Consider the following 57,671-nt stretch of genomic DNA (forward strand, 5'->3'; position numbering starts at 1 on the left):
TTTTTAGGCAGAGCAAATTACAACTACAAATCTAAGTATCTTTTTACGGTATCTTTCCGGGCTGATGGTTCTTCAAAATTCAGTGAAAACAACCGCTGGGCTTACTTTCCTTCCGGTGCATTTGCTTGGAACTTGAATAAGGAAAAGTTCATGAAAAACTTGAAATTCATCAGCAACACCAAATTAAGATTAAGCTATGGCGTTACAGGAAATAACCGAATCAACGATTTTTCGAGGCTCCAAAGCTTGGATATTTTAGACTACTACGCCACCAACGGCGGTGCTCCCTTGTATGCAATTTTGCCAGATAATTTAGGTAATGCCGATATCACTTGGGAAAAAACCTCACAGTTTGATGCCGGTTTAGAGTTAGGTTTATTTAAAGATAGGATCAACTTAACAGTAGATGCCTACCACAAAGTAACGGATGATTTGTTGCTGAATGCCAATATTGGTACGCATAATGGCTACAACACACTTTACAAGAACATCGGTAAAATACAAAATAGGGGATTGGAGTTTACTTTAACCACTGTAAACGTTAGAAATAAAAAGTTTTCGTGGACTACCGATTTCAACATCTCGTTCAACAGAAATAAAGTGCTTGAGCTAACGGATGGGCAATCGAGCTTATTATCAGCGGTTACTTTTACAGGCGATTACAATGGTACCAGTCTGTACATTGCTAAAGTTGGACAGCCAGTAGCCTCGTTTTACGGTATGGTTTGGGATGGAAATTACCAGTACGATGATTTCATTAAACGTGCCGATGGAACTTACCTGCTTAAAGGAAATATTGCCACAAACGGTAATGCTCGCAACACTATACAGCCCGGCGATATCAAATATGTGGATCAGAACGGTGATGGCGAAGTAAACGATTTGGATATGGTGGTAATTGGTAGGGCTTTACCTATCCATACCGGCGGTTTCAACAACAATTTCACCTATAAAAATTTCAGTTTAAGCGTGTTTTTGCAATGGAGTTATGGAAATAACATTATGAATGCCAACAGGTTAATGTTGGAGGGGAATCCAGCTGATCGCCCTAATTTAAATCAGTTTGCTTCTTATAATGATAGATGGACGCCTGAAAATCAAAACAATACCTATTACCGAATTGGCGGTGCTGGGCCTAGGGGAGTTTACTCTACTCGCACACTGGAAGACGGTTCATTTCTACGACTTAAAACAGTGCAGTTGAGCTACAATTTGCCCAATAAGCTCATTAAAAAGATCAGTAGTTTACAACTATATGCCTCGGCACAAAATCTTTTCACTTGGAGTAGTTATTCGGGAATGGACCCAGAGGTGTCTACCAAAAATTCCATCCTAACTCCAGGGTTTGATTATTCGGCCTATGCCAGAAATAGAATATTAACCATGGGATTGAAAGTTGCATTTTAATAGGAGGAAGATAAATGAAACACATAAAAATATACTTCATATTAGTTACAGTTGCACTTTGCTTTGCCTGTAATAAGGTGCTTGATATAGATGCAGGAAAATATATCATTTTAGAAGAAGATTATTATAAAACCGAAGAGCAGTTAAACGCAGCCTTGCGTGGTGCATATGCTACCTTAGCCGATGGTTCTTTGTTTGGTAACAATTTATTAGGCCGTATGGGATTGGAGGCCGATGAAGGTTACGAGTCCTATTCATCTGACTTAAATACCGTTGGCGATTATAATGTGTACGCTACTGATTCCAAGATTTTGGGCTACTATCGGGTTTTTTACAGGGGTATCAATAGAGCGAATTTACTATTGGAAAGCGTAGATGACCCTACTATTACTATTACCGCAAAAGAGCGTAATCATATCAAAGGGCAGGCACTATTTTTAAGGGGCTACTTCCATTTTATGCTGGCCAATAAGTTTGGAGGGGTGCCGCTGATGCTCAAAGCTACTCGTTCGGATGCCGTTAAAACGGAAGATTTACAAAAACCAAGAACGGCACTGAAGGATGTTTATGCTGCAGTGCTAAACGACTTAAAGTCCGCTGCTGATTTATTAAAGCCGATGTCGGAAGTAAATACAGGAACACAAGCTTCTAAATCTGCAGCTTGGGCAATGTTAGCCAGGGTTTCTTTGTACATGGCGGGGCAGCCGCTGAATGATGCAAGTAAGTATGCGGAAGCGGCAGAGTGGGCTAAGAAAGTAAAGGATGCAAATTATCATGCCTTAAATCCTTCTTACGAAAAAGTATTTGTGAACTACGCTACCGACGTGATGGATCCAAAGGAGAGCATATTTGAAGTTGATTTTTATGGAAACGGAACCGGGATCTACGCCTCTACAGGTGGTATGGTTGGCCGAAACAACGGGATTGCCTACCCTTTAGATAGTAGCAACGTAGGCTACGGCATTGGTGCAATCAGGTCAACCTCTTATTTATACAATTTATATACTACAGGTGATACCAGAAGAGATTGGGCAATTGCGCCTTATTACTACACGGGTACACCAAGGGTAAAAACCAATTGGACAGCCCAACAAACCACTTTTGCGAGATATAGTGGGAAATTTAGACGAGAAAGTGAAATTCTTCTTCCAAAAAGCTCGGCATCCACACCACAAAATTATCCGTTAATGCGCTATTCAGATGTGCTTTTAATGTATGCGGAGGCGTTAAATGAAATGCCTGGCGGCGATAAAGTACTGGCTTTGGAGCAAATAAATGTGGTGCGCAGAAGAGCAATTCCGGTGGGAAGCCCAGATAGAGAGTTGACAGTGACCGATTACACCGGTTTAAAGGATGCCATTATAGAAGAAAGGGCAAGAGAACTCTGCTTTGAGGGCTTGCGAAAAAATGATTTGGTGCGCTGGGGGATTTTCACCAGTTCGATGCAAAGCCTCAATAATCAAGTTCCAATTGGTACCTCATCTTACATTATTTCAGCTAGGGCTTATTATGGTAATGCCAAGCCTAGAGATGTAGTGTGGCCAATTCCTACTTATGAAATGACGGTAAATAGGTTGTTAACACAAAATGTTGGATGGTAAGATATGCTTAAAATGAAAAGGATAAAGTTTTTATTAGGCTCAATAGCATTGATTTCGTTGCTAAGCTGCGAAAAAGAATATGACGTAAAAGTGCCATCGGTTACGGTAAGCGTAACTAAACAAAATTATAAGGTAGGGGATACCATTAATTTCAAGTTTGATGGCGACGCAGATTTCATCACTTTTTATTCAGGTAATAAACTGAATGACTATCAGTTTGCCGCAAACGAACGAATTTATGATGCCGAAATGTTGCTGTCGTTCAGATTTGCCAAATATTCGGGAGTAAACTCAAATGTGGCGCAGCTCAAATATTCTACAAATTACAATGGTGCTGGTACCATTGCCGCAATCGAAAGCGCCACGTGGACAGATATCTCTTCTAATTTCACCTTTCCAACTAGCATCGGAACCTCCACCGCTGATGGTGTAAATTCAGGTAACTTCAACATCAACAGTCTTTTCGTAAATGATAGTACGCCAATAACTTTTTGCTGGTTTTTCAACACTCCAGCTGGAGTTCAACGAACACAGGCTTACGTAGAAGGATTCAAGATATTTGGGAATGTAATTTCTGATCAGAGTTTATCTGGAGATATCTACACTTTTGGCGATATGGGCTTTAAAGTGGTGTACGACGCCACGCAATTCACCGATAGCGGTACAAGTTTACCCAATGTTAACGCCACTAGGATTTTATGGACTGGCGTTTTTAACAATGTAATTGCCAAGCAGGGCTACGCGGTTTCAGTACCTATTTTCAGAAAAAATTCCGTTAATCTCGGTATCGATAAACCTATTGTTGTCAAATCTGTAGCTGATCCTGAATCTTCTTCGTACAACTACGTTTACACGCAGCCAGGGACTTACAAAGCCACTTTTGTAATCGCGAACAGCAGTGTATATGGTAGAAAAGAAACCGTAAAACAAATAGATATTACCGTTGAACCTTAATAGCCTTTAGATGAAAAAAATACTCATATTTCCGATATTGATGTTGCTTTGTTTGGCGCAAGGGTACGCTCAAATCTTCTCGCAAAACTTCAATAGCTCAAATAATTTGGCAGATTATGCCGTCTTATCGCCAGCAACTGGTGCCAATCAATTTACTGCATTTACCATTTTTACACCTACCAACAATAGCATGTCTATTAGCAACGGTAGGTTATTATTCGCAAAAGTAGGTAATGGAGGTTCGTCGCATATTGTTCGTAATGCCGATTTTGCAGTCACCCCAAAATTTTTAGTTTTTAAAGTGCTTATCGATTTTCAGGATATCACAGGTACACTTACTACAAGCAACATCGGGATATTATTTGGTAAAGAGTTTATAAATGATGCCACCTTTCCCGATGCCACAAAATGTCATACGCGTTTTGGTATCAGCACCAGAAATGGGGTATTCACCATCAATACAGTTGCAAATACGGCAACCGCAACGCAATGGTCATCTATCGAAAGCTCGTCGCAAGAGTTTTCTGGCGCAAAAGAACTTTCAGTATTCATTAATAACACTGGAAATACTCAAAAATATAGCGCTCCAAACGGAACCATCCAAGATTTAGAAAATAACAGATACGCGGTATGGGTTGGTAATGTGGTAGCCATTAATAACCAACCAAGTTATGGTCCGGGCGTAGATTTGAAGAATTTCAGAATTAGCTTCAATGCCAATGGTGCCACAACAACGCCATTCTCTTACAAGTATTATTTCGATGATTTTAACATCTACAACGAAAGTGCTTTGCCACTAATTGTGAGCTTTAATAGCAACGGAGGTACTTCTGTTAGCGAAATTTATGCCGCTCAAAATCAAACTATTGCATCTCCAACGGCGCCTACTCGTACTGGATATACTTTTGGAGGCTGGTTTAAAGATGCCAATTTAACCACCCCTTGGAATTTTGCTATTGATGTAGTAACCGCCGCCACAACTTTGTTTGCCAAATGGAACCCAATACTTTATACCGTTAGCTTTAATACTGATGGTGGCACGGCGGTAGCGCCTGTTCAGGTGGCTTACAATAGTACTTTTGCTGCGCCAACGCCACCTACCAAAACTGATGTTATTTTTGGTGGTTGGTATAAAGATGCCGCACTTAGCACGGTTTGGAATTTCGCCACTGATGTGGTTTTAGGAAGCACTACCTTATATGCAAAATGGAATGATCCTCGTCAAAGTATCACGTTTCCGGCTATTGCCGATAAAGTTTACGGAGAAGCTCCATTTGTACTTACGGCCACAGCCAGTTCCGGACTGCCAGTAACCTATACCGCTTTAACCAGCAATATTACCATTAATGGCTCAACAGTAAACATTATAAATACTGGTTTGGCTACCATACGAGCAACACAAGCGGGTAATGCAAGTTATACAGCAGCACCTCCCATAGAAATTAGTTTTACCATTAACAAAGCGCCTCAAACAATCACATTTAATCAGCAAGGGCCTTTTAGCAGATATGCAGGCATAGTAACATTAAATGCTGTGAGCTCTTCAGGTTTGCCCGTTACTTTCGTGGCTAATAATCCCATTGTTGGCGTAGTTACGGCAGACAATAAATTGCAAGTTAAAGCACTTGGTACGTTAAAAATTACCGCTTTGCAGGCAGGTAACGAATTCTATTTGCCGGCAACTAATGTGGATCGAGATATTCTTATCCATACGGCAGGTAGCGCTCAACTCTTAATTTCCGCGGCACTTTCTCCAAATGGCGATGGTGTAAATGACGTTTTTTTAATTGAAGGTATAAATGCTTATCCTGAAAACGAGCTACGCATTGTAACGAGAAGCGGAAATTTAGTATATGAACAAAAAGGCTATGATAATGAAAAGGTAGTGTTTAGTGGAAAAACTAACAACGGCGATCAGTTGCCTAATGGCACCTATTATTATGCTTTAGCCTATAAGCAAAATGGACAATGGTTACAGAAAAAAGGCTATTTCGTGCTTAAGTTTTAATGTTCCATTCAAAACAACAATGCTTTAATACAAACATCAGTATTTCTAAACTCAACGAGATGAAACTCAAATTTGTCCTAATAATATCATTCAGTTTAAGTTGTTTATATGCTACAGCACAGCAAACAACTAACTATACGCAGTACAATAATGTAGTGATGCCGATAAATACAGCGGCAAGTTTTTTAACTCAGCAACCGCAGGTTAACGTGGTTGGTCGCTACCAGTGGGTTGATTTGGAAGGGGCGCCAACAAGTTATCGCTTAGCGGCGAGTTTACCTTTAGTCAAGTCAGATTTGCGTGTGGGTATTAACCTAAAACATGAAACTGCTGCGGTAGAAAACGTAGGAGAGGCCTCTGTTTTTGTGGGTAAATCGATACGATTAGCCGCTGAAGACTATCTGGCACTTTCCTTAGGTGCTGGTGTGAGTTACTATAACGGCAACTTTTCTAGACTTTCCGTGTCAGACCCTTCTTTCGCAAATGACCTAAAAGAAACCGATGGCATGCTTTCGGCAAGTTTGATGTATTATCGTCCGGAGAAATTTTATGCAGGTATTGCTGTGCCTCGTTTAACATTTTCCAAATTGGGTTTAAGTAGCAAAGCTCAAAACTATGATGTAAATAATCTTTACCATTTTACTGCGGGCGCCGTTTTTGCTTTGGGAAATGATTTTGATTTGAAGCCGGCAACTTTACTTAGCTATGCTAAAAATCTCGATTTTCAAGCGAACTTATCAGCCATGATTTATTTGAAAAAGACTTTTGGCGTGGGCGCTGATATAAGAACCCAAGGGGAGATGGCTGCGTTAGCGAGTTTGTTTGTGAAAAACCTAAATATTGGCTTTGGATATCAGTTTGCAACCAGCAGTAATGTGCAAAATCCGGTTTTCAGTAATAGCACTTATGAATTTAGCCTAACTTACCGTTTCGGCAAAGGATTTGGAGGGTTGTTGTAACGCTATATATTCCAAGGCTCATTTCGGTAGAGTTAAGCGCTATTCTTTAAAGATTTACAATGCCTTGTGGTTTGTCCTGAGCTAAAACGTTGCGCTATTAGTTTTCACCGTTTGCATCTACTTTCGTTGTTTCGTCATTCCGAATTTATTTCGGAATCTTAAAACACTAGTACGTTTAAGCCATCTAGCGATTAACATCAACCCTTTTTAGGTAGAATTGTAGATCACGAAGCTGCACTAGTTTAAGGCTTCGGTTAAACCGACCATTGACAAATACCACAGATCATCATATAACAAGATCCCAAATCATCACTTTCTTATCATCACCAGTAGAAATCAGTTTACTTCCATCGTGGCTCCAACATAACTTATTAACCGAATGGCTATGGCCTATCCCCATTTTATCAATGCTTGCAATTTTATACAACTTGAAATTATTGGCATCCCACAACTTAATGCTTTTGTCCTGACTAGCAGTGGCAAAAAATGGAAGCGTAGGGTGAAAAACAATGTCGTAAATGCCAAATAAGTGGGCTGAGATGTTATTGGTCATTGTGTAATCCGTTAAGTTCCAAATTTTCAATTGCGCATCTCTACTTCCTGATATCAAATAATCGCCATTTGGGTGGTAAGCCAAGGAAGTGATGCCCATGGTATGCTCCTTCAAAATTTGTTTTAAACTGTAGTCTTCCGAATGATAAACGTGTATGCTCCCATCTTTGCAGCCAAAAGCAATCTCCTTTTCATTTGGAGAAACTGCTATGCACCGCACTGTATCTGTCGATATTTCAAGTCGATATAACTCTTTGAAATCAGATAACGACCAAATTGCTACACTTCCATCTTCACTGCTGGTTAATAATTCATTTTTATAGCCAATGGTTTGCATCCCAAATATGGGTTTAGGGTGGGCATTTATTCGGTAAGTTATTTCTTGTGCCAAAAAATCATAGACAGAAAAAGCGCCACTCCTTTCGGCAACAAATAGCCTGTCCTCAAAGTTGTGCAAGTAATAAACAGAGCTTTGAACTGGCATTTTAACCATTACAAACGCCATTTTGCTTAACGACCATTCCACTACACCTTTATCATTTCCAGCGGTAAAAAATATTCCCTCTTTAGCGGATTTAGTTAACGCATATACTGGATTTTGATGACCTGTAAAAGTGTGAAGGTGTTTTAGCATGTGGCAAAAATACGGTTAATCTAACCAAATAATACCTGATTAGAGATGATTTAGAAATTCGAAAACTTTTTTTGTTTAAATTTGTATGATAAATATTCAACAAAACAAACGTTTGTATGGCAGTGCTGGCCCAATATTCCATCAAAGATCTCGAAGTGCTTACCGGCATTAGGGCGGCTACACTAAGGATGTGGGAAAAGCGCTATCAGGTAATCAAACCGCTTCGTACACAAACCAATATCAGGTATTACAACAATATCCATTTAAAAGCTTTGCTGAATATCAATGTGCTCAACAGAAATGGAATAAAAATTTCGCATATCGCTAAAATGAGTAACACTGAAATTGCCGAGAAGGTAAAAGATTTCAGCTTTGTTAGAAGTGGCGACGAAGATATTTTTGATGGTTTAATGCTGAGTATGATTGATTTAGATGAAGCATTGTTTCATCAAGTGTTTTATAAGTCGGTAGCTCGTATGGGTTTCGAGGCTACGATTAATAACATCGTTTTTCCATTCTTCAGTCGTATTGGGATTATGTGGCAAATTGATGCCATCAATCCAGCTCAGGAACACTTTATGAGCAATATGGTACGACAAAAGCTCATTGCTGGTATAGATAATTTGCCCATCGTTGCTGATCCGAAAGCAAAAAAGGTAACCATGTTTTTGCCTGAAAATGAACTGCATGAACTGGGAATGCTTTTTTTGAATTACATATTAAAAAATAAGGGCTATTCAATAGTATATCTAGGCCAAGCGGTGCCATTATCTGATTTACCTAAAATACTACAAATTAGCAATCCCGATATCTTAATCTGTAACATTTCAAACGCTATGTCAGAAGCTGACGCTACAGAATTCATTAGTAAGATGAAAGTTATCCCTAATGTAACGAAATTTTATTTGGCAAGTGCTTCTTTGTTGGAACATAATTTGAAATTACCGCCCAATTTTCATATATTTAGTAACCTAAAAAGCCTAGCATCAGAATTTTAATTACTGTTTTTGCAAATCGCTATTTTAAAACGAATTGAAATAGTTTTGTAACTTTTATTTTGTTTAATCTTTTTTTTAAAAACTTAAACAAAATTTAGCTTATGTTTGTTAGGTAATAGATTATGAGCGCTACATCCCCAAATACAATAGTAATAGGTGCCGGTTTTGCTGGCTTAAGTGCTGCAATTACCTTGGCTGAGCTAGGGCATAAGGTAACCGTAATTGAAAAAAACAACACCGTAGGTGGAAGGGCCAGGGTTTTCCAAAAGGATGGTTTCACATTTGATATGGGGCCAAGCTGGTACTGGATGCCTGATGTGATGGAAAGTTTTTTTAAGCAATTTGGAAAATCAACTGCCGATTACTTTAAACTCACCCGATTAGATCCATCCTATCAAGTAATTTACGGCAAAGCCGATGTTTTCGAAGTGCCAGCAAATTACCAAGCGTTACGCAATGCTTTTGAGGCAATAGAAAAAGGTAGTGCTGAGAAGTTGGATCAGTTTCTGAAAGAAGCCCAATACAAATACGAAGTTGGAATAAACGAATTTGTGCACAAACCAGGATTGAGCATTATGGAGTTTGTGGATTTAAAAGTACTTAAAGCTGCCACAAAATTAGATCTGTTGCAATCTTTCGCTAAGCATGTGCGTCGCTTCTTCAAGTCTCCAAAGTTGCTCCAGTTAATGGAGTTTCCCGTGTTGTTTTTAGGGGCCATTCCCAAAAATATTCCTGCTTTATACAGTATGATGAACTACGCCGATATTAAGTTGGGTACCTGGTATCCAATGGGTGGTTTTGGAAAATTGGCTGAGGCAATGCATCAATTGGCGGTAGAAAAAGGAGTAGAGTTTGTGCTGGGCTTTGAAGTTACCGAAATGCAAATTGCTGATGGCAAGGTGACACAAGTGGGAAATGATGTAGTTGTTTTTAACGCCGATTACGTAGTTGGTGCTGGAGATTATCACCATATAGATCAAAAAATTCTGCCTAAAAATTATAGAAATTATACGGAGAAATACTGGGATAAACGCGTAATGGCGCCTTCATGCCTATTGTATTATGTAGGTGTAAATAAGAAATTACCAAAGCTGCAGCACCATAATTTGTTTTTCGAGAACAACTTCGAGCAACATGCCAAAGCAATTTACGAATCGCCAGAATGGCCAGAAAATCCGTTGTACTACGTGTGTTGCCCGTCAAAAACTGATGATACCGTTGCGCCGGATGGGATGGAAAATCTGTTTTTGCTTATTCCAGTTGCACCAGGGTTACAGGATACAGAGGAAATTAGGGAAAAATATTTCAATCACTTAATAGAAAGATTGGAAGAATTTTGCGGAGAAAAATTTGCCGAAAACATCATATCTAAAACTACCTATGCTTATTCAAACTTTGTAGATGATTATAATGCCTTCAAAGGAAATGCTTATGGCTTGGCTAATACGCTTGGTCAAACAGCAGTTTTAAAACCATCTATAAGAAATAAAAAAATTAAAAACTTGTATTACACGGGCCAGCTTACAGTGCCAGGTCCTGGCGTACCGCCTGCTATCATTTCAGGTCAGGTAGTAGCCAATTACATTGCAAAGCACCATCAAAAATAATTTTATGAAAGCACTTTTCGATCAAGTTTCAGCAAAATGCAGCCAAATTACTACGAAAAAGTATAGCACATCTTTTTCGCTTGGAATCAAGTTCCTATCTCCAAGCATTCGCCCTGCAATTTTTGCAATTTATGGCTTCGTTAGGCTTGCCGATGAAGTGGTAGATTCTTTTCATGGCTACAATCAAAAAGGACTTTTGGAGCAGTTGCGTAAAGAAACTACTGCAGCTTTGGAAGATAAGATCAGCTTAAATCCAATCATCAACAGTTTTCAGCAAGCGGTACACCAATATAGTATAGATGTAGAGTTAATCGATGCTTTTTTAGATAGCATGGAGATGGATTTGGACAAACAGGTGTACACAAAGCAGTTGTATGATAAATACATATTTGGTTCTGCGGAAGTAGTGGGTTTAATGTGCTTAAAGGTTTTTTGTAATGGTGATGTGAACGAGTACAACAAGCTTCGTCCGGCTGCTATGAAGTTAGGTTCTGCTTTTCAAAAGGTAAACTTTTTAAGGGATATCAAAGCGGATCATATGGAGTTGGGAAGGATGTATTTCCCTAATATGAACTTCAATCATTTTACGGAGCAAGATAAGTTGAATATAGAAGATGAGATAGAAGCGGAGTTTGACGATGCGCTTGAAGGGATACTGAAATTGCCAAAAACTGCTAAAAAGGGCGTATATTTGGCCTATATTTATTATCGGTCACTTTTTAGAAAAATTAAGGAGATACCTGCACAGCACATTATGGAAAGAAGGGTGAGGGTGCCCGATTTTCAGAAAGCATTGCTAATGCTAAATACCTTTTTTGTGCCGCAGGGTTCCGGAACTTTGTCAACAGATGTTAGCTAAAAATTTAGTACTGCTATTGTTGTTGTTTACATTGAGCGCAAGCTCACCTTCTGCATCAACAAAGCAACAAATTAGAGAAATGTACGCCAAGTCTTATAGTTGTAAGCAAACTACACAACAATTGCTAAAGTTGTTGGCCGTTCAGGAGCAAAATGCATTTACGCTTGGTTACACTGGTGCTGCAAAAATGATGATGGCTAAACATGCCTTCAATCCCTTTACCAAAATCAGCAACTTTAACGCAGGTAAAAAACTGTTAAATGTGGCAATAGGGAAGGATAAAGCAAATACCGAGTTGATTTTTTTAAGGTATGCCAATCAGGTTTCAGCACCTTCATTTTTGGGTTATGACGATCATATTGAAGCTGATAAGCAACTGCTGTTAAGAAGTTTAGCAAGCAAGCAATTGGACGAACAACTTGCGAAAACTGTAATCTCCTTTCTGCAGCAGCAAAAATTAACTACCACAGAAAAACAACAATTAACGAATCTCACTCAATGACTGAAAAAGTAATATTAGTTGACAGCAACGATGTGGCCATTGGATTAATGGAGAAAATGCAAGCACATGAGCAGGCACAACTCCATAGGGCTTTTTCGGTGTTTTTGTTGAATGATAATAATGAGGTGTTGTTGCAGCAACGGGCATTAAGCAAATACCATTGCGCTGGCATGTGGACCAACACCTGTTGCAGCCATCCCCGAGAAGGGGAAACGCTACAAAAAGCCGTAGATAGGCGCCTGTTGGAAGAAATGGGGATCAGTTGTAAAACAGATTGGTCTTATAGCTTCATCTACAAAGCGGATGTTGGTAATGGATTGGTGGAGCATGAGTTGGATCACGTTTTTTTAGGTCGATTTAATGAACAGCCAAAACCTAATATTGAAGAAGTAGCGGATTGGAAATACATGTCTGTAAATGAGTTGAAAACAGATTTGGCTGATTATCCAGAAAGATATACACCTTGGTTTAAAATCATTTTTAATGAGGTAACCAATAAAGGAATTTTAGAACTAGTTTAATGAAAACTTACGAGTTATACCGAGAAACAGTGTTGCCAATATCCTTACTAGAAGCGTGGGACTTTTTTAGTAATCCATTTAATTTGGCTAAAATAACACCTAATGATATGGGTTTTAAGGTGGTAAGTAAAAATTTGCCCAAACAAATTCATAATGGTTTAATGATTCAATACATTGTGAAGCCGCTTGCTGGTATTCCTTTAAAATGGGTAAGCCAAATTAGTGCGGTAAATGCACCGTACATGTTTGTTGATGAGCAACTAAAAGGGCCTTATGCCTATTGGCACCACGAACATACCTTCGAAGAGTTTGAGGGAAAGGTTTTGATGAAAGATAAGGTGATTTACGCTGTTCCACTTGGAATTTTGGGAAGAATAGCCAATACACTCATTGTGCGCAACAAATTAGAACATATATTTAACTACAGGACAACAAAAATACTCGAATTGTTTAAGGAGAAATAGTAATGGTGTGGACAGCAATTGCGATAATAATAATCACTTTCGTAGCTATGGAATCCGTAGCTTGGCTAGCCCATAAGTATTTGATGCATGGGTTTTTATGGTATTTACATAAAGATCATCATAAAAAAGATGATGGACAGGTATTGGAAAAAAACGATTTTTTCTTTTTACTATTTGCTACTCCGGCCATCATCTTGTTTTTAATCGGAACGGTTTATGGCAATATTGTGATGATGTCCATAGCTGGTGGCATTACCCTTTATGGATTTTGTTACTTTTTAGTACATGATATTTTTATCCACCAGCGTTTTAAATGGTTCCGTAATACAAATAACTTGTATCTGAAAGCAATAAGACGTGCCCATAAAATGCACCATAAACATTTGGGCAAGCATGACGGCGAGTGTTTCGGCATGTTGTGGGTGCCTTTTAAATACTTCAGGGAAGCTTATCGTTACCAAAAAATGCAACAACAGAAGCAATGAAGCAGTACACGTATCTTTTAATAGATTTTTTTACGGTTATTGTTCCGTTTATGGCTTCGTTCCATCCAAAGCTGATGTTTTGGAAAAATTTTAAAGCATTTTTTCCGGCCAATATCGTAATTTCATTAGCCTATATCTTATGGGATGTATGGTTTACAGATAAGGGAGTGTGGGGTTTCAACCCAGATTACTTAGTTGGCGTTTATCTTTTTAATTTGCCAATAGAGGAAGTGCTTTTCTTTATTTGCATTCCTTACTCTTGTTTGTTTTCTTACCACTGTTTTGGTGTTTGGAAAGAGAAAAATCTACGTAATTATAAAACTGACCTGATTTCGGTTGTACTTATCCTGTTAAGTGTTTCGCTAGCTGGTTTTTTCTACGATAGGATGTATCCAATGGTAAGTTTTAGCTTGTTTGCTGTTTTGGTAGCTTATTTGGCGTTTGTGCTAAAGCCTAAATGGTTAGGTCAGTTTTATTTTACCTATCTCATTATGATTATTCCATTTTTAATTGTGAATGGAATATTGACTGGCACCGGGTTGGATGCGCCAATTGTTTGGTATAACAGCGAACAGATTATCGGCCTCAGAATTAAAACTATTCCCGTTGAAGATGTATTTTACGGGATGGGATTGATAGGCTTTAACTTATTGCTATACGAAGGATTGCTGGCGAAAAGAAGCGCTTATTCGATGAATTTAGTGTAATCTAACGTGAGTTCGGGATAATAGAATTATGCTATTTGCTAGCGAATGAGTAGGCAATGGCATTTCAATATTTCCGTTTGCCTTCTACACTGATAAACGATGTAGCGAAAAATCCCAAACTAAACTGAAACGTCATCGATTTTAGCTGACTTAACTTATTGTTTGAGATTGCTTCGCTACGATCGCAATGACGTTGTGTTTTATTCGCTCGCCATAAATATTGCTGCAATGCTGACCGAGTATATCTTATCAGTCTTTTAGCAAGTTGTCGCTAAAGACTACTTATGCCTTTTTTCTAGGTTTTCTGCAATATCCTTTAAGCTTAATTCTTTTTCTCTTAACAAAAACATTAAATGAAAAAGTAAATCGGATGCTTCATTTATTAAATCCTCTCTAGTTTCTGCTAAAGCTGCAATTACAGTTTCTACACCTTCTTCTCCAACTTTTTGCGCAATTTTATTGAGGCCTTTTGTACGCATTTTGTTAATGTAAGAGCCTTCAACTGGGTTGGCATATCTGTCGTTAATGATATTCTCCAACTCAAAAATAAAGTTCTGGTTATACGCAGTTTTAAAGCAGCTTCTTGATCCAGTGTGACAAGTTGGACCTATTGGATCGGCTTTAATTAAAATAGTATCGTTATCACAGTCTACATCGATGGAATGCACAAATAGGAAGTTTCCGCTCTCTTCGCCCTTGGTCCACAAACGATTTTTAGACCTCGAAAAGAAAGTTACTTTGCCTTCTTGTTGTGTTTTTTCAAAAGCTTCGGCGTTCATGTAGCCCAACATCAACACCTCTAAAGTTTGGTTGTCTTGAACTACTACAGGCACTAAGCCATCTGTTTTGGTAAAATCTATTTGGTTGGTATTGATGTTGCTCATTTGTTTGTTTTTATAGTTGCGGTCATTTTTCGAGCTTTACGCAGCAATCTTAAAACTTTAGCTTTTTATCGCTTTAGGATTGCTTGGTACCTCACAATGACAATCTTTTTATAATCTTACTGGAATACCATTCCTGCTCAATTCATTTTTTAAATCTGGAATCAGTATTTCACCATAATGAAAAACTGAAGCAGCCAAGGCGGCATCTACATTAGCTTTTTGGAAAACTTCAGTGAAATGGTCCACACTTCCTGCTCCACCTGAAGCAATGATTGGGATATTGATGCTATCGTTAATCTTCTTTAGCAAACCACAATCAAAACCAGCTTTGGTACCATCATGATCCATTGAGGTTAGCAATATCTCTCCTGCACCCATTTCTTCTGCCTGCTTTATCCATTTTTCGGTTTCCAGCTCCGTAATCAATCTACCACCATTTAAATGTACCCAGTTTTTACCGTCTACCAGCTTGGTGTCAACTGCTACCACAACAAATTGAACGCCAAATGCCTTAGCCAATTGTTCAATTAACTGAGGGTTGCGTACCGCTGCCGAGTTGATACTGATTTTGTCGGCACCGGCATTGAGTAAAGCCTCTGCATCCGCAATTTCAGTAATCCCACCGCCAATAGTGAAAGGGATATTCAATTGTCTGGCCACCGCTTTCACCATTTCAATCATTGTTTTACGGCGTTCATGTGTAGCGGTAATATCTAGGAAAACTAATTCATCAGCACCTTGTTGGGCATATTGCGCCGCCAGTTCCACGGGATCTCCAGCATCACGTAAATCAACAAAATTTACACCTTTAACCGTTCTGCCGTCTTTTACATCCAGGCAGGGGATGATTCTTTTTGATAGCATATTCTCTGGTCCCGTCATTGTGAGGTACGAAGCAATCCTAAAGCGGTAACTAGCCGACGTTGTAAGATTGCTTTGTGCCTCGCAATGAAGATGATGTCTATTTTTTTAATTTGTTTATAGCTCCAATAACCGTTAATATTATTCCTAACAGAAATGTAGGAACACATAATATAAAGGAATATTCTCCAGTTACTGTCATAAGTTTGGTAAAATCTCCACGATAGCTAAACATGTGTATGCCCCAAAAGAACATAGCTATGCTTATCAAAATTATTGTTAGCCCTATAATGAAGATTGTTTTGAATTTCAATTGCTTATATACTACTCAACTGTTTTAAATTCCAATTTTTTACCTCTTCAATGGAAATACGGTTTTCGTAAATTGCTTTGCCTACCACCACGCTTCTAATTGGCAGTTGTGCTAATTCTTCAATATCAGCCATAGAACTTACACCACCCGAGGCGATCAGTTTGATCATAGGGGAGTGGTCCATCAGTTTTTGATAAAGCTCAATCGCCGTTCCACCCAATTTTCCGTCCTTATTAATATCTGTACATAAAAATCGGAAGAAGCCTAAGGCCAAGCACTTATCCACATAATCCATTAATTTAATTGGCGAACTTTCCATCCAACCTGAGTACTTTATTACTTCGTCCAGTACATCAATTGCAATTACAATTCTATTGGCATAATCATCTTTTTTAGCAAAAGCTTCGCTTAGCTGAGGTAAAAAATCGGGGTTGCTAATAGCTTGCGTTCCTACAATTACACGATGGATGCCCGCATCAAGAAGGTTGGTTACTTGCTCAATAGTACGGATTCCACCGCCATATTGCACCTTCATTTCCGTTTTTTTAATAATGTCAAAAAGTGTTTTTTGATTGCTGAAATCGCCTTTGGCACCATTTAAATCTATGATATGGATAAAGTCCGTACCGTTGGATTGGTACTGGTCAATCATGTCTTCGATAGAAACATTATATTCCGTTTTTTGGTTGTAATCGCCCTCGCGTAGGCGTACTACCTTGCCGTCTAAAATATCTATCGCTGGAATAATATACATCGTAATTAAGGTTTAAAGTTTAAAGTCAAAGATTTAAAATAAAATATTGTTTTGCACTGTGTTGTTATCAATGATCATATTAACGAAAAGTTTTTCAACAGCTGCTCTCCAGCCTGTCCCGATTTTTCTGGATGAAACTGAACGCCATAAAAATTATCTTTCTGTATTGCAGCCGAAAATTTGTTTCCATAATTCACCGACGCAATATCAAAAATAGGGTTATATTCAATAAAATAAGAATGCACAAAATAAAACTGTGCATCAGGTTTAACATGCTTAAACAACGGATTGTTTGTAAAATTAACATTGTTCCAGCCCATGTGTGGAATTTTGATACCTAGCTCTCTGTCAAATAGTTTGGTTTGCAGCGGTACAATGTTGAGCAAGTCCGCATTTCCCTCTTCAGAGTGAGCGGTAAGTAATTGCATTCCCACACAAATGCCAAGTACAGGCTTTTCCAGCTGCTTAATAGCTTCGACCAAGCCAGTTTGCTTCAATTTTTCCATTGCGGCACCTGCGTGTCCAACCCCAGGAATAATGATATGGCTGTACATTTGTAGTTCCTGCTCGGTGTTTACCATACCGTAAGGAATCTGTTGGCGTTCCAAGGCCGCTGTTAACGAGAAAATATTGCCGGCACCATAATTTACAATGCCTATCGCTTTTTCTGTAGGTTTATCGATCATTTTTTTATTTTATTTGAAAACCGATGTGATGTGTTCCATCGGATCTGTAGTCCCGCTATCCGCTTTACTTCGTGTTCGCTACTATCGGGTTTAGTTACTTTGTTTTGCGCTTCGTAGTTAAGTTTGTAGTTCGTTATCGTTAGGTCAGGATGTTTTATTGTTGGGTTTAATTCTTTCTGTTGGTGCGGTGTTGTAAGCTCCTCTCTGCCTTCGGCATCTCTCCTCAAAGAGGAGAGAAAAGTGCTTAGGTAAGGATGTTCTTAATTTTCCTTTCGATCCGTACATGTTTAATTCACTTTGTTTTGCGCTTCGTAGTTAAGTTTTTAGTTCGTTATCATTAGGTCAGGATGTTGTATTGTTGGGTTAAATGAGTTTTGGTGGTACAGTGTTGTAAGCTCTCTCTGCCTTCGGCATCTCTCCTCAAAGAGGAGAGAAAAGCGCTTAGGTAAGGATGTTCTTAATTTTCCTTTCGCTCCGTACATGTTTAATTCACTTTGTTTTGCGCTTCGTAGTTAAGTTTTTAGTTCGTTATCATTAGGTCAGGATGTTGTATTGTTGGGTTAAATGAGTTTTGGTGGTACAGTGTTGTAAGCTCTCTCTGCCTTCGGCATCTCTCCTCAAAGAGGAGAGAAAAGCGCTTAGGTAAGGATGTTCTTAATTTTCCTTTCGCTCCGTACATGTTTAATTCACTTTGTTTTGCGCTTCGTAGTTAAGTTTTTAGTTCGTTATCGTTAGGTCAGGATGTTTTATGTTGGGTTTAATGCTTTCTGGTGCTGCAGTGTTGTAAGCTCCTCTCTGCCTTCGGCATCTCTCCTCAAAGAGGAGAGAAAAGTGCTTAGCAAAGGATGTTTTTAATCCTCACTTTCCACTCATCCCTACTGCCCTTACTTCCTAACCCCTAATCATAACCATTAACCATTAACTCTCACCCCTCACCACTAATCCCTGACCACTAACCATTAACCATTAACCATTAACCATTAACAATTCATCATTAACTCTGACCCCTCTCCACTGACCCCTGTCCACTGATCCCTGACCACTGATCCCTGACCACTAATCCCTAACCACTAATCCCTTACCCCTAATTACAAAACTCCCTTTGTGCTCGGCAGTACCATTTTTTCTGCATCACGTTTAACGGCCATTTTAATTGCTTTTGCAAATGCTTTAAAAATAGCTTCAATTTTATGATGCTCGTTTTCTCCTTCCGCTTTGATGTTTAAGTTGCATTTTGCGGCATCACTAAACGACTTAAAGAAGTGAAAAAACATTTCAGTAGGTACATCGCCCACACGTTCGCGTTTAAAATCTGCATCCCAAACAATCCAATTTCTGCCACCAAAATCTATCGCCACCTGCGCCAAACAATCATCCATTGGTAAGCAAAAGCCATAACGCTCAATCCCCAGTTTATTGCCAATAGCCTTTGCAAAAGCTTCGCCTAAAGCAATGCCCGTATCTTCAACAGTGTGGTGTTCATCAATATGTAAATCCCCATTGGCAACAATTTCCAAATCCATACCGCCATGTCTTGCAATTTGATCCAACATGTGATCAAAGAAGTTCAATCCGGTTTTGATGAGAGCTTTACCCGTTCCATCTAAATCTAACTGAATGCTAATTTGCGTTTCATTAGTGTTTCGCTGGTGTTTAACAGTTCTGGCACCGCCTCGCAAGAAAGTATAGATATCCTCCCAGTTTTTGGTTTCCAAAGCAATAATTTCGCTTAAGGTTTCATATTTGTCTAAGTTTTCTAATGAACCCAAGCTATCGTTATTACGAATATAAATTCCCTTGGCGCCTAAATTCTTTGCTAAAACAATGTCATTTAGTCTATCGCCAATAACAAATGAATTTGCTAAATCATATTCACTGCCGAAATATTTGGTAAGTAGGGCAGTCCCAGGTTTTCTAGTTGGTGCATTATCTTTAGCAAAAGTTTTATCGATTACAATCTCATCAAATACTACACCTTCTGCTGCGTAAGTATCTACAATAAAGTTTTGTATAGGCCAAAAATTCTCTTCTGGATGTGACTCGGTTCCTAAGCCATCTTGGTTGGTTACCATCACCAATTTGTAGTCTAACTCGTTGGCAATTTTAGAAAGATAGTATAATGCTCTCGGGTAAAACTTAAGCTTAGCAAAGCTATCTACCTGCTCATCTTCAGGTTCAATATTCAATGTGCCATCTCGGTCAATAAATAGCACTTTCATCTTTTGATCTTCCACGGTTTCTTTTAAATTTTGGTCGTTCATTCGTTTTAGGCGTTGGGAGTTGTTAATTGTTCTATTGCTGTCAAAAGGTGATTATTTTCCTCAACTGTACCAACGGTAATGCGCAAGCAGTCATCGCAAAGCACCACTTTAGATCTATCCCTTACAATAATGCCCTGGTCAACCAACTGATTGTAGATGTCGTGAGCATTGTCAATCTGCGCTAAAATGAAATTGGCATCAGAAGGGTAAACCTTTCTCACAGCTTCCATTCTGCCTAGAGCATTGCCTAGTCGATCTCGTTCGCTGACTGTGATCTTAATCCATTCGTTTACCTGCTGAATGTTTTCTAAGGCTGCCAATGCTAAATCTTGCGTGGCTTGGTTGATGTTATAGGGAGGTTTTACCTTGTTGAGGATGTCAATTACATGCGTAGAAGAGAAAGCCATTCCCAATCTTAACGCAGCAAGTCCCCAAGCTTTTGAAAATGTTTGCAGTACCACTAAATTTGCGTATTCCGTTAATTCTTGAATAAACGTCTTCTGGCGAGCGAAATTGATATAGGCTTCATCAATCACCACCAAGCCTTTAAAGTTGGCTAAAATCGTCTCTATATCGCTTCTGTTTAAAGAATTCCCTGTAGGATTGTTAGGCGAGCAAATGAAAATCATTTTAGTGTTGCTATCAATTGTCTCTGCAATTTTTTCCAAATCCAATTGAAAGTCTGCAGTAAGGTTCACTTTACGCACTTCTATATCGTTAATATTTGCCGATACTTCATACATGCCGTAGGTTGGCGGCAAAATAATCACGTTATCTTTTCCGGGGTTGCAAAACGCTCTGAAAAGTAAGTCTATCGCTTCATCGCTGCCATTGCCTAAAAACATATTTTCAATAGGCACACCTTTAATTTTGCTAATCGCATCTTTCAAATCTAATTGTAATGGATCCGGATAGCGGTTGTAATCGGCAGGTAGTGGCGAGCCAAAACTGTTTTCATTAGCATCTAAATAAACACTGGCCTGTCCTTTAAATTCGTCCCTAGCGGTAGAGTAGGGCTTAAGGGTCTTTATATTTTCTCGTTGTAATTCTCTTACGTCCATTTTGGTTATCTTTTTTGGGTACGACTGGTTAAGTTTCCGTTTCGTCTAAAACTAATTCTCAGCTAATCCCTGTAATCTAATCGTCACTGCGTTTTTGTGTGCCTGCAGCCCTTCTGCACTTGCAAGGGTTTCGACAGTGTTTCCAATATTTTTTAATCCCTTCTCTGATAAGTGCTGAAAAGTGATTTTCTTAACAAAAGTATCAACTGAAACACCTGAATACGCTTTAGCAAAGCCACTTGTAGGTAGTGTGTGGTTGGTGCCCGATGCGTAATCTCCTGCGCTTTCAGGAGTTAGGTTCCCTAAAAATACTGAACCTGCATTACGAATTAATGGGATAATTGGCTCGTAGTTTTCGGTAGCTAAAATCAAGTGCTCTGGAGCATATTCATTGCTAAATTCCATTCCTTGTGCCAAGTCATCTACCATCATGATGTACGAGTTTGCAATAGCAGCAGCCGCAATATCTTTTCTTGGTAAGTCAGCTAATTGCGCTTCCACTTCATTAACTACTGCTGCTGCAGTTTTGTTTGAGGTAACCACTAAAATCGACTGACTATCAATACCATGTTCAGCTTGCGCAAGTAAGTCGGCCGCTACGTATGACGGAATGGCAGTTTCATCTGCAAGTACCAAAACCTCCGAAGGGCCTGCGGGCATATCTATTGCTGCAATATGTTGTAGCTGTTTTTTGGCTTCTGTTACATAGCGGTTGCCGGGTCCAAATATTTTGTAAACTTGTGAAATGCTTTCGGTGCCATAAGCCATAGCGGCTATCGCTTGTGCGCCACCAACAAGGTATACTTTTTCAATTTCCAGTAGTGAGGCCACGTAAGCAATGTAGCAATTAACCTTGCCATCTTTTTGTGGCGGAGAGCATACAACGATGTTTTGGCAACCGGCAATTTTAGCTGGAATACCAAGCATTAAAAATGTGCTAGGCAATACTGCTGTGCCACCCGGAACATACAAGCCAACGCGTTCAATGGCCCTAACTTCTCTCCAGCACACTACGCCCGTCATAGTCTCTACGTTTGGTTCGTTATTTACTTGAGAAGAGTGAAATTTATGAATGTTTTGATAGGCTGTATCGATCGCTGCTTTGGCCTCCGCCGGAATTTGTTTTGCTATTTCGATGAGTTCATCTTTTCCAATATACAACGATGATAGCGCTATGCCATCGAACTGTTGTGCGTAGCTCAGCAAGGCCGTATCGCCATTGCTTTTAACATTGCTGATGATCTCTTCGGTGCGAGATTTAACTAAATTATCATCTGCTATGCTTCGGGAACATAGTTCTTTTATTTTTTGTTGAGTTAAATCTTTTAAATTATAGATTTTCAATGTTTTAATAATTTAAATTAACTATTAGTTAATAGCTGAAATTAGTGTTTTTGATGATTTTTTGTTGATTCGTTAAGCAAATAGTAGTGTAGTTTTCTAAATTTATCACCATTTGAAGAATAGATAAAAACAGCTTATACCGATTGATAAATATCCCCAATAAGTGATATCAAACTATTCAACTAGGCAATGATTTTCTCGATTGGCATTACCACAATACCCTGTGCTCCCGCCGCCTTTAAGCTGTTAATTTTAACCCAAAAATCTTGCTCGTCAATTACCGAATGTACCGCTACCCAGCCCTCCTCAAAAAGTGGAACCACAGTAGGACTTTTCACTCCCGGCAATAGGTCTACTACCGCTTGTAAGTTTTCTTTAGCAACATTCAGTACCACGTATTTTGTGCTCCTTGCTTTTAATACCGATTGGATACGCTGAACTAGTTCCATCACCTCGGTATTCAATTCTAAGCCTGGCGTGGCTATCAATGCCGCTTCCGAATTCATCACGCTTGTGAAAGGCTTAAGCCCGTTATTCTTTAGCGTTCCACCTGTAGATACGATATCGAAAATGGCATCGCTTAAACCTAAGCCTGGGCCAATTTCAACTGATCCGGAAATATTTCTGATTTGAGCGTTTACCTGATTTGCCTTTAGGAATTTCTCTAAGATTACGGGATAAGAAGTGGCAATTACTTTTCCGTTTAATTTAGCAACGGTATCTATGTCGCTGTCATTTTTTACCGCTATCTTGAGCGAGCATTTGCCAAATCCTAACTTTTGGAGGTATGAAACATTTGCCCCAGTTTCTACGATCACATTTTCCCCAACAATTCCTAGGTCTGCAATGCCATCCTGGACATATTCGGGAATATCATCATCTCTTAAGAATAGAATTTCCAATGGAAAGTTAGTAACTGTAGAGATTAGAGAACTTTTGTAGTTTTCAAAAGATAAACCACAATTTTTAAGAATTTCGACTGATTTTTCGTTTAACCTACCCGATTTTTGGATAGCTATTTTAAGTGTTTTCACTTTGTTGAATTAAAGAATAAGAAGTATAGAATCTATTTAAAAACCATTCTGAAGTACAGAACATAACATTACATATCGCCGCAATGGCGATGATGGAAATGCAAGTGATGGTTTAAAAAATTAATCATTATACTGATATCTTTTCCTTAATTTTGTAGGAATATAAAGCAAATATATACTAGTTTGGTATACAATCCAAAAATAAATGGCATTTAATTTGCATAAAACGCTTGTCTAACTAAAATTTAATGTTAAAACTCACTTCTGGAAATTTTAAAAAGGCGTTTGTTATTGCGCTAATGGGCTCGGTGTTGAGTGCTTGTAGTTGGTTTAAAGACAAGCCGGAGATTGCTCAAATACTTACCAACCATTTTGATAATAAGTTGTACGATAAGTTTGATACGGCCGCATACATCCCCATTTTTAAAGCAAAGCTAAAGGAGCAAAGTCAGTCGTTCCTAAATCCCAAGGTAATTGAAGCTTATTATCAAAAGAATGAATACCTTCCTAAATTGGTAACGCAATTTTACGTAAATGGGCAATTAGATACCCTCAAAAACTTTATTTCACAAAGCAAAGCAGATGGGTTTAATCCGGAGGTGTTCAATTTGACGGCATTTGAAAAACAATTGCAAACATTAAATAGGAATAAGTTCAATACCATTGAGGAGGTGTATGCGCTAGTTGCAGATTTAGAACTTACAGCCGCTAATTCTTTGAATAAGTATACCAATTTCATGGGCTATGGCAGCATTAACCCACGTAATTTTTTCAACCGCTTTTATGCCAAGATAAAACGTCCGGATAGCTTGTTGATGGATTCGGTGCTTAATACAAAAAGCTTATCGTCAGTGTTAAATGATGTTCAGCCTAAAAACAGAGGTTATTTGTCGCTTAAAGCTGCTTTAGCACATTATCGTGATAGCTTAGGAAACGACGACGATCCCGCTATTAAAACAATCAAAATTAATTTGGAGCGCCTGCGTTGGCGGTTGCCACAACAAACTGATGAGCTAGTGGTGGTTAATATCCCGGATTTTACCTTAACTTGGTTTAAAAACGATGATACCCTAGCACACATGAACGTATGTGTTGGTGGTAAGCGTGAGGCCACTTATGCGGAAAGAATGAAGGCATTTTTGAAATCCGGTAAGCTAGATGATAAGCCTAAAAACCACGAGACCCCTCAGCTATTTAGTGTTTTTAATGCCATACAAGTTAATCCAATTTGGAATATTCCTGTAAGCATAGCTAAAAGTGAAATTTACTGGATGGCAAGAAAAGATCCTTATTATCTTTCAAATAACAATATCAAAGTTTACTACAAAGGTAAGTTGGTAAATGATCCCGATACCATTAATTGGAATAAATACCCCCGTGAAAAGTTACCATTTCAGTTTAAGCAGGGCTCTGGGGAGGGTAATGCGCTAGGGAAGTTTAAGTTTGTTTTTGATAACAGTTCGAGTATTTACTTGCATGATACCAACAACAAATATGGTTTTAAGTTAGCCAATAGGGCTATTAGCCATGGCTGCGTGAGGATAGAAGACCCTTTAAAGTTTGCCGAGTTAATGGTAAAGGATAAATACCAATACGATAAACTGCGCATGGATGTAGATTTGCCCCCAATTGATACAACCAAAAATGAGGTATTCAAGAAGAAACTGGCTATGAAAACCGATACACTTAAAGTATTTCAGTTAAAGCCTACTTGGTACTCGCCAAGAAAAAATATTGGTGTTTACATTGCTTACTACACTGCCTGGGCTGATAGCAACGGAAAAGTACAGTTTAGGCCGGACGTTTACGATTACGATCCAATTTTATGGAAAGCGATAGAGCGATATCTTTAATAACTGAAAAACCTGCAGCGTAATTCATCTGCAGGTTTTTTAGTGCGCTATGTGCAAAAGGTTATTTTGCAGGTCCTTGTATCTCACCCATTTTATCTGCGGCGGTTTCATCTGAAGTGATGGCGTTCATAGCCACTTGGAGTTTATTCTTCAGCCCAGATACTACCATATGTTCACCCCTTGCTAATGCGTTATAGCCATCTTTCGCTACCTCTGCCGGATCGGCCATGTCATCTTTGTCCTGCACTACTTTGGAATTAGTCATATCCGCTTTATTGAAGAAGTCAGTATCGGTTACGCCAGGTAATAATGCAGTTACTGTAATGCCTTTGTCTTTTACTTCGCTTCTTATAGCTTCAGTAAACGATTGTACGAAGGCTTTTGTACCGTGGTAAACGGCCTGCCAAGGTCCGGGGATTTTGCCTGCTATTGAAGATAAGTTTAGGATTTTTCCATCATGACGTTTCACCATATCTTTTAAGAAGTAGTGTGTGAGGGCTACCAAGCTACTTACGTTGAGTTGTATAATGTCGAGCTGCCTTTGTAGTTCCGTTTCTACAAATAGACCGTAAACGCCCTGGCCAGCATCATTCACCAGTACATTTACCACTAAACCCTTGTCTGATATTTCTTGGTAAAGTTCAAGCGCACTTTCAGGTTTAAATAAATCCTTAGCGATAGTAATTACGTTTGCACTATGCTCCTTTGCTAACATCGCCGCCGTTTCATCCAATTTTTGCTGGTCGCGGGCTACCAAAATCAATTGATAGTCATCTGCGGCAAATAACTTAGCCAACTCCAGTCCAATGCCACTGGTGCCACCGGTAATTAATACTGTTTGTTCCATAAATTTCTATTTTATTGCTAATTGATAACAGCAGCCCGTGGCTTTTGCTTTTTGTAAAGTACCTGATTTTGAAAGTCGAATACCTATTTACGATATGATTTTTGTGGTAAATAAAAAATGAGACGGTATATCGTCTCCTTTTCTGTGGGCGATACAAGAGAAAACTTGAACCGATTTATAGATGATTTAAGGGTTTTGATTGATTTAAGAAGGAATTAGAGCAACGAAACCAGTTAGATTTCGAACCAAATTTTAAATTATGCTTAGCGCTACTAATAATTGTTAGAACATTGATAGACTCCGATTTTCAATTATAATGATTTATCTCAATGATGATTCAACCTTCCTACTTTTTTCAACATAAAGATTAAAATAATGAGACCACCTGCAAAACAGAATACAGGAAAAACCATTTCCAAAACAATGGTTGATGGTTTGAGTTCAACAAAGACTAGCAAACTGCAGGCCACCAGTACTAAGATGATCCATTTGCCAAGCCGCTCTTGTTTACGATATTGCTTACTATAACTGAATTTGTAGCTAGCTACCACAGCATTCATCAACCTCAAAGAGAATCCTTCAGAAGGCACAATTGCCCCATGTTCCTTAAGCAGTTCTTTGAGAATATCTATCTCTTTGTGTTTTGATTTCATAATTCTTTAATTTCACTTTTCAATAATTTCTTCAATTCACAGTACATCTGTTTACGACTTCTGAGTAAACGCATCTTAATCGCTGATGATTTCATGTCCATAATCTCAGTTATCTCAGCAATGCTTTTGTCTGCAATATAATGCAGGGTAATGATTAGTTGATCCTCTTTTTTGAGCTTTTCTATAGCCATGCCAAGATACTTCTTTCGGTCGGAGTTAGTTAAACGTTGCAAGGCACTTCCTTCATCACTTACATATTCATTGTCGTCCTCTAATTCAAAAGTCACATTGTTTTTGTTTGCTATTTTAGTTAGTGCAGTGTTATAGATGATCCGATATAGCCAAGTTGAAAATTTAGAAGCCCTTTTGAATTGGTCGAGATATTTAAAAGCTTTCAAGAAACTATCCTGTACTACCTCTTCAGCATCTTCATGGCTACCTACTATCCTAACGGCGATGGTGTATGCCATATCCCGATAGGCGTTAACCAGATATTCAAGTCCTTTTTGCTCTCCTCGAAGGGCACTGTCAAGGTAATGATCGTCTAGATTTCTCTGCTTTTTAAATAACATCTGTATGTTAGACTAAGATACGGATGATTTGGTCACAAGTCGTTAATTGGGTATTTTAAATAAATGTGACCGATGGCTTTGATCGATAGTCTTATGGACAAATAAAAAGTAAGACATGGAAATCACATCAGCAGCATTACTCATTTCAATATCTCTAGTAGTATTCGGAATCACATATTATTTTTTTACTACGCGTCACAAAGAAAGGATGGCTATAATTGAAACTGGGCAATCGCCAGATTTGTTTAAAAAGCAGGGACAGTGGCTATATTTTATTTTGACCTCGGGCATGGTGAGCATTGGTATTGCTATAGGAATACTTGTAGGGTCGCTTATACAGACGCTCGTCAATCTAAATGGCTTTTGGGTTATATCCAGTAGCATACTTTTCTTTTTAGGTATCAGTCTAATTCTTTGCTACTTTATCTTAAAGTCAATACTTGAAAAACGTAAAGACTAAATACCATTTTTAATTAATTCAGATTTTTTAAGTTCCAACAATTGAACAATGAAAATATTATTCAGGCTATTACTATGCCTTTTTTTTAGCGCAGCATTTCAAATTCCATCCTATGGACAACCCGAATTAAAAACCTATGATTCGCTACTCAGTACTATCTTTCCAAAAGACGGGCCAGGTGGAACGGTATTGATAGCAAAGGCTGGAAAAGTTCTTTTCAATAAGGCATATGGTAAAGCAAATCTGGAGCTCAATGTACCGATGCGTACAGAACATGTATTCCGACTAGGCTCTATTACCAAACAATTTACTGCCGTATGCATCCTGAAGCTTGTTGAAGAAGGTAAACTTTCTTTAGAAGATCAGTTAATTAAGTTTATCCCTGATTATCCTCTTAATGGCAAAAAAATTACCATTGCAAATCTGCTCACACATACTTCTGGCATAAAAAATTATACCGCTCTATCTGCGTTTAATGAAAATCTGAAGCACCAGGACCGCTCTCCAAAAGAGCTAATTGATTTGTTCAAAGATCAACCGTTGGATTTTGAACCTGGCAGTGATTACAAATACAGCAACTCAGGGTACGTTCTATTAGGTTACATCATTGAAAAGCTGAGTGGGAAAACCTATGGCGAATATGTGCAAAAAAATATATTCGAGCCACTGCAAATGAGCAATTCTTACTACGACGAGCGTTCAAAGGTAATTTCTGAAAGAATTTCAGGCTATCGGAAAAGAAATGGCAGGTATGAGAATTCAGATTTTTTAAGCATGACTTTGCCTTATGCTGCAGGATCTTTATTATCAACAACTGGTGATCTGTTAAAATGGTACAATGGTCTGGAAGATGGAAAAGTGATCAGCAGAGCTAGTCTTGAATTAGCACATACTTCAGGTCGTTTGGCAAATGGTAAAGAAACTGGTTATGGCTTTGGTTGGGAAATTGGAAATATCCAAGGTAGCAAAGCGATAAAGCATAACGGTATTGTGAATGGCTTTTTTACAGATGTGATTTATCTACCTACTGAGGAAATTTTTGTTTCAATACTAGCTAACTATGAGAATATTGGTGATCTGGATATTGCGGTAGCTAAACTTGCAGCAATTGCTTTAGGTAGGCCATATATATTTAATACGAAAGTTATAGAATCCGCTGGTTTGCAACAATATCAAGCGGTATACAGTAATCCCTATGAAGGGGAGCGTTTTATCACTAATCAAGATGGCATATTAATGTATTATCATAAAGGTGGCGGCAAGACACGCTTAATCCCATACGGCACAGATATTTTCTTATTAGAGAATAGCCTTAATTCTCTAATGTTTCAAAGAGATGGCGAAGGGACAATAAACGGATATCAAATTAAAGGCACTGGTACTACTTCAATATGGAAAAAAAGCAAGGAAATAGCTCTAATCAATCGAATCAACATTTCACGCCAAGTTTTGATTCGTTATACTGGCAAATATCTTTTTGAACCCAATATGCTTTTTGAAGTTATTTTAGAAAACGGCAAGCTGTTTGGCCGCGTAGGGAATGATCAAAAAGAGCTCACACCTTTCGACGAAAATAAGTTTTATGCGAATGACATTGATGCGACAGTTATCTTTAACGTAGATAAATCTGGTCAAACTATTTCTGTTACAAAAATACAGAATAGTGAAATGAGGGCAAAAAAGCTATAGTGGAGAAAGAATATCAAAACAGTTCGTTTTATTATGGCACTTTTGTGTTCACTAGCTATAATACTTGAGTTCCGATTTAAGGCATTCATATAAAGAAACCGTATTGAGTTCGGATCAAAATCTCCCTGTTAAACGGGCTTTATCCCTATCAAAATTTAGTTATAGCGCAAAATTTTAAAATTACAAATAATGGTATCTTACGACAAGTAGCAGATAAAAATCTAAAGAACTTAACCTCGAACCCTCAACTTGGATAAATTAACGCTCTTTAATGAAAACCAACTAGGTAAAACGATAAAGTAAGCAATAAACTTTAAGTTCACTTTTGTATGGCTACCCCGAAAAGGCTCGAACCAAAGTAGGCCTCCATTTTCCTTTAATCGAACCCTAAGAAACAGGCTAAAAATAAAAACGTCCTCCACGTTATCGTGAAGGACGTTGGTGGACCCGAAGGGAGTCGAACCCTTGTCCAGTTGTGTGATAAAGTATGCTTTCTACATGTGTAGCTTCCCTTTAATTGTCGGGAGAGGGAAGGTGGGTCGCAAACCTATACCGTTCTCCGTATTTGCTAAATTTCGCCTTTAGTTAGCAACGTAGTAAAGGCTAGTTCTGCAGTTCGATGCCTCTGATGTTAAGCCGCAAAACGGAGCCTAACGAGACAAAAGCTTGCGTAATTCTAAATTAGGCAGCTAAGGCGTAGTTATTTTCGCCAATTATTGTTTTGAACGTTCTCTTTAAAGTGCTCTCCGTACAACGCACTACATGCTTACATATTCAGCGCCACCCTGTCAAATCCAGGAACGGGCCCATTTAAGAGTGATCAGTTGCTAATGGTTAGGTGTCAGTAAACTTAGACACTCACCATAACTGAACAACAAAAGTACAAATAAAATGCCAATTAAGGAAGGCGTTAGTCAACAGTTATCAGGAACCAGTTACATGTAGTAGGCTTTAAGTTTCAAAAAACTTCTAAGTACGGTCTTACCACTAATATCTAACTACTAATTCCTAACCACTGATACCTGACCACTGATACCTGACCACTTTAAATTCTCCGTCCCGTATTAATTACGCTAACGCCATTAAAGCGTGTAGTTGGGCTTCCATGTGATACTGCACTAACCTGACTTGGTTGGCCCTTTCCATCTGAAAATGTTCCGCCTAACCGGTAATCATTTTTATCGCAACGCTGTACGCAAGAGTTCCAAAATTCTTGAGTATTCGCCTGATAAGCGGCATCTTTTAACATACCTACAATTTTACCTTCTTTAATTTCATAAGCTAGTTGAGCGCTAAATTGAAAGTTATAGCGCTGTTGGTCGATAGAGTAGGAGTTTCTACCAAACATATAAATGCCTTTTTCTACGTTCTTCACCATATCGGCGGCAGACAAAGGTACGTTTCCAGGCGTTAAGGACACATTTGGCATCCGCTGAAATTGGATGCTGTCCCAGCTATCGGCGTAGCAGCAGCCTTGCGATTCTTTTTCGCCAATAATATGAGCCTGATCTCTGATGGTTTGATAATTCACTAAAATTCCGTCTTTAATGATATCCCATTGACCACATTTCACCCCTTCATCATCATATCCTACAGCGCCTAATGAACCCGCTTCTAGTTTATCGGCTACGATATTCACTTCTTTACTGCCGAAATTAAATTTTTTACTTTCCCATTTATCCAAGGTGAGGAAACTTGTGCCGGCATAATTGGCCTCATAACCTAGTACACGGTCTAATTCTGTCGGGTGTCCTACAGACTCGTGGATAGTTAAGAACAAGTGGGATGGATCTAAAACCAAGTCGTATTTTCCTGGCGCTACGGGTTTAGCTTTCAGCTTTTCCTCAACGTGGATGGCTGCCTCTCGCACATCCTCCAACATATCGTACCTTTTTTTGTACATCGTTACAGGGCCGCCCGTTATCTTTTCACTGTCCAAAGGTTTCAAATACTCAAAGCCCATGCCCATTGGTGCACTTAACGCATTTCTGGTTTCAAATTTTCCCGCTGCCGCATCAATTTTGGTTAGCGTAAAAGTAGGCCATATCCGATGGATATCTTGATCAATGTAGGAGCCATCTGTAGAAGCAAAATACTTCTGCTCATTTACCATAAATAAATTAGAGTTGATGTATTTAGCACCACCTTTGATAGCTTCATTATTTACATCGAGCAATAAATCTACCTTCTCGGCAATAGGTACGGCAAAGGCATTGGTTAGGATGGGAGTTTTCCAGCTCACTTCCCCATAACCTTTTTGTGGTGCTAGCTGAACAGGCTCACTCATGATTTTAGCATTCCCTTTGGCAATAGCTACCGCCATTTTGGTAGCTTTGGCTATGCTTTCGTTATCTAAGTTGTTGGTGGCAGCAAAGCCCCAACTTCCATTGGCAATTACCCTAATGCCCATACCAAATGATTCACCATTGGCAATATTATCTACCCGTTTTTCTCTAGTGGCGATCACTTGGTTTAAGTAACGACCAATGCGAACATCGGCATAACTAGCACCATTGGCTTTCGCTGTGTTGAGTGCCACATCAGCCATTTTCTTTTTTAAAGCGACATCCACTGGCGTGAGTGCTTCTTCTACGGAAATCAGCTTGCCAAACGCAAAGTTGGGTAATATGGCGGCACTAGCTCCAAGGCCAGAAAGATATAAAAAGTCTCTTCTTTTCAAGATTTATAGTTTTTAGCTTACAGAAGTGGCGCCAATTAAAGCGCCACTGTATGAATTAAATTGCATCAGAAAGTGATGAGAATGTAAAGTCGCGTATTTTCATAGGCGGTATTAAACCACTGCCTGTGCGTACAGGTTTGCCTAGTGCTTCCACGTTGTTTAACATTATCACCGGACTTTCATTAAATCTGAAGTTTTTGATAGGGAATTTAATCTCCCCATTTTCAATATAGAAAGTACCGTCTCTTGTTAGTCCTGTCAATAATAATGTTTGCGGATCAACCATACGGATGTACCAAAAACGTGTTACGAGAATGCCTTTTTCAGTACTCTTAATCAGGTCTTCCAAAGACTGGTTTCCGCCTTCCATCACAATGCTTCGGCTGAAGGGCAGTGGCTGCGCATTTTTTTGCGAAGCCCAATACCTTGAGTAGGAAAGATTTTTCACCACGCCATTTTGCACCCATTGGGTCCTAGTAATTGGCAATCCATCGCCACTCCAGGTTGGGCCTGGTACATCTGGATTAAGTGGGTCTGAATAAATATTTACGTTTTCTGAAAAAAGCTGTTCGCCTAAACGAGTGCCGCCACCTTTTTTGCTCATAAAACTACGGCCTTCATCGGCGCTACGAGCATCAAATCCCCTAAACATATTGCCCAACATATCGCTAGCAGCTAAAGGCTCCAAAATTACGGTATACTTACCTGGCTCCAACGCTTTTGCACCAGCAGATCCATTAGCTTTAGATGCTGCAATTTTACTTAGTGCCAACGTATCCATTTTGTCAAGATTGTTGAAATCTTGCTCTACGTATCCAGAACCCGTGCCTTGCTGATTACGCATTGTTACCGAGAAAGATACATTGGTGCTTTTGTTGTAGGCAAACAATCCCTTAGAGTTCATGATGGAATTAAAGCGAGTGGAATTTTCTAAGAAACCCGCTGCCTCTAAATTTGCACCTTTAGATACACTTAAGCTTTTGGCTACCATTTCTGCCCTAGTTTCTGGAGTAATGGCTGCAGTTTTTTCATTAAATGTTTTTGTCTCCGCAAAGGTTTGTGGACCTAAAGGAGGCATATATTCTGGATTTTCTGGTGCCAACATTGCTAGCTCTTCTGCTCTTTTAACTACTTTTTGTAGCGAGGCATCATCAAATTCATTGATGGTAGCTGTTCCTGTTTTTTTACCGAAGGTTGAGCTTACGCCTAAACTCATCACGTCTATTTGTCCGGCTGTTGATACAGCATTGCGGGCATAACGGATATTTCCTTGATCAGAACCATTTAAACTTACTTCGCAGGCATCGGCTTTAGAGTAGCTCAGCACTTTTTTTAGTATCGCTTGCGCTTCTTCTTTACTTAATATGGCCATAATTATATTTTTCTAGCAGTATTGATAACATTAACTCCATTAAAACGGGCAGTAGAACTTCCATGTGACACCGCACTACTTTGTGATGGTTGCCCTTTTCCATCATTAAATGAACCGCCTAAGCGATAATCACTCTCATCGCAAACGTCGGTACAAGAATTCCAGAACTCTTGCGTATTGGCTTGGTAAGCTACATCATTTAACATACCTACAATTTTACCTTGTTTAATTTCGTAAAAAATTTGTCCGCCAAATTGGAAATTGTAACGCTGTTGATCGATAGAGAAGCTACCATCGCCAATAATATAAATGCCCTTTTCTACATTTTTAATCATATCATCTACGCTCAACTTCGTTTTGCCAGGTTGTAATGATACGTTTGGCATACGTTGAAATTGAACGTCATCCCATCCTTGAGCGTAGCAACAGCCTTGTGATTCTTTTTCGCCAATGATGTGCGCCTGATCTCTGATGGTTTGATAGTTTACCAGCACACCGTCTTTAATCAAATCCCACTTTTTACATTTCACCCCCTCGTCATCATAACCAACAGCGCCTAAAGAGCCCACTTGTGTTTTATCGGCTACCAGGTTTACTTTATCACTTCCAAATTTGAAATTTTTAGATTTCCATTTGTCTAAGGTTAAGAAACTTGTACCGGCATAATTAGCCTCGTAGCCCAATACTCTATCTAGCTCTGTAGGGTGTCCAACAGATTCATGTATGGTTAGCCATAGGTGCGAAGGATCTAAAACCAAGTCATATTTGCCTGGTTCTACAGATTTGGCCTTGATTTTTTCCGAAGCCACTTTTGCAGCTTCTTTTACATCTTCTAACATATCATAGCGACCTTTATACCGGGTAACGATGCCGCTAACTTTGTCTTCAGGACGGGCATGCATGTATTCGTAGCCTTTGCCCATTGGAGAACTTAAAGAATTTCTGGTTTTAAACTGGCCTGAAGTTCTGTCTATTCGGGTAACGTTAAAGGTTGGATAAATACGATGCACATCTTGATCGATGTAAGAACCATCTGTAGAGGCAAAATATTTTTGCTCGTTTACGGCGAAGATAGCAGAGTTGACGAAGCTTGCTCCATTTTGCATGGCAACATCATTTACGTTCAATAGTAAATCTACTTTTTCTTTTACAGGCACCTCAAACGCATTAATTTCTATTGGAGTTTTCCACGAAACCTCACCATATCCTTTTTGCGGTGCTAGCTGTACGGCTTCGCCTTGAATTTTAGCGTTGGCTTTAGCTACGGCAACTGCTTGCGCTGCGGCTTTGGCAATGCCATCCTTACTTACTTGATTGGTTGCCGCAAAGCCCCAACAGCCATTCACAATTACACGAATGCCCACACCATACGATTCGGTGTTGGCTACGCCTTGCACTCGTTTTTCTCTGGTGGCTACAAACTGATTAAGGTAGCGTCCAATACGCACATCGGCATAAGTGGCTCCTTTAGATTTGGCAGCATTTAAAGCCACATCGGCAAGTTCTTTTTTAATTTTAGGATCTACTCGGTCAAGTGCTTGCAGTGGATCTATCGGTGTGGCATAGGCCGATAAATCTGGTAAAAGCAAAGCACTCATCCCCATACCGGATAGATAAAGGAAATCTTTTCTTTTCAAAGCGATTGGTTTAGGTTAGTTAAGTACACAAATTAGTTAAAGGTTTACACAATTGGCACAATTTCTATATAACATTTTAGTTTCAAAACTTATTTTCGGGCATAATGCTTGTTCTCGAACCATAAAAAACTGGCTGATAATATGACGATGATTAAAAACCACGTTTTCGAAACCTCTTTTACGGAGTTTATTTCCTCAATAGTTTGGTCGCTATTTCTTTTATTGTAATGATTTGTATAGTCGAAATTGTTTTTTAATGTTTGGGCAAGCCTTACACTTTTCCAATCGCTGCTATTAAACACATAAAAATCTTTATTTTCACCATTAATGTTTAAGGTTTGCCAACCATAATTTGTTGGCCAAATTTGTGACTGCCATTGATTGTTAAATAGTAGATTTTGAATGATATTTACCTGTTTTTTAAGGTAATTTACTGCTGGCACTTTAGCATCTTGTGTAACTATTTGAAAAGTTGCTTTTTGATTTATTGTAAGAAATTGATTGATAGAGTTGAAGTCAATGGCATTCCTTTTTTTACGAGCGGCGGCATTTGCAAGGGTTGTCCAATAATTGGCGTAACTCTCTTTATCTCCGTTAAGTAGCCATTGATAACTGTTTTGTAAAGTAGTGTAGACGATCTTTCCTGCGCCATAAAGTTCTTCCGTTGCAACGGTTTGCCCCCGACTATTGCTAATTAGTGCTTGCTGTCCTTTCTGCAGTTGTAAAAACCATTTCAAATCGGTACTGATGCCTGATAATCTCAATTGCGTATTCGCTAGTTGTAAATCTGCTACTTTATCGGCTGTAAGCTGATCAACTCTTTTAACGTTTTTTTCAATCCTTCCTGTGGGATTAGGGTCATCCAGCCAAATAATAAGTCCTAAGCCTTTTGCCACCGCTTGCCAAATCGTCTGTTGTTCTGCTGCCGAACTTTGATCAAACTCTTGTTGGTTCAGCATTAAAATATCTTCTTTTTGTAACTGGTTGGCAGTTAAAGTCTGCAGATTAAAGGAATTGCGATTCAAAAAATCAGTGCTAAATTTATCTTTGCTTATTCTACTTCTAAGCGCTACAGGATAAGATTGTGCGTACCACCAATCTTTAAGAAATTTATATTCAAAACTGGGGAATGAACTTAATATTGTAACGCCAATTGGTGTCTTGGGAATGGACTGTACTGGTATGACTTCTTTAGCAACGGTATCTTCTTTTGCCAATGCTACCAATTTTAAAAGGGCCTTTCCTTTTTGCCTCATTTGAAACTTTAGTGTGAAGGTCTGATTTTGCTGTGCTCCAATTGTTGCAGAATCTAAATCCACACCAAAGCCCACTAATTTAAGTTGGATAGGGCTTTTGCCGTGATTTTGGTACTTCCCTTGTACGCTTAGTATTTCTTCTTGTTGAACAAGAGCGGGCCAACTGCAACTGACTACGCCGTTGGGCAGTGGTGCAGGATGAAAGGAAATAACCGTAGCATCTAATTTATCCAGATCTGTTTGAGCTAGCCCATAACCATACACCTCTAGCTGCTTAATAGATGGGTTTTCTGCTAGATGATAGGCTAAATCGGGAAGGTAGATTGCTTTTGATTTAAGGATTTGCCGCAAAGAAGGGTCGGTGTAATAAACTTTACTTTCCTTTTTAATGATACTGTCTATATTTGAACCTGCAGTAATGACGGTGATTTTGTTTTTTAGTTGTTTTTCTTTTACCGAGTACTGCAAAGGGATGGCTAATAAGGCTAAGCTAAGTATTAATAGTGTGTGACAAGCTATTCTGCCTGCCAACCAATGCTTGTTCTTCCGCTTGATATCTAAGTATACACAGATCAAAAGCAGTATTGCACTAGCAACGATTACTCCAATTTTAAAGTCCATTTCCATCAATTCTTATTTTTTAAATTGTTGAAGTAAATGGTTGCCAATTTTTTGCTTGAACCAGCGTTGTTGGCAGTTGGTTTCGGTATTTCTTTTCCGATGATGCGGTAAATGGCGTTCGCTACACTTTCAAGATCTTTTTGTTGAGGTGGGTTTTGGTTGTTTAGTTTCCTAAGGCTGCGGAGTGCAGATAGGAAACTTGCCGGTCGAGTTGCCGCTGCCGCAATCATTTCCTTTTCGCCAGCTTGTAGCAATGCCTTTTCATTGCCATTAAAGGGTTTGCCATTTTGGTGGATGCTAAGCAATGACAATAAAATTTTAAGTTCCTGCTTACTTTTATCCGAAACCTCCATTTGTGCCGTTCTGCTAGGCGCTACAATTTGTTCTAGTTCTCCTGTTAAGCGTTTTTCCATTTTTAGCGCTGTAGTTTTGATGGTGGTTTTAGCTACATAAGCTCTAGATTTTTGCTGCAGATCCTTGAGTAAACGTAATGCTTTATATTCGAAAGGCAGGGCTTCCTGTGCCTTATAAGTACGTAGGTTGAGCTCTGATTTCCACATTTCGTTTAAAACTGCTTTCAATTGTTGCTTAATTTCGGGCTCAAAAAAAGTGGCATCCTCTGCAATATCATGTTTGTGGGCATACTTATCCATGAGTGCCTGTACGTCGCCAAATTTTTCTCCTTTGTGGTCATGTCCATCACCCTCATGGTGCTCGTCATCGCCACCAATTTGCGTTTCGTTTTCTTCGCCTAAAAATTTCCCATATCTTAAGCGTAATAATTTTTGATCTATGCCTAAATTGTTGCTTCTTTTCTTGAACTCATCTGGAGTGATATTGGCTTTGTCGGAAAGCAGCTTTTCTGTGTCGATAATGATCTGCCGCTGACTTCTAAAATACTCTGGTACTAAACTCACACCGGAAGTCATCCCTGCCATACTCATCAGTTCGGCAGTGTCTACTATCGCAACACTATACATATCAGACCTACTAGATTGCCCATTATTATCTTTGGCCTCAATAAAAAAATACAGTTCATCTCCGGGTTTCATCCCTAAGCTTTTTAAATCAATGCGTTTTTTAAGTTGCAAGCTTTTTTGATTGTTGATGGTCGTTTCAAAGCTCAACCTCTTTTCCGTAAAGCTTACGCTCTCGCCCTTGCCACTCGCCATAGTTGCAGAGATAAAGGCCTCTCGGATTCCATAATCGTCTGTTAAATTTGCGTAAAGCTCCACTTTTGGAGTCTGGCCAATATATATCGTAGTTTGTGGCTTAGGTTGAGTGATTTTTATCACCACAGGATGGTCTGGTATTACTTCAATTTGATAAAGGTCTGATTTATTGCCGTCTATCACTAATTGATAAAAACCAGGTGTTGTAATTTTTTTAGAAAAACGCCAATGTGTAGCCTTTGCATTGCTTGGAGTTAAGTTCAGTTTTTCTTTATCGTTAAAAATAACATATAGCGATTTTAAACTGGTATTGGTATTGATTTCCCAAGTTACCGTAGCGCCAATTTCTACTTTTAACGAAAATTGCTGCTGTGTTCGTTTCGGTTTTTGTGTATAGGCTGGGGGTTGAATGATAATTTGGTAGTCTTCAATTTGAGGTGAAATGGTTTCGGTTTTAGCATCTATGTGTTGATGATTTTCGGTTAGCTTTGAGTTAGATGTTTTATTGGCTAAAGAGCTAAAAGTAAGCATACTAACAATTCCTATCAGTAAACACGAACAACCGATAGCTAATTTTTTGCTTGCGCCTCTAGTAAGTTGCAACTGCGGTAATACATTTGAAATTTTCTCTAGTTGCAGTTGAGCTAAGGTTGATAATTCATGATTTTCTTTGATTAGCAAACTCGCACTATCTTCCAATATAGGGAACTGTGTGTCAAGGTATCTTACTGCCCAAGCATCATTAATTTGCCATAATGGGCGCCTCCACAAAAATAGGAGGGCAGCTATAACAAATGAACAAAGGTCGATGAACATATTTGGAACCCAGAAGTAGCTAACCAAGCTATGGATAAGTAAAGTAAAGCCTACGCAAATAGCCAAGCCTTGGATCAGGTAAATTGTAATCCATTGCTGCTTTAATTTGTTGATATAGCGCTTTTCCTTCATTCCAGTTAGTTTTTGGTGCTATAACTTAGTATTCGTTCCAATAAAAGCACAACGAAGGCCATAATCCAAATCAGCTGATCTAACGATTTGCTTGTGCCAACATTGACTGTGGCTAGGCTATCTTTATTAAAAATTGCAATAGGTTGTTCTTGGTCGACTTGCGGTACCGATTTAAACGCAAATCCGGTTGGCTTTTCTCCATATAGTATAGGCATAAGCGCCTCGGCAAAATCATCTTTCCATACCAATGTGGTCCATTTGGGGTTAAACTGTGTATAAAGTTGATATGATTTCCTTTGCTGCTCTTGTTTGACCGTTAAAACCGGGTTACCAAAAACATCTTTCCAAATGGTTTGTGTGCCATCGCTTTTTCTAGCTTCATTTTGCATTTTTAACAGCGCTGCATCGGTATTTTTATTTGCTGTAGTCGTCAAGCGGGTTACTTTTTTAATTATCGGGGTATTCGCATATTGCAATGTAATTCCGTCAGGTTTTAACTTTGCCATAAGCTGCATGGGAATTGGTGTGTCACTAAGCCAAAAAATAGCATCTAGTTGATTGTCCCTCAACATAGTCCTAAAAACTATTGGCTGGTTAAGATAGCTTCCTATTGCTTCTAATGCTGCTCTCAAATAAGCCTCATCTTCCTTGTTTTTGCCATTAACTACTACCGCTAACGGAGGAAATTCTTTAGAATTTACAATATGGTAGCTGGTGGCATTTTGTTGCTTAGCCGCTTTAAATGTCCTGCCGATAAATTGCGTATAAGTTGTGGTGTCGATATCCTTAATTTTGACTGCTTGCCAGTTAATTTTAAGATGTAAACTAGGTAGCATGTCATCAAATTTAGATGGCTGTTTGTTGGCAAAAATCCAAACTGGATACTGATTAGGTAGGAGATGGTTAGCTTGCTTTAACAGCGAGGTGTAGTTTAAAGCATCATTAAATTTACCTTCCAGATAATTCTTGGCGGTGTCCTTGAGTTCGATCGGTCCAAAACCTTTGGCGAAGTTTCGCAATTGATAGCCTTTTTGTAATAACGAGTCTATTGTTTTTTGATGTTCGTTATAAATTGGTTTCAAATCTTTTCTGGCTACTAAAATCCATCCTTCTTTTGCAGCACTTAAACTTTTACCTGTTAAAAATGGCTTTGAAATTAGGATGGCCAGTAGGATAAAAAATAGACATCTCAACAGTAGTAATAGCCACTGGCTTATTTTTAGGTTTTTAGCAGTAGCTGCGGAACTTTCTCCCAATAAGGCAATACTCCCAATTTTAAGCGTTTTTCCTTGTTTTACACGCCAAAGATGGATGATAATTGGCATAAGTATACTTGCCAATGAAATAAGTCCTATGGGATAGAGCAGTTGCACTAGTAATTTACTTTGTTACGTTGTTTTAAAAAATCCCTCAATGCTTGGTCAATGGCTTGGTTGGTAACCAAGGTTCTATAGTAAATACCCCTGTCTAACATGTCAGTTTTAATTTGATTTAAATGTAGATCCATTTGTTGCTGATAGGTAGAGCGTATGGCCGCTTGATCAATTTGTATAGTTTGGCCGGTTTCCAAATCTTCGAAAGTGGTATAGCCTTTAAAATCCAAATCCAGTTCGTTTTTAGCCAATAGTTGAAAAACGATGATTTCATGTTTCATTGCAACTAGCTTGTCTAAAAGTGTGAGTAGTTCCTGATCTGCCTGGTAAAAATCAGTAATGAAAACCAGGAGTTCTCGTTGGCGCCCGCGGCTAAAAATTTCTTTATAAGCAATGGGATTGGTAAAAGCGCCATCAGCTGTTATGTTTTCTAACTGATGAAACAGCCTGGATAGGTGCTGGAAATCCTGTTTAGTATTCATTGCAAAAAGTTCGTTTGCTTTAAACACGTAAAGGCCTACCGCATCACTTTGCAAATTAGCAAGGTATGCTAAAGAAGCTGCCAGATATTTAGCGTAGGTTATTTTAGTTAAATTTCCATCGCTGTGGTTCATAGAGGAGCTTGCATCAATCAATAATCGCAAAGAAATATTAATTTCTACTTCTGACTCCCTAATGTAGTATCGATCCGACCGGGCGAACATTTTCCAATCCAAAGAACGTAAGTCGTCACCAGGTTGATAACTTCTATATTGACTAAATTCCATCCCGGCACCTTTTACATTACTTTTATTAATGCCGTTCATAAAGCCGCTGATGGTGGTTTTAGCCGCTAAGGAAAGTTGCTTGATGGAAAGTACAATCTTAGGATCTAAAAGCTTGCTCATTACATGCTATTTTTAGGTCTTGAAATAGAATTGAGCAGTTCTTCGGTGGCATGGTCAGCTGTAACGTTTTCGGCTTCTGCCTTGAAATTCATCAATATTCTATGTCTTAAAACTGGATAAGCCATAGTTTGAAGATCTTCCAGTGTTACTGCGTATCTGCCTTTGAGTAATGCTCTAGCTTTTGAGGTTAAAATGAGTGCCTGTCCGGCTCTTGGTCCAGCTCCCCAACGTACCCACTCCTTTATATAAGGCGAGGTGGTAGTATCGGGTCTGGTTGCCCTAATCAGTTCACTGGTGAACGCTACCAAGTCTTCGCTAATGCTCACCTGCAAAGTTAATCGCTGTAACTCCGTAATTTCTTCGGCACCTACAACAGGATTTACTTTTGGTTTGTTAGCGCCTGTGGTGCTGCTCAAGATACGCGTCTCTTCTGCCGCACTAGGATAGCCAATTTTGATGTATAACAAAAATCGGTCTAATTGAGCCTCTGGAAGCGGATAAGTGCCAGCTTGTTCTATTGGATTTTGTGTGGCTAGGATAAAGAACGGGCGATCTAAAGCATAGGTTTGACCAGCATAGGTTACCTCAAATTCTTGCATAGCTTCCAATAATGCGGCTTGTGTTTTAGGTGGCGTTCGGTTAATCTCATCGGCCAAAATAATATTGCCGAACAATGGGCCTTTGTTGAACTTGAAAAACCGTTTCCCGGTGGTATGGTCTTCTTCTAAAATCTCGGTGCCAACAATGTCAGAAGGCATGAGGTCGGGTGTAAATTGTATCCGTCTAAAAGAAAGGTCTAATGCTTGCGACATGGTACGTACCATCAGTGTTTTGGCAAGCCCAGGTACACCTTCTACCAAACAATGCCCGCCCGCCATTAGCGCAATTAACATTTCTTCAATAACACTGTCTTGGCCTACAATTATTTTTTGAATTTCACTTTTTAAAGATGATATTTTTTCAATCAAGCTTTTGATATTGCTTTCCGTATTTTCCAAATGTGTAAAATCTTAAATAACGATTAATGATGCTTCAATATAGCGGATATAAAATTGAAAAATAAAGTGGTTTTAAAGATTATCAAAAAAATTACAACATTTAGCGGCGTAAAAAATAGTTTTTAAAATAAATGGGATTAATTTAGAAGGATGCGAGCTGCCAAATTTACTTTTGCGAGATTAAAATATAATTCAGGAGATTGGGATACCGACCAGCGTATGCCGGCAAATGTGTTGAACTCGCTTATAGAGTATACCACTATTCCATTAGAGCCAGAGGAGAAAATAATAGAATTAAGCGGCGCTGATATTTTTAAATATCCATTTTGCTATTTGAGCGGCCATAAATTAGTACAGTTTAACCAACAAGAAGCTGCAAACTTTAAAGCTTTTGTAAAAAACGGTGGCTTTGTATTTGTTGATGATTGCAACCACGACATTGATGGCCTATTTGCACGTTCATTTGAAGCGCAAATGATCAGTTTATTTGGCGCCGGTGCATTGAAAAAGATCCCTAACAGTCATCCGATATATAGTGCTTTTTTTAAGTTTGACAAAGGACCTCCAACCACCTCTTTTGAACTTAATGGTTGGGGAGATGATTTAGTTCATGACTATCTGAAAGCCATTATTATCAACGGACGGATAGGAGTGTTGTATAGCAACAAAGATTATGGTTGCGAATGGGATTATGATTTTAGAAACAAACGCTTCTTGGCAGAAGACAACACTAAATTTGCAGTAAATATAGTGATGTACGCCATGGGCGTTAATAGTTGATATTTTAGGTTTTAGGAACTAGGAATTAGAGATTAGTTTAAAATGGTTAATTGTTAAGGATAAATGGTTAATGAATAGCGTATTCGTAAACAATCTTATTGACTGATTACTGGTGCCTAAATCCTAATAAATACTTAGAGATTAGTTTTTAAAATGGTTAATTGTTAAGGATAAATGGTTAATGAATAGCGTATTCGTAAACAATCTTATTGACTGATTACTGGTGCCTAAATCCTAGCCAATAATACTTAAACCATTAACAATTAACCATTCATCATTAACAATTATAATTAAACTTTTCCCGGATACTGTTGTAATGCCAGCTCTAAACAATCCATTGCGGAATTCAAATCATCAACATTAAGCACGTAAGCCATGCGCACTTCGTTTTTTCCAGAACCAGCTGAAGAATAGAAACCTGTAGCCGGAGCCATCATCACTGTAGCATTGTTGTGTTCGAAGCTTTCCAAAATCCACTGACAAAATTTGTCTGCATCATCAATCGGGAATTTGGCCACTACATAAAATGCGCCACCTGGGTTAGGGCAGTAAACGCCTTCAATATTATTTAGCCTGTTCACCAACGTATCTCTACGCAACGTATATTCTTTATTAACTGCTTCAAAATAGCTGTCTGGAGTATCCACTGCAGCTGCACCAGCAATCTGTTCAACCATTCCCGGACTTAAACGAGCTTGCGCAAACTTTAATCCTGCAGCAATAATTTCTTTGTTTTTGGTGATTAAACAACCTAAACGAGCACCACAAGCACTATAACGTTTAGATACAGTATCCATCACTACTACGTTTTGATCTAAGCCTTCCAAATGCATTGGAGAAATAAATTCGCGGCCATCATAACAAAATTCACGATAAGCCTCGTCTGAGAACAAGAAAAGATCGTACTTTAAACAAAGCGCTTTTAAAGCTTCCAATTCCTCTTTTGAGTACAAATAACCAGTTGGATTATTTGGGTTGCAAATAATAATTGCTTTTGTTTTTTCTGTAATTAATTTCTCAAATTCGGCAATAGGAGGTAAGGCAAAACCATTTTCTATGTATGAAAGGATAGGTTTTACCACCACGTTGCTCATGCAGGCAAAGCCATTGTAGTTTGCGTAAAAAGGCTCTGGAATAATAATTTCGTCGCCCTCGTTTACGCAAGTTTGCATTGCAATGGTAATTGCTTCAGAGCCACCAACAGTCACCAAAATATTTTCCGGTGTGATATTATAGCCTAACTTATTGTAATATTCGGTGAGTTTTTTTCTGTAGGCCAAGGTTCCTTCTGATGGGGTATATGCCCAAACATTAAAATCAATATTTTTAATGGCATTTAGCATGCCTTCTGGAGTTTCAATATCTGGCTGGCCTATATTGAGGTGATATACTTTTTTGCCGTCGGCTTTAGCTTTATCAGCAAACGGAGTTAATTTTCTAATTGGTGAGGCGGGCATCTGCAGCCCTTTTTCTGATATTTTTGGCATGGTGCAAAAATATAAAAACCCCGTTGTAATAACGAGGTTTTCAATTAAAAATATTGTACTGCTTTTAAGCTTACTTGGTAGCCCCTGCTACAGTTTCTCCTTTAAGGTAAAGCACTTTAGTGCTGGTTCTAGCATTCGAAGTAACAGTAACCGCCATGTTGAATGGAAGCGGCGATCCAGATTTTTTTACTGTAACTTTTATGTAACCTTTTTCTCCTTTTTTAACAGGAGTTTGCGTGTACTCCCCAACAGTACAACCACAAGTTGGCTCTACTTTAGAGATGATCAAAGGTGCATCTCCCTCGTTGGTGAAATTGAATGTATAGCTAACGGCCTGGTCTAATTTTATTTTGCCAAAGTCGTGAGTTTCAGTATCAAACTTAAATTCTGCAGGTTTCGTTTGAGCGTTAGCAGTAAGGCCTAAACCAACTACGGTAACTAGTAAAATAAGTAGCTTTTTCATTGCTGTTAATTTGAGTTTAGTGTAGTACAAATGTACTGTTTTATAAGTTAAAACAAAAAGTATTCCAAATATTATTTGCCCATATCGTTAATGCTGAATAAGAAAGAATCGTATCTTTGGCACTTGACCAATTTTATAGCTTATGATATCATCAGGGAAAATTATCGCCAATGAAATTGATGCTTCAGAACTCACTTTTGAGGATTTTAAAGCTATCGTCATCAACGATTATAGGATTGCTTTTGAAAGTCGTCAAGCTAGCTTGTTAGGCCGTAAAGAAGTGCTTACTGGTAAAGCAAAATTCGGTATTTTTGGTGATGGTAAAGAGGTTCCGCAATTGGCAATGGCCAAGGTGTTTAAAAAAGGAGACTGGCGTGCCGGATATTACCGAGATCAAACTTTCGCTTTCGCAACTGGCATATCAACTGTAAAAGAATTTTTTGCGCAACTTTATGCCAATCCTGATGTAGAAGCTGATCCTGCTTCTGCTGGTCGCCAAATGAACAGCCACTTTTCTACAAGGCTATTAAATGAAGATGGTACATGGCGCAACCAAACCAACGTTAAAAATACCTCATCGGATATTTCGACAACAGGTGGTCAAATGGCCCGATTGTTAGGCTTGGCTTACGCTTCTAAATTATATAAAGAAAATAAGGAACTTGACTACCTTAAACATTTTTCGGTAAATGGCGATGAGGTAGCTTTTGGTACTATAGGTAATGCTTCAACCTCTGAAGGGGTATTTTTTGAGGCCTTCAACGCCGCTGGTGTGTTGCAGGTACCTATGGCTATTTCAGTTTGGGACGATGGTTACGGAATTTCGGTTCCTGCCAAATATCAAACCACCAAGGAAGATATTTCTGAGGTGCTTAAAGGTTTCCAACGTGGTGAAGGTACCAATGGCTATGAGATTTTTAAAGTTAGAGGTTGGGATTATCCAGGCTTGTGCGAAACCTACCTAAAAGCAATAGAAATTTGTAGAACTGAGCATGTACCGGTATTGATTCACGTTACTGAGGTAACACAGCCGCAAGGCCACTCAACTTCTGGCTCGCATGAGCGCTACAAAAGCAAGGAGCGTTTGCAATGGGAAAAAGAACACGATTGCATCCTTAAAATGAGAGAATGGATGATCGAATCTGCAATTGCGACTGACGAGGAGATTACAGCGTTGGAAGAAGAGGCTAAAAAATTTGTTAAAGAAGTTCAAAAGGAAGCTTGGAATGAATTTTTAGATACCATAAAGCAAGAGCAGGCTGATGTGGTTCGCATGGTGAATAATTTGGCTAATGGAGATCATCAGCTAAGTAAAATTGCTGCACAATTAGCGTCAACCCATGATGCTTTACGACGTGAGGTCGTTTCATCTGCCCGCAAAGCGATAAGGCTAAGTGTTAGTAAGCCATCTGCTGCCCGTGAAGAATTGGTAAAATGGTACGAAAGTAAAACGAATTACTACAGAGAGTTATATAATTCGAAATTATTTACCGACGGTGTTGAAAGCCCGTTTAACGTAGCAAAGGTTCCGGCTGAGTATAGCGAAAACAGCAAAATGCTTGATGGAAGAGAACTGTTGAACGCTTGTTTTGATGCTAATTTTGCAAGAGATGCTCGTTTAGTTGCCTTTGGAGAAGATTTAGGTTATATCGGGGATGTGAACCAGGGCTTTGCTGGTTTACAGTTAAAGTATGGTGATTTGCGTGTAATTGACACTGGTATACGAGAAGCAACTATTATTGGACAGGGCATAGGTTTGGCCATGAGGGGTTTAAGGCCTATTGCGGAAATTCAATACTTAGATTATTTATTATATGCCATAACGGTAATCAGCGATGATTTGGCAACGGTTTCGTACCGTACCAAAGCAGGGCAAAAAGCGCCGCTAATTATTAGAAGTAGAGGACACCGCTTGGAAGGTATTTGGCACTCCGGCTCACCAATGGGAATGCTTTTAGGAAGTTTAAGAGGGATTCATATTTGTGTGCCTCGTAACATGACTCAAGCTGCTGGTATGTACAACACTTTGTTCAGATCAGACGAGCCAGCTTTGGTAATTGAGTGTTTGAACGGTTATCGCTTAAAGGAGAAATTACCTGATAATGTTGGTGAATTTACGGTAGCGTTAGGACAGGCCGAAATCATTAAGCAGGGTAGAGACATCACGGTAGTAAGTTATGGTTCTACATTGAGATTGGTAGAAGAAGCAGCCGAGGAATTGGAAACTTTAGGTATTGATATTGAGGTGATTGATATACAGACTTTGCTTCCTTTCGATTTGTCGCAGCTTTGCCGTCAATCTTTACAGAAAACGAATAAACTTTTAATTGTTGATGAAGATGTGCCAGGTGGTGCAAGTGCGTTCATCTTGCAGCAGGTATTGGAAACTCAGCAAGGATATTATTTGTTGGATAGCAAGCCGCAAACTTTAACGGCGAAAGCGCACAGACCGCCTTATGGTTCTGATGGTGATTACTTTTCTAAACCATCTGTGGATGATATTGTAGAAGCTGCGTATGCGATGATGAATGAAACTAATCCTGATCGTTACCCGAAAATATATTGATAAACGATACAGGTCATAAAAAGAATGGGCGATAGAATTTATCGCCCATTTTTATTTTACTATGATATTGATCAATTAAAGCTTACTGGTTTTATTGCGTAGTAGATGATCTGCTAGTACCAAAGCTGCCATTGCTTCCACAATTACTACTGCTCTTGGTACAACACATGGGTCATGTCGGCCTTTCCCTTTAATTTCAGCAGCTTCACCGGCGGCGTTAATTGTTTGTTGATTGTGCATAATGGTTGCTACAGGTTTAAAGCCTACCTTAAAAGTAATATCCATTCCGTTGGAGATGCCTCCTAAAATACCTCCCGCGTGGTTAGTAATGGTTAAAAAGCCATTTCCCTTTGCGGCAGGGTTTGGAATAGGGCTATCGTTATGTTCTGATCCTCTTAATTCGGTACCATCAAAACCAGAACCGTATTCGAAACCATGTACAGCGTTGATGCTTAACATCGCTTTGCCCAAATCGGCATGTAGTTTATCAAAAACAGGTTCGCCTAAACCAGCGGGACAGCCTTTTACAATACAAGCAATTTTGCCGCCTACGGTGTCGCCATCTTTGCGGATGCTATCGATAAACTCAATCATTTCATTGGCAGTTGCAGGATCTGCACAACGTACAATATTCGCTTCTCTAAGTTCAAGCAGTGAAGCAATGTCATTGCTTTCTAAGTTAGGTGCATTAATTTTGCCAACTGCAGTAACATGGGCGAAAATATCGATACCATGATGCTTTAACAACAGTTTTGCTATAGCTCCTGCCGCTACTCTAGCTGCGGTTTCTCTAGCCGACGAACGGCCACCACCACGGTGATCACGAATGCCATATTTAGCGTCATAAACATAATCCGCATGGCTGGGGCGGTAAACATCCACATTGTGCCCATAATCTTTGCTGCGCTGATCTTCATTAGGTATGAGCATTGCAATGGGCGTACCTGTACTTTTTCCTTCAAATGTTCCTGACAGGATTTGTACAACATCACTTTCCTTACGTTGTGTGGTAATTTTTGATTGACCCGGCTTTCTCTTATCCAGTTCTGCTTGTATGAAATCTAAATCTATCGTTAAACCTGCTGGACAACCATCTAAAATTACACCAATTGCTGTACCGTGAGATTCACCAAAAGTAGTAATGCGAAAAAGTTGTCCGAATGAGTTGCCTGCCATTTTTTATAGTATTGAGTATTAATTATTGAGTATTGAGATACCCTTGTACAATATAGGTGCTTTATTGTTTAATTGTTGTAAGGTTGAAAAGTTGTAATGTTGCTCAAATCTTTCCTAGTTAATTTCTTTCCCTTTTTGGGGAAAGATGCCTACAAGGCAGAGAGGGGCTCTACTTCAAATCCCACTTTCTTCAAGTCTTCCCAAAAATAAGGATAAGATTTTTCAACTACATTATAGTCTTCAATTTCCAATTCTTCAATTAATAAAGCCAAAGGAGCAAAAGCCATAGCCATACGGTGATCTTCGTACGTTGCAATGCTTACTTTTTTAGGGAAATGAAGACCCGAACAATCCACGGTATACACCAAATTGTCTTCGGTTAGTTTTACGCCAATTTTTGCCAACTCGTTTTGCAATGCTGCAACACGGTCGGTTTCTTTTATTTTTAAGGTCTCCAGACCGGTAAATTTCATGTTAATGCCCAAGGCGGCCGCAATTACTACTATTGTTTGCGCCAAATCAGGGCAGGTTTTTAAATCCAAAACTTGCTGGATATCACCTAATTCTTTATCCTTTGTAAATGAAATGCCATTAGCCGTTTTGCTGGTGCTAACACCAAAAACTTCCATAATTTGTTGGATTTGGCTGTCTCCTTGTAAGCTTTTATCTCGCAGATTCGGAAGGCTAATGGTCGCATTTTTGGCCAAAGCTACGATGCTGTACCAATAGGAAGCAGCACTCCAATCAGGTTCTACAATTAACGTAGAGGGTTTAAAATCTTGATGCGGGATGCTGATCAAGTTTTCACGCCATTGATGGCTTATGCCACATTCGCTAAGCATTGCCAAAGTCATCTCCACATAAGGTTTAGAGGTTAATTCTCCAACAATTTCCAAAGTTAAACCCTGCGGTAGCGTGGGTGCAAGCATTAGCAAAGCGGAAATATACTGACTGCTTACATCGCCTTTAATTTTAACGCTAGCGTTTGCTTGATTTAACGGTCCGCTAATGTTTAAAGGCGGAAAGCCTTCTTTTTCAGTATAATTGATGTTAGCGCCAATTTCTTTCAACGCCTCGGTTAAAATCCCGATGGGACGTTGCTTCATGCGTTCGGTTCCTGTTAAAAGGAAGTTCCCATTTTTAGCTGATAAGTATGCCGATAGGAACCTCATGGCAGTACCAGCAGGGCCAACATCTACCGTTTTTAAACTGTTGCTGTCGGTATCAGTAGTATCCAAATCAGAAAGAATTGCATTGAGCGTTACCGTGTCGGCTGCATTTGATAAATTTTCTACATTTACCAAATTTTTGCTCAACGACTTAATAATCAGTGCTCTGTTGCATTCGCTTTTTGAGCCTGTTAATTGTATTTCCGCTTGTATGTTTTGTGTTCCTTTAAAAGAAACTAGTGCATTTTTATGCATAGGTTTGGTTCGGTTGGTGTTTAAGGTATTCTGCTTAGAGATTGCTCCGTGCCTCGTAATGATGCTATTTTTATCATCGTTGCGAGGAGGAATAACGAAGCAATCTCCTTGACAGATTTATCCTAAAAAATGAGTAACTGCTAATTAAGCTTTTACTTCAGTATGTTGTTCAGCGGCAATGCCCTCTTGTGTTACCTTGCCATCATTTAAAATTTCAGTTTGCTTGCGGATAGATTCACCGTGTACTAATTCCAAGAATTTTTCAGTAAAGTGCTCATCTAACTTCAACGCTTTGGCGAAAGCTGTTCCTTTTTTAAGGATTTCATCCCAACGGTTAACTTGCAATACAGTAACTTGGTTATCGCGTTTGTATTCGCCAATTTTCTCCACGATAGACATACGCTCGCCTAGTTTTTGCAATAGTAAATCGTCAATTTTATCAATTTGCTTACGTAGTTCAGCTAATTTGTCAACAAAAGCTTCGTTTTTTGACTCTGGTTCGCGTACAGTTAAACGATCCATCAACTCACTCACAGCTGCAGGAGTTAATTGTTGTTTAGCATCAGTCCAAGCAACCGAAGGATCCAAGTGCGACTCAATCATCAAGCCCTGCATATCCAAATCTAATGCTTTTTGAGAGATGTAAGGGATTAACTCACGATTGCCGCAAATGTGGCTAGGGTCGTTAATAATTGGCAATTCAGGGCAAAGCGTTTTCAACTGAATAGCCATTTCCCACATTGGTTCGTTGCGGAAAGATGATTTTTCGAAAGAAGAGAAACCACGGTGAATAGCACCAATTTTGGTGATGCCAGCTTTATTGATACGCTCTATAGCGCCAATCCATAGCTGCAAATCTGGGTTAACAGGGTTTTTAATTAACACAGGAACATCGTGTCCTTGCAAAGCATCGGCAATTTCTTGAACTGTAAACGGGTTCACTGTAGAACGTGCGCCAATCCAAAGGATATCCACACCAGCAGCTAAAGCTTCTTCTACGTGTTTTGCGTTAGCAACTTCAACAGCGGTAGGTAGTCCAGTTTCTGCTTTAGCACGTTTTAACCATTCTAATCCAATGCTGCCAATACCTTCAAATTCTCCCGGACGGGTACGTGGTTTCCAAATTCCAGCTCTTAATACGCTTACTTTTCCGGTTGCGGCAAGTAAATGTGCGGTTGTAAGTAATTGGTCTTCAGTTTCTGCACTACAAGGGCCTGAAATTAATAAAGGTTGGTTGTTTGCCGTTAGCCAATTTTCTAAAGGCTCGATGTTCAAATTTAGTTTCATTTTTTAGGATATTATTTTATTTACGATTTACGATTTACGATTTACGATTTACGATTTACGATTTACGATTTTTGTTTTACTGATACCTAGCTCCTGATACCTGGTCGCTATTTACACCTTGTCATTCTTAATGTATTCGCCCATGATGTTAAAGTTTACCGTGTATTTCAGCACTTTTCTGATGGCGGCATCATAGTTTTCAATGTTTTTCCATTCAATATCTACATAGAAATAGTACTCATTTCTGCGGCCAAGGACCGGCATCGATTGGATTTTTGTTAGGTTAACATTTAGTTCTGCAAATATTTGCAATACCTGTGCTAATGCGCCTACGTGGTGACCTACTTGAAAGCAGATGGATGCTTTGTTGATTCCTTTTTCCACTTCTGCCTTATCTTTTCTAAGAATTAAAAAACGGGTGAAGTTCTTTTTGTTGGATTCAATTCTTCTCTCAATGATATCTAAGCCATAAGTTTCGGCGGCTAATGCATTGGCAATGGCAACGGTATCTTTTAGTTGTCCATCCCTGATTTTTTTAGCACAAGCCGCAGTGTCATTCCCCTCAATAACTTGTATCTGAGGGAACTCCTCAAAGAAATCAACACACTGCCTAATGGCAATAGGATGGGAGGTTGCTATTTTAATGTCTTCGAACTTAACACCCGGTAGCGCCAACAAATGCAACTGGATAGGAAGGTAAACTTCGCCAACTACTGCAAAATTGTATTCACGTATCAAGGTGTAGTTGGGTAACAAGCTGCCAGCGATAGAGTTTTCAATGGCCATTACCACATAATCCGCTTTGTCATCGTCTAAAACATCACATGTTTGTTTAAATGAATTGCATTCTACCGTTTCGATATCTCTACCAAAAAATTTGTAAGCTGCCTCTTCATGGAATGATGCCTTGATGCCTTGTATAGCTACCCTTGTTTTTGTCTTCATAATCATGTTAAACAAAAAAGGTCCTGACTTTTTAGCCAGGACCTTTTTTGTATGTGTTAAAATATGTTGTTATACTTTAAGCATATTAGTCCTGGCTCTTACTGAAGTAGTAAAAGTAACCAAACCAATATGTAGTATTAAAATTCATTTCTTGCTTTATGGTGTCAAATGTACACCAACAAATTTAATTTGTCAATACCTAAATGAAAATAATTTTATTTTGTGGTTTTTGAACCAAATAACGAAATGGTATTTTAACCAAAACTCTTTACGCTGTTGCCTACCTTACTCGTTGTTTTTTCTGTTTCCTGTAGTTCTTTTTGCAGCTGTTTGGCAATTTTCGAACTTCCATCGTGGCTCCAACCCGGTGGATTAAAGATATATCCTAACTTATTCCAAAATGTAGGTGCTTTTTTTACATCCTTACTTAAAGCAATAAATTCATGAAAGATGATATTGAATGCTCCGGTATCTTCAGGTTGCGTAGTTAATCCATATTTTATTTCGTCTTCAGGAAGCTCTCCTTGAAAAGTGCCAAACATTCTATCCCAAAGAATTAGTACCATGCCCATATTTTTATCCAAATAACGGATATTACATGCGTGGTGTACACGGTGATGTGAAGGTGTGACGAAAATATATTCGAAAATAGGGTGAAGTTTTCCAACCGATCTGGTGTGTACCAAGTTGCCATAAATTTGCGTGATCAAATAGGCAAACAATATATCCATGGCTGTGAATCCCATAAATGCCAATGGTAAATAGAAGAAAACGCGGTAAAGTGGTTCAAAAACAGTTGAGCGGAAACCTGTTGTTAAATTGAAATGTGCTGAAGAATGGTGTGTAACATGCATTGCCCAGAAAAAACGCACATAATGTCCGGTGGTATGTAAAAGCCAGTATAAAAAGTCTTGGGCCAGTACCAACGTAATCCAGTATGCCCAAGCGTTATGAATTTGAAACCATCTAAATTGATAGCAATAATCCAAAAGGTAAAAAGTGGCAAATTTCATAGTCAAATTCACCGCTATGGCACAAAACATTAAGTAAATGTTGGTCCAAGTATCTTTTTTAGTATATAATTTTTTATCGTGTGCATAGCTGAAATACATTTCAACTATGGTAAGTACAATCACAAAGCTAAATAGCGTGCCTACCGAAATATCACTTCCCGTAAACTTCATCTTATTTTATAAACTATTGTAATACAATAAACTATTAATAATATCCTCTTTCGTTACCTTGCAATTATAGGTGCATTTTCCAATTTGCTCTAGCAATGAAAATAAAATGAATCCATCTTCATTCTTTTTATCGCTTTGCATCAAAGCCATTAGCTCATCAAAGCTCTTTGGTTTAATCTCATATTTAGGATATAAGGAAAGAAGATAACTGGCAATTTCAGTAAGTTCATCCTGCGATAAATTACAGTACTTGGCAGATAAATAAGCCTCGCAAATCATCCCGATGGCAATAGCTTCACCGTGGGTAAGTGGCGATTTATCGTTAACTAAAGCATACCCTTCTACCGCATGACCGATAGTATGCCCATAATTCAAGATTTTACGTAGTCCTTTTTCGAAAGGATCGGCCAGTACTACTTCGTTTTTAATTTCGACAGAACGATAGATGGCTTCAGCGCCGATGTGCTCATAATTACTGTCTTTCAGCTCTTGGTAATAAACGGCATCGGCAATAAGTCCATGCTTAATCATTTCTGCAAAGCCTGAAAGCAACTCTCTTTGAGGTAGGGTTTGTAAAAAGGAGGTTTCGATAAAAACAGCTTGCGGCAGGCTAAAAGTACCAACCATGTTTTTAACGTTATCTATATCAATGCCTGTTTTGCCACCTACTGAAGCATCAACCTGCGAAAGTAGTGTAGTAGGAATATTCACGAAATCAATACCGCGTTTATAGGTTGAAGCTACAAAGCCTCCCATGTCCGTAATTACGCCGCCACCCAAATTGATCATCAAGCATTTTCTGTCCGCTTCAAAATCAAGCAAGGTTTTCCAAATGCCAATACAAAAATCAATGTTTTTATTTTCCTCTCCAGCATCGGTTTCTATGATATCAAAATCATCTAAATCTGGAAGAAAATCTCTAAAAACTGGCATGCAAACTTCGGCAGTATTGTTATCAGCAAAAACGAATATCTTGCTGTACTTATTTGTAGAAAGTAAGTCATTCAAAGGTGCTAAGCCACTCTCAAAATGGATGAAATGATTGTTGTTTTTTAGCGCTTCCATTAAATTACTTCTATCGTTTTACTTAAAAACTCCACTTTATCTCCAACGCGTACCTTTAAGCGCTTACGCTCTTCAATTATACCGTTAACTTTTACCAAACCTTCTTCAACGATAGATTGAGCTTCGCCACCGCTTTGAACCAATGCAGTAGCTTTTAAGAGAGCAATAAGGGGAATGAATTCACCTTCTAGTTTAAATTGTATCATGACGACACAAATTTACGATTATTTGAAAGTCTTTCGTGTTAAGATGGTTAGTAATTTATATTTTTGCAGCGTTCTGACTAAATAAAATATAAAAATGGATGCTTTTCCGAAGCAAAAAATTGACTTCAATAACACTGAAGTTGCTTTTAAGCACAAATCTAATTCTGAATTAAAACAAGCTTACTGGCTTTTCAAAATGATAGGGAGTAATTTCCTAACAAAAGTAGGTCCGCCGATTACCAATTTCATGCTTAATATAGGTTTCCCTATTCAAGGAGCTATTAAAGCAACCATTTTTAAACAGTTTTGTGGTGGCGAAACCATTGCTGAATGTGAGCACACCATTGAGCAACTGCACCAAGGCAAGGTGGGCACCATTTTAGACTATTCAGTGGAAGGGGAAGAAGAAGAGCATGTTTTTGACTTTACTTGCGAGGAAATTATAAGAACCATTGTACGTGCTGATGGCGATCCGCGGATTCCGATTACTGTATTTAAGGTAACTGGCATTGGCCGATTTGCATTGTTAGAAAAACTAGATGCTAAGCAGGAATTAACCGCTGTTGAGCAGGCAGAATTTGAACGCGTAAAGCAACGTTGCGAAAAAATTTGTCGCACCGCTTTCGAAAGAGCCGTACCCGTAATGATTGACGCTGAGGAAACTTGGATACAAGATACTATAGATCTGTTGGCGATAGAGATGATGATGAAATTCAATAAGGAAAGATTGATCGTTTTTAATACTTACCAGATATACAGACACGATAAGTTGGCTAGTTTGCAAGCAGATCAATTAATTGCTAAGGAAGCCAATTTTATTTTGGGTGCTAAGTTGGTGCGTGGAGCTTACATGGAAAAGGAGCGTAAGCGGGCAGAAGAGCGTGGTTATCCTTCGCCGATACAGCCTGATAAAGCCGCTACTGACAGAGATTATAATGAAGCTTTACGTTTTTGCGTTAACCATATTGATAGAATTGGCTTTGTTTGCGGTACGCATAATGAAGACAGTAGTAAATTATTGACGGAACTCATTGACGAAGCAGGCATCGCTCATAACCATCCTCATGTTTATTTTGCACAATTGCTTGGTATGAGTGATAATTTGAGCTTCAATCTTTCTAATTCAGGTTATAATGTTGCCAAGTATGTGCCTTATGGGCCAATTAAAGCGGTTATGCCTTATTTGTTTCGCCGGGCACAAGAAAATACATCAGTGGCGGGACAAACCGGACGAGAACTATCTTTAATTAGTAGAGAGAAAAAAAGGAGAGGGATTTAAGGCGTTTGATGTTTTAAGGTTGTAAAGTTGCAAGGTTGCAGAGTTTTAAAGTTTTAAAGTTTTAAGGTTTTAAAGTTGTAATGTTTTAAGGTTTTAAAGTTAGGTTGCTCATAACTTACCAATGCATTGAGTTACTTTACAATGAAATAACCTAGCGCTAACCACAGCAATCCTTTAACTAAAAAGAACAGAAAACCCCAAAAACCGAGTTTCTTAATCCATCGTTTTAATTTTTCTGTTCTTTTTGGTTGCATTAAATGATTTATTTTAACGTTCTTCTTCGAGTAATTTTCTTATTGAAATGATTTTAAAAGCCTTAATTCCATCGGGCATTTCCCATTGAATTAAATCTCCGGTTTGATAGCCTAATAGTGCGATACTAATTGGTGCAAAGATAGATACTTTTTGTTGTTTTATATTAGCATCTTTCGGTAAAACTAGCTTAAATACAAACTGTTGGTTGTTTTCTGTGCTTTCTATTTTTGCTTCAGTGTAAAGTGAAACTACGTCGTCCGGTAGGTCGATATCGTCGTAAACTTTAGCATTTTTCACTTCGTTCTTCAATCGATTCTTATTGTAATCGCTCATGATGGCTTTGTCCAGATGTTCGGTTAAAAATTTGTAATCGCTGGTTGATAATAAAATTGATTTGGTTTCCATGTTGTGATGAAATTAAATGAATAGTTCACCTCATTGCTGATTGCAATAGGCATTAATTTGATTTTCGGTTTGGTTATTCCCCGAAATCAGTACAATAGAATGGATATCGGGGTTTAGCTAATAAAGTCTTTGCTTTGTTTTAAAGCGATAGGGTTGATAGCTAGTGTGAAAGATGGAGCAGATAGCAGAATAGCCTTTGCCTTCATAACCTGCGCTGAAGGTAAAACTGAACTTGAGCTATTTAGGGTGTTTTCCATTTTAGCAAATATGGCACTTTGTATAAGAAAAGCAAAAATATAGGCGGCTTTGTTACAAAGCAGATGAAAAGGCTGTAAACAAAGAAAGACCGCACCTGGGTGCAGCCTTCCTACAAATCAAAATTATGAAACTACTATGCTAAATCAAACCGATCCAAGTTCATCACTTTGTTCCAAGCTGCAACAAAATCATGTAAAAACTTAGTTTCGGCACCGGCTTCGGCGTATACTTCGGCAATGGCACGCAACTCTGCGTTTGATCCAAAAACTAAGTCGGCACGTGTAGCTTTCCACTTAGTTTCGCCGGTTTTACGGTCATAACCTTCGTAAAATTCCTTGTCATCGCTTGAAGCTTTCCAAGCGGTACTCATATCTAATAAGTTAACGAAGAAATCATTACTTAGTTGTCCAGGACGAT

General features: G+C 38.8%; 50 protein-coding genes and 1 other RNA gene (2 of these 51 only partly in view). 19 read left to right on the forward strand and 32 right to left on the reverse strand.

Features of this window, described 5'->3' with window-relative positions; all coding sequences use genetic code 11:
- The 5 genes in view from DUT68_RS04620 to DUT68_RS04640 are tightly spaced (at most 59 nt apart) and all read left to right on the forward strand, a layout consistent with a single transcriptional unit that may run on beyond the window.
- Positions 1-1,407, forward strand: the 3' portion of a protein-coding gene (locus DUT68_RS04620) for a SusC/RagA family TonB-linked outer membrane protein (RefSeq protein ID WP_113636172.1). 1,734 nt of this gene lie to the left of the window's left edge; the window shows 1,407 of its 3,141 coding nt (coding positions 1,735-3,141); its start codon lies off the left edge, out of view; the stop codon is at positions 1,405-1,407.
- Between the two features lie 14 nt (positions 1,408-1,421).
- Positions 1,422-3,008 (forward strand): RagB/SusD family nutrient uptake outer membrane protein, encoded by a 1,587-nt coding sequence (locus DUT68_RS04625; RefSeq protein ID WP_113636174.1) that lies wholly within the window; start codon positions 1,422-1,424, stop codon positions 3,006-3,008.
- A gap of 12 nt (positions 3,009-3,020) precedes the next feature.
- The gene (locus tag DUT68_RS04630; protein ID WP_157960774.1) at positions 3,021-3,962 is read left to right on the forward strand and encodes a DUF5017 domain-containing protein; all 942 of its coding nucleotides are present in this window, start codon (positions 3,021-3,023) and stop codon (positions 3,960-3,962) included.
- A gap of 10 nt (positions 3,963-3,972) precedes the next feature.
- Entirely contained in the window at positions 3,973-5,970 is a 1,998-nt protein-coding gene (locus tag DUT68_RS04635; protein ID WP_113636178.1) for an InlB B-repeat-containing protein, read from the forward strand.
- 59 nt (positions 5,971-6,029) lie between these two features.
- Complete coding sequence (locus tag DUT68_RS04640; protein ID WP_157960775.1) at positions 6,030-6,929, forward strand: PorP/SprF family type IX secretion system membrane protein; 900 nt, start codon at positions 6,030-6,032, stop codon at positions 6,927-6,929.
- A 286-nt stretch (positions 6,930-7,215) separates the two neighbouring features.
- Here the strand turns inward: DUT68_RS04640 and DUT68_RS04645 are convergent, their stop codons facing one another.
- Complete coding sequence (locus tag DUT68_RS04645) at positions 7,216-8,115, reverse strand: WD40 repeat domain-containing protein (protein ID WP_113636182.1); 900 nt, start codon at positions 8,113-8,115, stop codon at positions 7,216-7,218.
- A gap of 116 nt (positions 8,116-8,231) precedes the next feature.
- Between DUT68_RS04645 and DUT68_RS04650 the strand changes: the two genes are divergently transcribed.
- The 8 genes from DUT68_RS04650 to DUT68_RS04685 all read left to right on the forward strand — a co-directional run bounded on the left by DUT68_RS04650 (position 8,232) and on the right by DUT68_RS04685 (position 14,258).
- A complete protein-coding gene (locus DUT68_RS04650; protein WP_113636183.1) occupies positions 8,232-9,113 on the forward strand; it encodes a MerR family transcriptional regulator in 882 nt (293 codons plus the stop codon).
- Positions 9,114-9,235: 122 nt separating this feature from the next.
- A complete protein-coding gene (locus DUT68_RS04655; protein ID WP_113636185.1) occupies positions 9,236-10,720 on the forward strand; it encodes a phytoene desaturase family protein in 1,485 nt (494 codons plus the stop codon).
- Positions 10,721-10,724: 4 nt separating this feature from the next.
- A complete protein-coding gene (locus DUT68_RS04660) occupies positions 10,725-11,579 on the forward strand; it encodes a phytoene/squalene synthase family protein (RefSeq protein ID WP_113636187.1) in 855 nt (284 codons plus the stop codon).
- Positions 11,569-12,081, forward strand: coding sequence for a hypothetical protein (locus DUT68_RS04665; RefSeq protein WP_113636189.1), 513 nt, complete (start codon positions 11,569-11,571; stop codon positions 12,079-12,081). The genes DUT68_RS04660 and DUT68_RS04665 overlap by 11 nt, the downstream gene beginning before the upstream one ends.
- Positions 12,078-12,602: an isopentenyl-diphosphate Delta-isomerase gene (gene idi / locus DUT68_RS04670; RefSeq protein WP_113636190.1), complete on the forward strand. Its 525-nt coding sequence runs from the start codon at positions 12,078-12,080 to the stop codon at positions 12,600-12,602. Before DUT68_RS04665 ends, idi begins: the two co-directional genes overlap by 4 nt.
- Positions 12,602-13,066, forward strand: a complete 465-nt coding sequence (locus DUT68_RS04675) for an SRPBCC family protein (protein WP_113636192.1) — start codon at positions 12,602-12,604, stop codon at positions 13,064-13,066. Before idi ends, DUT68_RS04675 begins: the two co-directional genes overlap by 1 nt.
- A gap of 2 nt (positions 13,067-13,068) precedes the next feature.
- On the forward strand, positions 13,069-13,551 hold the full coding sequence (locus tag DUT68_RS04680; RefSeq protein ID WP_113636194.1) for a sterol desaturase family protein: 483 nt from the start codon (positions 13,069-13,071) through the stop codon (positions 13,549-13,551).
- A complete protein-coding gene (locus DUT68_RS04685; protein WP_113636196.1) occupies positions 13,548-14,258 on the forward strand; it encodes a lycopene cyclase domain-containing protein in 711 nt (236 codons plus the stop codon). Before DUT68_RS04680 ends, DUT68_RS04685 begins: the two co-directional genes overlap by 4 nt.
- Before the next feature lie 278 nt (positions 14,259-14,536).
- Here the strand turns inward: DUT68_RS04685 and hisIE are convergent, their stop codons facing one another.
- The 8 genes from hisIE to hisG all read right to left on the reverse strand — a co-directional run bounded on the left by hisIE (position 14,537) and on the right by hisG (position 23,456).
- Positions 14,537-15,142 carry a bifunctional phosphoribosyl-AMP cyclohydrolase/phosphoribosyl-ATP diphosphatase HisIE gene (gene hisIE / locus DUT68_RS04690; protein WP_113636198.1) on the reverse strand — a complete coding sequence of 202 codons (606 nt, stop codon included), beginning with the start codon at positions 15,140-15,142 and terminating at the stop codon, positions 14,537-14,539.
- A gap of 108 nt (positions 15,143-15,250) precedes the next feature.
- The gene (gene hisF, locus DUT68_RS04695) at positions 15,251-16,006 is read right to left on the reverse strand and encodes an imidazole glycerol phosphate synthase subunit HisF (RefSeq protein ID WP_113636330.1); all 756 of its coding nucleotides are present in this window, start codon (positions 16,004-16,006) and stop codon (positions 15,251-15,253) included.
- A 314-nt stretch (positions 16,007-16,320) separates the two neighbouring features.
- Positions 16,321-17,070, reverse strand: coding sequence for a 1-(5-phosphoribosyl)-5-[(5-phosphoribosylamino)methylideneamino]imidazole-4-carboxamide isomerase (hisA, locus tag DUT68_RS04700; protein WP_113636200.1), 750 nt, complete (start codon positions 17,068-17,070; stop codon positions 16,321-16,323).
- Between the two features lie 74 nt (positions 17,071-17,144).
- Positions 17,145-17,756 (reverse strand): imidazole glycerol phosphate synthase subunit HisH, encoded by a 612-nt coding sequence (gene hisH / locus DUT68_RS04705; protein ID WP_113636202.1) that lies wholly within the window; start codon positions 17,754-17,756, stop codon positions 17,145-17,147.
- Positions 17,757-18,844: 1,088 nt separating this feature from the next.
- Complete coding sequence (gene hisB, locus DUT68_RS04715; protein WP_237088257.1) at positions 18,845-20,017, reverse strand: bifunctional histidinol-phosphatase/imidazoleglycerol-phosphate dehydratase HisB; 1,173 nt, start codon at positions 20,015-20,017, stop codon at positions 18,845-18,847.
- 5 nt (positions 20,018-20,022) lie between these two features.
- Positions 20,023-21,078, reverse strand: coding sequence for a histidinol-phosphate transaminase (gene hisC / locus DUT68_RS04720; protein WP_113636206.1), 1,056 nt, complete (start codon positions 21,076-21,078; stop codon positions 20,023-20,025).
- 51 nt (positions 21,079-21,129) lie between these two features.
- Positions 21,130-22,422: a histidinol dehydrogenase gene (hisD, locus tag DUT68_RS04725; RefSeq protein ID WP_113636207.1), complete on the reverse strand. Its 1,293-nt coding sequence runs from the start codon at positions 22,420-22,422 to the stop codon at positions 21,130-21,132.
- Between the two features lie 182 nt (positions 22,423-22,604).
- Positions 22,605-23,456 (reverse strand): ATP phosphoribosyltransferase, encoded by an 852-nt coding sequence (gene hisG / locus DUT68_RS04730; RefSeq protein WP_113636209.1) that lies wholly within the window; start codon positions 23,454-23,456, stop codon positions 22,605-22,607.
- Between the two features lie 248 nt (positions 23,457-23,704).
- Between hisG and DUT68_RS04735 the strand changes: the two genes are divergently transcribed.
- On the forward strand, positions 23,705-25,309 hold the full coding sequence (locus DUT68_RS04735; RefSeq protein WP_113636211.1) for a L,D-transpeptidase family protein: 1,605 nt from the start codon (positions 23,705-23,707) through the stop codon (positions 25,307-25,309).
- 61 nt (positions 25,310-25,370) lie between these two features.
- Here the strand turns inward: DUT68_RS04735 and DUT68_RS04740 are convergent, their stop codons facing one another.
- The 3 genes from DUT68_RS04740 to DUT68_RS04750 all read right to left on the reverse strand — a co-directional run bounded on the left by DUT68_RS04740 (position 25,371) and on the right by DUT68_RS04750 (position 27,381).
- Positions 25,371-26,156, reverse strand: coding sequence for an SDR family NAD(P)-dependent oxidoreductase (locus DUT68_RS04740; RefSeq protein WP_113636213.1), 786 nt, complete (start codon positions 26,154-26,156; stop codon positions 25,371-25,373).
- Positions 26,157-26,482: 326 nt separating this feature from the next.
- Positions 26,483-26,809 carry a hypothetical protein gene (locus DUT68_RS04745; protein ID WP_113636215.1) on the reverse strand — a complete coding sequence of 109 codons (327 nt, stop codon included), beginning with the start codon at positions 26,807-26,809 and terminating at the stop codon, positions 26,483-26,485.
- Positions 26,806-27,381, reverse strand: coding sequence for an RNA polymerase sigma factor (locus DUT68_RS04750; RefSeq protein WP_113636217.1), 576 nt, complete (start codon positions 27,379-27,381; stop codon positions 26,806-26,808). The genes DUT68_RS04745 and DUT68_RS04750 overlap by 4 nt, the downstream gene beginning before the upstream one ends.
- Positions 27,382-27,496: 115 nt before the next feature.
- On the opposite strand from DUT68_RS04750, the gene DUT68_RS04755 reads away from it, so the two are divergent.
- A complete protein-coding gene (locus DUT68_RS04755; RefSeq protein WP_113636219.1) occupies positions 27,497-27,841 on the forward strand; it encodes a DUF6249 domain-containing protein in 345 nt (114 codons plus the stop codon).
- A 48-nt stretch (positions 27,842-27,889) separates the two neighbouring features.
- The gene (locus DUT68_RS04760; protein ID WP_113636221.1) at positions 27,890-29,530 is read left to right on the forward strand and encodes a serine hydrolase; all 1,641 of its coding nucleotides are present in this window, start codon (positions 27,890-27,892) and stop codon (positions 29,528-29,530) included.
- 439 nt (positions 29,531-29,969) lie between these two features.
- On the opposite strand, the gene ssrA is transcribed toward DUT68_RS04760, so the two are convergent.
- From ssrA to DUT68_RS04805, 9 genes are all read right to left on the reverse strand, one after another.
- Positions 29,970-30,338: a transfer-messenger RNA gene (gene ssrA, locus DUT68_RS04765) on the reverse strand.
- Between the two features lie 237 nt (positions 30,339-30,575).
- Complete coding sequence (locus DUT68_RS04770) at positions 30,576-32,210, reverse strand: TldD/PmbA family protein (protein ID WP_113636223.1); 1,635 nt, start codon at positions 32,208-32,210, stop codon at positions 30,576-30,578.
- Positions 32,211-32,265: 55 nt separating this feature from the next.
- Positions 32,266-33,582: a TldD/PmbA family protein gene (locus DUT68_RS04775; RefSeq protein ID WP_113636225.1), complete on the reverse strand. Its 1,317-nt coding sequence runs from the start codon at positions 33,580-33,582 to the stop codon at positions 32,266-32,268.
- 2 nt (positions 33,583-33,584) lie between these two features.
- Complete coding sequence (locus DUT68_RS04780; RefSeq protein WP_113636227.1) at positions 33,585-35,219, reverse strand: TldD/PmbA family protein; 1,635 nt, start codon at positions 35,217-35,219, stop codon at positions 33,585-33,587.
- An 89-nt stretch (positions 35,220-35,308) separates the two neighbouring features.
- On the reverse strand, positions 35,309-37,096 hold the full coding sequence (locus DUT68_RS04785) for a hypothetical protein (RefSeq protein ID WP_157960777.1): 1,788 nt from the start codon (positions 37,094-37,096) through the stop codon (positions 35,309-35,311).
- 5 nt (positions 37,097-37,101) lie between these two features.
- Entirely contained in the window at positions 37,102-39,216 is a 2,115-nt protein-coding gene (locus DUT68_RS04790) for a DUF4175 family protein (RefSeq protein ID WP_113636231.1), read from the reverse strand.
- A 5-nt stretch (positions 39,217-39,221) separates the two neighbouring features.
- Positions 39,222-40,589 (reverse strand): BatA domain-containing protein, encoded by a 1,368-nt coding sequence (locus tag DUT68_RS04795; RefSeq protein ID WP_262510292.1) that lies wholly within the window; start codon positions 40,587-40,589, stop codon positions 39,222-39,224.
- The gene (locus DUT68_RS04800) at positions 40,589-41,476 is read right to left on the reverse strand and encodes a DUF58 domain-containing protein (RefSeq protein WP_113636235.1); all 888 of its coding nucleotides are present in this window, start codon (positions 41,474-41,476) and stop codon (positions 40,589-40,591) included. The genes DUT68_RS04795 and DUT68_RS04800 overlap by 1 nt, the downstream gene beginning before the upstream one ends.
- Positions 41,476-42,474, reverse strand: coding sequence for an AAA family ATPase (locus tag DUT68_RS04805; RefSeq protein WP_113636237.1), 999 nt, complete (start codon positions 42,472-42,474; stop codon positions 41,476-41,478). Before DUT68_RS04805 ends, DUT68_RS04800 begins: the two co-directional genes overlap by 1 nt.
- A gap of 150 nt (positions 42,475-42,624) precedes the next feature.
- Here DUT68_RS04805 and DUT68_RS04810 point away from each other — a divergent pair, with 150 nt between their 5' ends.
- Positions 42,625-43,254, forward strand: coding sequence for a DUF4159 domain-containing protein (locus tag DUT68_RS04810; protein ID WP_113636239.1), 630 nt, complete (start codon positions 42,625-42,627; stop codon positions 43,252-43,254).
- 290 nt (positions 43,255-43,544) lie between these two features.
- Here the strand turns inward: DUT68_RS04810 and DUT68_RS04815 are convergent, their stop codons facing one another.
- Together DUT68_RS04815 and DUT68_RS04820 are read right to left on the reverse strand one after the other, a co-directional pair.
- Positions 43,545-44,741, reverse strand: coding sequence for a pyridoxal phosphate-dependent aminotransferase (locus tag DUT68_RS04815; protein ID WP_113636240.1), 1,197 nt, complete (start codon positions 44,739-44,741; stop codon positions 43,545-43,547).
- A 70-nt stretch (positions 44,742-44,811) separates the two neighbouring features.
- Positions 44,812-45,204, reverse strand: coding sequence for a DUF1573 domain-containing protein (locus tag DUT68_RS04820; protein ID WP_113636242.1), 393 nt, complete (start codon positions 45,202-45,204; stop codon positions 44,812-44,814).
- 142 nt (positions 45,205-45,346) lie between these two features.
- Between DUT68_RS04820 and DUT68_RS04825 the strand changes: the two genes are divergently transcribed.
- Positions 45,347-47,770 (forward strand): alpha-ketoacid dehydrogenase subunit alpha/beta, encoded by a 2,424-nt coding sequence (locus tag DUT68_RS04825; RefSeq protein WP_113636244.1) that lies wholly within the window; start codon positions 45,347-45,349, stop codon positions 47,768-47,770.
- 75 nt (positions 47,771-47,845) lie between these two features.
- On the opposite strand, the gene aroC is transcribed toward DUT68_RS04825, so the two are convergent.
- The 7 genes from aroC to DUT68_RS04860 form a co-directional block, all read right to left on the reverse strand.
- Positions 47,846-48,946, reverse strand: a complete 1,101-nt coding sequence (aroC, locus tag DUT68_RS04830; RefSeq protein ID WP_113636246.1) for a chorismate synthase — start codon at positions 48,944-48,946, stop codon at positions 47,846-47,848.
- 149 nt (positions 48,947-49,095) lie between these two features.
- Positions 49,096-50,370: a 3-phosphoshikimate 1-carboxyvinyltransferase gene (gene aroA / locus DUT68_RS04835; RefSeq protein WP_113636248.1), complete on the reverse strand. Its 1,275-nt coding sequence runs from the start codon at positions 50,368-50,370 to the stop codon at positions 49,096-49,098.
- A gap of 144 nt (positions 50,371-50,514) precedes the next feature.
- Positions 50,515-51,657: a chorismate mutase gene (locus tag DUT68_RS04840; RefSeq protein ID WP_113636250.1), complete on the reverse strand. Its 1,143-nt coding sequence runs from the start codon at positions 51,655-51,657 to the stop codon at positions 50,515-50,517.
- A gap of 111 nt (positions 51,658-51,768) precedes the next feature.
- The gene (locus DUT68_RS04845; RefSeq protein WP_113636334.1) at positions 51,769-52,602 is read right to left on the reverse strand and encodes a prephenate dehydratase; all 834 of its coding nucleotides are present in this window, start codon (positions 52,600-52,602) and stop codon (positions 51,769-51,771) included.
- 254 nt (positions 52,603-52,856) lie between these two features.
- Positions 52,857-53,786: a sterol desaturase family protein gene (locus DUT68_RS04850; RefSeq protein WP_113636252.1), complete on the reverse strand. Its 930-nt coding sequence runs from the start codon at positions 53,784-53,786 to the stop codon at positions 52,857-52,859.
- A 6-nt stretch (positions 53,787-53,792) separates the two neighbouring features.
- A complete protein-coding gene (gene aroB / locus DUT68_RS04855) occupies positions 53,793-54,851 on the reverse strand; it encodes a 3-dehydroquinate synthase (RefSeq protein ID WP_113636254.1) in 1,059 nt (352 codons plus the stop codon).
- Complete coding sequence (locus tag DUT68_RS04860; protein WP_113636256.1) at positions 54,851-55,057, reverse strand: RNA-binding S4 domain-containing protein; 207 nt, start codon at positions 55,055-55,057, stop codon at positions 54,851-54,853. The genes aroB and DUT68_RS04860 overlap by 1 nt, the downstream gene beginning before the upstream one ends.
- A gap of 94 nt (positions 55,058-55,151) precedes the next feature.
- On the opposite strand from DUT68_RS04860, the gene DUT68_RS04865 reads away from it, so the two are divergent.
- The gene (locus DUT68_RS04865) at positions 55,152-56,336 is read left to right on the forward strand and encodes a proline dehydrogenase family protein (protein ID WP_113636258.1); all 1,185 of its coding nucleotides are present in this window, start codon (positions 55,152-55,154) and stop codon (positions 56,334-56,336) included.
- Positions 56,337-56,603: 267 nt separating this feature from the next.
- On the opposite strand, the gene DUT68_RS04875 is transcribed toward DUT68_RS04865, so the two are convergent.
- Both DUT68_RS04875 and katG read right to left on the reverse strand, forming a co-directional pair.
- Positions 56,604-56,996 (reverse strand): GreA/GreB family elongation factor, encoded by a 393-nt coding sequence (locus DUT68_RS04875; RefSeq protein WP_113636262.1) that lies wholly within the window; start codon positions 56,994-56,996, stop codon positions 56,604-56,606.
- Positions 56,997-57,387: 391 nt separating this feature from the next.
- A protein-coding gene (katG, locus tag DUT68_RS04880; protein ID WP_113636264.1) for a catalase/peroxidase HPI crosses the window boundary here: on the reverse strand, positions 57,388-57,671 show its 3' portion. 1,990 nt of this gene lie beyond the right edge of the window; 284 of the gene's 2,274 nt are visible here — the last part of the coding sequence; its start codon lies beyond the right edge, outside the window — the gene reads right to left on this strand; it ends in the stop codon at positions 57,388-57,390.

The sequence above is a fragment of the Pedobacter zeaxanthinifaciens genome, from assembly GCF_003313335.1.
Classification (GTDB): Bacteria; Bacteroidota; Bacteroidia; order Sphingobacteriales; family Sphingobacteriaceae; genus Pedobacter; species Pedobacter zeaxanthinifaciens.

What these genes read in the sequence shown, in the direction of transcription:
- aroB (WP_113636254.1), bottom strand. Translation starts at nt 54,851, where the DNA reads ATGGAAGCGCTAAAAAACAACAATCATTTCATCCATTTTGAGAGTGGC.
- DUT68_RS04650 (WP_113636183.1), top strand. Translation starts at nt 8,232, where the DNA reads ATGGCAGTGCTGGCCCAATATTCCATCAAAGATCTCGAAGTGCTTACC.
- DUT68_RS04665 (WP_113636189.1), top strand. Translation starts at nt 11,569, where the DNA reads ATGTTAGCTAAAAATTTAGTACTGCTATTGTTGTTGTTTACATTGAGC.
- aroA (WP_113636248.1), bottom strand. Translation starts at nt 50,370, where the DNA reads ATGCATAAAAATGCACTAGTTTCTTTTAAAGGAACACAAAACATACAA.
- DUT68_RS04790 (WP_113636231.1), bottom strand. Translation starts at nt 39,216, where the DNA reads ATGAAGGAAAAGCGCTATATCAACAAATTAAAGCAGCAATGGATTACA.
- DUT68_RS04735 (WP_113636211.1), top strand. Translation starts at nt 23,705, where the DNA reads ATGTTAAAACTCACTTCTGGAAATTTTAAAAAGGCGTTTGTTATTGCG.
- DUT68_RS04675 (WP_113636192.1), top strand. Translation starts at nt 12,602, where the DNA reads ATGAAAACTTACGAGTTATACCGAGAAACAGTGTTGCCAATATCCTTA.
- DUT68_RS04680 (WP_113636194.1), top strand. Translation starts at nt 13,069, where the DNA reads ATGGTGTGGACAGCAATTGCGATAATAATAATCACTTTCGTAGCTATG.
- DUT68_RS04800 (WP_113636235.1), bottom strand. Translation starts at nt 41,476, where the DNA reads ATGAGCAAGCTTTTAGATCCTAAGATTGTACTTTCCATCAAGCAACTT.
- DUT68_RS04660 (WP_113636187.1), top strand. Translation starts at nt 10,725, where the DNA reads ATGAAAGCACTTTTCGATCAAGTTTCAGCAAAATGCAGCCAAATTACT.
- DUT68_RS04745 (WP_113636215.1), bottom strand. Translation starts at nt 26,809, where the DNA reads ATGAAATCAAAACACAAAGAGATAGATATTCTCAAAGAACTGCTTAAG.
- DUT68_RS04860 (WP_113636256.1), bottom strand. Translation starts at nt 55,057, where the DNA reads ATGATACAATTTAAACTAGAAGGTGAATTCATTCCCCTTATTGCTCTC.
- DUT68_RS04630 (WP_157960774.1), top strand. Translation starts at nt 3,021, where the DNA reads ATGAAAAGGATAAAGTTTTTATTAGGCTCAATAGCATTGATTTCGTTG.
- DUT68_RS04750 (WP_113636217.1), bottom strand. Translation starts at nt 27,381, where the DNA reads ATGTTATTTAAAAAGCAGAGAAATCTAGACGATCATTACCTTGACAGT.
- DUT68_RS04815 (WP_113636240.1), bottom strand. Translation starts at nt 44,741, where the DNA reads ATGCCAAAAATATCAGAAAAAGGGCTGCAGATGCCCGCCTCACCAATT.
- DUT68_RS04865 (WP_113636258.1), top strand. Translation starts at nt 55,152, where the DNA reads ATGGATGCTTTTCCGAAGCAAAAAATTGACTTCAATAACACTGAAGTT.
- aroC (WP_113636246.1), bottom strand. Translation starts at nt 48,946, where the DNA reads ATGGCAGGCAACTCATTCGGACAACTTTTTCGCATTACTACTTTTGGT.
- hisF (WP_113636330.1), bottom strand. Translation starts at nt 16,006, where the DNA reads ATGCTATCAAAAAGAATCATCCCCTGCCTGGATGTAAAAGACGGCAGA.
- DUT68_RS04760 (WP_113636221.1), top strand. Translation starts at nt 27,890, where the DNA reads ATGAAAATATTATTCAGGCTATTACTATGCCTTTTTTTTAGCGCAGCA.
- DUT68_RS04875 (WP_113636262.1), bottom strand. Translation starts at nt 56,996, where the DNA reads ATGGAAACCAAATCAATTTTATTATCAACCAGCGATTACAAATTTTTA.
- DUT68_RS04810 (WP_113636239.1), top strand. Translation starts at nt 42,625, where the DNA reads ATGCGAGCTGCCAAATTTACTTTTGCGAGATTAAAATATAATTCAGGA.
- DUT68_RS04775 (WP_113636225.1), bottom strand. Translation starts at nt 33,582, where the DNA reads ATGGCCATATTAAGTAAAGAAGAAGCGCAAGCGATACTAAAAAAAGTG.
- hisH (WP_113636202.1), bottom strand. Translation starts at nt 17,756, where the DNA reads ATGATCGATAAACCTACAGAAAAAGCGATAGGCATTGTAAATTATGGT.
- idi (WP_113636190.1), top strand. Translation starts at nt 12,078, where the DNA reads ATGACTGAAAAAGTAATATTAGTTGACAGCAACGATGTGGCCATTGGA.
- hisA (WP_113636200.1), bottom strand. Translation starts at nt 17,070, where the DNA reads ATGTATATTATTCCAGCGATAGATATTTTAGACGGCAAGGTAGTACGC.
- DUT68_RS04625 (WP_113636174.1), top strand. Translation starts at nt 1,422, where the DNA reads ATGAAACACATAAAAATATACTTCATATTAGTTACAGTTGCACTTTGC.
- DUT68_RS04785 (WP_157960777.1), bottom strand. Translation starts at nt 37,096, where the DNA reads ATGGACTTTAAAATTGGAGTAATCGTTGCTAGTGCAATACTGCTTTTG.
- DUT68_RS04820 (WP_113636242.1), bottom strand. Translation starts at nt 45,204, where the DNA reads ATGAAAAAGCTACTTATTTTACTAGTTACCGTAGTTGGTTTAGGCCTT.
- DUT68_RS04685 (WP_113636196.1), top strand. Translation starts at nt 13,548, where the DNA reads ATGAAGCAGTACACGTATCTTTTAATAGATTTTTTTACGGTTATTGTT.
- DUT68_RS04825 (WP_113636244.1), top strand. Translation starts at nt 45,347, where the DNA reads ATGATATCATCAGGGAAAATTATCGCCAATGAAATTGATGCTTCAGAA.
- DUT68_RS04640 (WP_157960775.1), top strand. Translation starts at nt 6,030, where the DNA reads ATGAAACTCAAATTTGTCCTAATAATATCATTCAGTTTAAGTTGTTTA.
- DUT68_RS04755 (WP_113636219.1), top strand. Translation starts at nt 27,497, where the DNA reads ATGGAAATCACATCAGCAGCATTACTCATTTCAATATCTCTAGTAGTA.
- DUT68_RS04850 (WP_113636252.1), bottom strand. Translation starts at nt 53,786, where the DNA reads ATGAAGTTTACGGGAAGTGATATTTCGGTAGGCACGCTATTTAGCTTT.
- DUT68_RS04740 (WP_113636213.1), bottom strand. Translation starts at nt 26,156, where the DNA reads ATGGAACAAACAGTATTAATTACCGGTGGCACCAGTGGCATTGGACTG.
- hisB (WP_237088257.1), bottom strand. Translation starts at nt 20,017, where the DNA reads ATGAACGACCAAAATTTAAAAGAAACCGTGGAAGATCAAAAGATGAAA.
- hisC (WP_113636206.1), bottom strand. Translation starts at nt 21,078, where the DNA reads ATGGACGTAAGAGAATTACAACGAGAAAATATAAAGACCCTTAAGCCC.
- DUT68_RS04635 (WP_113636178.1), top strand. Translation starts at nt 3,973, where the DNA reads ATGAAAAAAATACTCATATTTCCGATATTGATGTTGCTTTGTTTGGCG.
- hisIE (WP_113636198.1), bottom strand. Translation starts at nt 15,142, where the DNA reads ATGAGCAACATCAATACCAACCAAATAGATTTTACCAAAACAGATGGC.
- DUT68_RS04645 (WP_113636182.1), bottom strand. Translation starts at nt 8,115, where the DNA reads ATGCTAAAACACCTTCACACTTTTACAGGTCATCAAAATCCAGTATAT.
- DUT68_RS04845 (WP_113636334.1), bottom strand. Translation starts at nt 52,602, where the DNA reads ATGAAGACAAAAACAAGGGTAGCTATACAAGGCATCAAGGCATCATTC.
- DUT68_RS04840 (WP_113636250.1), bottom strand. Translation starts at nt 51,657, where the DNA reads ATGAAACTAAATTTGAACATCGAGCCTTTAGAAAATTGGCTAACGGCA.
- DUT68_RS04655 (WP_113636185.1), top strand. Translation starts at nt 9,236, where the DNA reads ATGAGCGCTACATCCCCAAATACAATAGTAATAGGTGCCGGTTTTGCT.